58 protein-coding genes (2 of these 58 only partly in view) are annotated in these 57,671 nt (G+C 45.3%); 29 read left to right on the top strand and 29 right to left on the bottom strand.

Annotation, left to right across the window (positions count from 1 at the left end):
* Positions 1-1,223: the 3' portion of a Na+/H+ antiporter family protein gene (locus tag R5H20_RS18830; protein ID WP_006638923.1), read on the top strand. The gene continues 106 nt to the left of window position 1, outside the view; only the last 1,223 of its 1,329 coding nucleotides appear in the window; its start codon lies beyond the left edge, outside the window; the stop codon is at positions 1,221-1,223.
* 69 nt (positions 1,224-1,292) lie between these two features.
* Here the strand turns inward: R5H20_RS18830 and R5H20_RS18825 are convergent, their stop codons facing one another.
* Positions 1,293-1,889: a biotin transporter BioY gene (locus R5H20_RS18825; RefSeq protein ID WP_006638922.1), complete on the bottom strand. Its 597-nt coding sequence runs from the start codon at positions 1,887-1,889 to the stop codon at positions 1,293-1,295.
* Between the two features lie 99 nt (positions 1,890-1,988).
* Here R5H20_RS18825 and R5H20_RS18820 point away from each other — a divergent pair, with 99 nt between their 5' ends.
* Positions 1,989-2,585: a sulfite oxidase-like oxidoreductase gene (locus R5H20_RS18820; RefSeq protein WP_006638921.1), complete on the top strand. Its 597-nt coding sequence runs from the start codon at positions 1,989-1,991 to the stop codon at positions 2,583-2,585.
* A 110-nt stretch (positions 2,586-2,695) separates the two neighbouring features.
* Here the strand turns inward: R5H20_RS18820 and ald are convergent, their stop codons facing one another.
* Positions 2,696-3,835, bottom strand: coding sequence for an alanine dehydrogenase (gene ald, locus R5H20_RS18815; protein ID WP_006638920.1), 1,140 nt, complete (start codon positions 3,833-3,835; stop codon positions 2,696-2,698).
* A gap of 112 nt (positions 3,836-3,947) precedes the next feature.
* Complete coding sequence (locus R5H20_RS18810) at positions 3,948-5,186, bottom strand: sporulation transcriptional activator AdeR (protein WP_040348527.1); 1,239 nt, start codon at positions 5,184-5,186, stop codon at positions 3,948-3,950.
* 162 nt (positions 5,187-5,348) lie between these two features.
* Here R5H20_RS18810 and R5H20_RS18805 point away from each other — a divergent pair, with 162 nt between their 5' ends.
* The 9 genes from R5H20_RS18805 to R5H20_RS18765 all read left to right on the top strand — a co-directional run bounded on the left by R5H20_RS18805 (position 5,349) and on the right by R5H20_RS18765 (position 18,317).
* A complete protein-coding gene (locus R5H20_RS18805; RefSeq protein ID WP_006638918.1) occupies positions 5,349-6,752 on the top strand; it encodes an alanine/glycine:cation symporter family protein in 1,404 nt (467 codons plus the stop codon).
* A gap of 366 nt (positions 6,753-7,118) precedes the next feature.
* Positions 7,119-7,415: a WXG100 family type VII secretion target gene (locus R5H20_RS18800; RefSeq protein WP_006638917.1), complete on the top strand. Its 297-nt coding sequence runs from the start codon at positions 7,119-7,121 to the stop codon at positions 7,413-7,415.
* A gap of 78 nt (positions 7,416-7,493) precedes the next feature.
* The gene (locus R5H20_RS18795; protein WP_006638916.1) at positions 7,494-7,733 is read left to right on the top strand and encodes an ESX secretion system protein YukD; all 240 of its coding nucleotides are present in this window, start codon (positions 7,494-7,496) and stop codon (positions 7,731-7,733) included.
* 14 nt (positions 7,734-7,747) lie between these two features.
* Positions 7,748-9,043 (top strand): type VII secretion protein EssB, encoded by a 1,296-nt coding sequence (gene essB, locus R5H20_RS18790; RefSeq protein ID WP_006638915.1) that lies wholly within the window; start codon positions 7,748-7,750, stop codon positions 9,041-9,043.
* Positions 9,044-9,075: 32 nt separating this feature from the next.
* Positions 9,076-13,560 (top strand): type VII secretion protein EssC, encoded by a 4,485-nt coding sequence (gene essC / locus R5H20_RS18785; protein WP_006638914.1) that lies wholly within the window; start codon positions 9,076-9,078, stop codon positions 13,558-13,560.
* Complete coding sequence (gene esaA / locus R5H20_RS18780) at positions 13,557-16,619, top strand: type VII secretion protein EsaA (protein ID WP_006638913.1); 3,063 nt, start codon at positions 13,557-13,559, stop codon at positions 16,617-16,619. The genes essC and esaA overlap by 4 nt, the downstream gene beginning before the upstream one ends.
* On the top strand, positions 16,609-17,097 hold the full coding sequence (essA, locus tag R5H20_RS18775; protein ID WP_006638912.1) for a type VII secretion protein EssA: 489 nt from the start codon (positions 16,609-16,611) through the stop codon (positions 17,095-17,097). The genes esaA and essA overlap by 11 nt, the downstream gene beginning before the upstream one ends.
* A gap of 11 nt (positions 17,098-17,108) precedes the next feature.
* The gene (locus R5H20_RS18770; RefSeq protein WP_006638911.1) at positions 17,109-17,564 is read left to right on the top strand and encodes a hypothetical protein; all 456 of its coding nucleotides are present in this window, start codon (positions 17,109-17,111) and stop codon (positions 17,562-17,564) included.
* Between the two features lie 21 nt (positions 17,565-17,585).
* Positions 17,586-18,317: a (S)-benzoin forming benzil reductase gene (locus R5H20_RS18765; protein WP_006638910.1), complete on the top strand. Its 732-nt coding sequence runs from the start codon at positions 17,586-17,588 to the stop codon at positions 18,315-18,317.
* 29 nt (positions 18,318-18,346) lie between these two features.
* On the opposite strand, the gene R5H20_RS18760 is transcribed toward R5H20_RS18765, so the two are convergent.
* Complete coding sequence (locus R5H20_RS18760) at positions 18,347-18,787, bottom strand: NUDIX hydrolase (protein ID WP_029418734.1); 441 nt, start codon at positions 18,785-18,787, stop codon at positions 18,347-18,349.
* A 197-nt stretch (positions 18,788-18,984) separates the two neighbouring features.
* Here R5H20_RS18760 and R5H20_RS18755 point away from each other — a divergent pair, with 197 nt between their 5' ends.
* Positions 18,985-19,515: an HD domain-containing protein gene (locus R5H20_RS18755; protein ID WP_006638908.1), complete on the top strand. Its 531-nt coding sequence runs from the start codon at positions 18,985-18,987 to the stop codon at positions 19,513-19,515.
* Here R5H20_RS18755 and R5H20_RS18750 read toward each other — a convergent pair.
* The 3 genes from R5H20_RS18750 to R5H20_RS18740 form a co-directional block, all read right to left on the bottom strand.
* Positions 19,512-20,978, bottom strand: a complete 1,467-nt coding sequence (locus R5H20_RS18750; RefSeq protein WP_224254435.1) for an esterase/lipase family protein — start codon at positions 20,976-20,978, stop codon at positions 19,512-19,514. The two genes, R5H20_RS18755 and R5H20_RS18750, sit on opposite strands and share 4 nt — an antisense overlap.
* Before the next feature lie 142 nt (positions 20,979-21,120).
* Entirely contained in the window at positions 21,121-22,017 is an 897-nt protein-coding gene (locus R5H20_RS18745) for a prolyl oligopeptidase family serine peptidase (protein ID WP_006638906.1), read from the bottom strand.
* 170 nt (positions 22,018-22,187) lie between these two features.
* The gene (locus R5H20_RS18740) at positions 22,188-22,622 is read right to left on the bottom strand and encodes an Rrf2 family transcriptional regulator (protein ID WP_006638905.1); all 435 of its coding nucleotides are present in this window, start codon (positions 22,620-22,622) and stop codon (positions 22,188-22,190) included.
* A gap of 186 nt (positions 22,623-22,808) precedes the next feature.
* Here R5H20_RS18740 and R5H20_RS18735 point away from each other — a divergent pair, with 186 nt between their 5' ends.
* From R5H20_RS18735 to R5H20_RS18705, 7 genes are all read left to right on the top strand, one after another.
* Positions 22,809-23,912 (top strand): AI-2E family transporter, encoded by a 1,104-nt coding sequence (locus tag R5H20_RS18735; protein ID WP_006638904.1) that lies wholly within the window; start codon positions 22,809-22,811, stop codon positions 23,910-23,912.
* Positions 23,913-23,984: 72 nt separating this feature from the next.
* Positions 23,985-24,209, top strand: a complete 225-nt coding sequence (locus R5H20_RS18730; RefSeq protein ID WP_006638903.1) for a spore germination protein — start codon at positions 23,985-23,987, stop codon at positions 24,207-24,209.
* A 76-nt stretch (positions 24,210-24,285) separates the two neighbouring features.
* Positions 24,286-24,534: a YueH family protein gene (locus tag R5H20_RS18725; RefSeq protein ID WP_006638902.1), complete on the top strand. Its 249-nt coding sequence runs from the start codon at positions 24,286-24,288 to the stop codon at positions 24,532-24,534.
* 100 nt (positions 24,535-24,634) lie between these two features.
* Positions 24,635-25,036 carry a YueI family protein gene (locus R5H20_RS18720; protein WP_006638901.1) on the top strand — a complete coding sequence of 134 codons (402 nt, stop codon included), beginning with the start codon at positions 24,635-24,637 and terminating at the stop codon, positions 25,034-25,036.
* 137 nt (positions 25,037-25,173) lie between these two features.
* Positions 25,174-25,725 carry a cysteine hydrolase family protein gene (locus tag R5H20_RS18715; RefSeq protein ID WP_006638900.1) on the top strand — a complete coding sequence of 184 codons (552 nt, stop codon included), beginning with the start codon at positions 25,174-25,176 and terminating at the stop codon, positions 25,723-25,725.
* Positions 25,726-25,802: 77 nt separating this feature from the next.
* Positions 25,803-27,206, top strand: coding sequence for a nicotinate phosphoribosyltransferase (locus tag R5H20_RS18710; protein WP_236834954.1), 1,404 nt, complete (start codon positions 25,803-25,805; stop codon positions 27,204-27,206).
* A 186-nt stretch (positions 27,207-27,392) separates the two neighbouring features.
* A complete protein-coding gene (locus tag R5H20_RS18705) occupies positions 27,393-28,610 on the top strand; it encodes an EAL and HDOD domain-containing protein (protein ID WP_006638898.1) in 1,218 nt (405 codons plus the stop codon).
* Between the two features lie 46 nt (positions 28,611-28,656).
* On the opposite strand, the gene R5H20_RS18700 is transcribed toward R5H20_RS18705, so the two are convergent.
* Positions 28,657-28,998 (bottom strand): YuzC family spore coat inner layer protein, encoded by a 342-nt coding sequence (locus R5H20_RS18700; RefSeq protein WP_224254434.1) that lies wholly within the window; start codon positions 28,996-28,998, stop codon positions 28,657-28,659.
* 492 nt (positions 28,999-29,490) lie between these two features.
* Between R5H20_RS18700 and degQ the strand changes: the two genes are divergently transcribed.
* From degQ to R5H20_RS18670, 6 genes are all read left to right on the top strand, one after another.
* Entirely contained in the window at positions 29,491-29,631 is a 141-nt protein-coding gene (gene degQ, locus R5H20_RS18695; protein ID WP_003184860.1) for a degradation enzyme regulation protein DegQ, read from the top strand.
* A 188-nt stretch (positions 29,632-29,819) separates the two neighbouring features.
* A complete protein-coding gene (locus R5H20_RS18690) occupies positions 29,820-30,719 on the top strand; it encodes a polyprenyl synthetase family protein (RefSeq protein ID WP_006638896.1) in 900 nt (299 codons plus the stop codon).
* On the top strand, positions 30,703-30,876 hold the full coding sequence (gene comX / locus R5H20_RS18685) for a competence pheromone ComX (RefSeq protein ID WP_006638895.1): 174 nt from the start codon (positions 30,703-30,705) through the stop codon (positions 30,874-30,876). The genes R5H20_RS18690 and comX overlap by 17 nt, the downstream gene beginning before the upstream one ends.
* A 14-nt stretch (positions 30,877-30,890) precedes the next feature.
* Complete coding sequence (locus tag R5H20_RS18680) at positions 30,891-33,203, top strand: ATP-binding protein (protein ID WP_006638894.1); 2,313 nt, start codon at positions 30,891-30,893, stop codon at positions 33,201-33,203.
* Positions 33,204-33,284: 81 nt separating this feature from the next.
* Positions 33,285-33,923 (top strand): two-component system response regulator ComA, encoded by a 639-nt coding sequence (locus R5H20_RS18675; protein ID WP_006638893.1) that lies wholly within the window; start codon positions 33,285-33,287, stop codon positions 33,921-33,923.
* A gap of 18 nt (positions 33,924-33,941) precedes the next feature.
* Entirely contained in the window at positions 33,942-34,334 is a 393-nt protein-coding gene (locus R5H20_RS18670) for a hotdog fold thioesterase (RefSeq protein ID WP_006638892.1), read from the top strand.
* Positions 34,335-34,373: 39 nt separating this feature from the next.
* Here the strand turns inward: R5H20_RS18670 and mnhG are convergent, their stop codons facing one another.
* Genes mnhG through R5H20_RS18635 form a run of 7 tightly spaced genes read right to left on the bottom strand, consistent with a single transcriptional unit; the run spans position 34,374 to position 40,140 of the window.
* Positions 34,374-34,748, bottom strand: a complete 375-nt coding sequence (gene mnhG / locus R5H20_RS18665) for a monovalent cation/H(+) antiporter subunit G (protein WP_006638891.1) — start codon at positions 34,746-34,748, stop codon at positions 34,374-34,376.
* The gene (locus tag R5H20_RS18660; RefSeq protein ID WP_006638890.1) at positions 34,732-35,016 is read right to left on the bottom strand and encodes a Na(+)/H(+) antiporter subunit F1; all 285 of its coding nucleotides are present in this window, start codon (positions 35,014-35,016) and stop codon (positions 34,732-34,734) included. Before R5H20_RS18660 ends, mnhG begins: the two co-directional genes overlap by 17 nt.
* On the bottom strand, positions 35,016-35,492 hold the full coding sequence (locus R5H20_RS18655; RefSeq protein ID WP_006638889.1) for a Na+/H+ antiporter subunit E: 477 nt from the start codon (positions 35,490-35,492) through the stop codon (positions 35,016-35,018). The genes R5H20_RS18660 and R5H20_RS18655 overlap by 1 nt, the downstream gene beginning before the upstream one ends.
* A gap of 5 nt (positions 35,493-35,497) precedes the next feature.
* Positions 35,498-36,976: a Na+/H+ antiporter subunit D gene (locus tag R5H20_RS18650; protein ID WP_006638888.1), complete on the bottom strand. Its 1,479-nt coding sequence runs from the start codon at positions 36,974-36,976 to the stop codon at positions 35,498-35,500.
* Complete coding sequence (locus tag R5H20_RS18645) at positions 36,969-37,310, bottom strand: Na(+)/H(+) antiporter subunit C (protein WP_006638887.1); 342 nt, start codon at positions 37,308-37,310, stop codon at positions 36,969-36,971. Before R5H20_RS18645 ends, R5H20_RS18650 begins: the two co-directional genes overlap by 8 nt.
* Positions 37,310-37,741, bottom strand: coding sequence for a Na(+)/H(+) antiporter subunit B (locus tag R5H20_RS18640; protein WP_006638886.1), 432 nt, complete (start codon positions 37,739-37,741; stop codon positions 37,310-37,312). Before R5H20_RS18640 ends, R5H20_RS18645 begins: the two co-directional genes overlap by 1 nt.
* Positions 37,738-40,140: a Na+/H+ antiporter subunit A gene (locus R5H20_RS18635; protein WP_006638885.1), complete on the bottom strand. Its 2,403-nt coding sequence runs from the start codon at positions 40,138-40,140 to the stop codon at positions 37,738-37,740. The genes R5H20_RS18640 and R5H20_RS18635 overlap by 4 nt, the downstream gene beginning before the upstream one ends.
* Before the next feature lie 237 nt (positions 40,141-40,377).
* Here R5H20_RS18635 and R5H20_RS18630 point away from each other — a divergent pair, with 237 nt between their 5' ends.
* The gene (locus R5H20_RS18630; protein WP_006638884.1) at positions 40,378-40,611 is read left to right on the top strand and encodes a hypothetical protein; all 234 of its coding nucleotides are present in this window, start codon (positions 40,378-40,380) and stop codon (positions 40,609-40,611) included.
* Positions 40,612-40,669: 58 nt separating this feature from the next.
* Here the strand turns inward: R5H20_RS18630 and R5H20_RS18625 are convergent, their stop codons facing one another.
* The 10 genes from R5H20_RS18625 to malK all read right to left on the bottom strand — a co-directional run bounded on the left by R5H20_RS18625 (position 40,670) and on the right by malK (position 51,780).
* Positions 40,670-42,016: a 2-hydroxycarboxylate transporter family protein gene (locus tag R5H20_RS18625; RefSeq protein ID WP_006638883.1), complete on the bottom strand. Its 1,347-nt coding sequence runs from the start codon at positions 42,014-42,016 to the stop codon at positions 40,670-40,672.
* A 271-nt stretch (positions 42,017-42,287) separates the two neighbouring features.
* Positions 42,288-43,076, bottom strand: a complete 789-nt coding sequence (locus R5H20_RS18620) for a phosphatidylserine decarboxylase (RefSeq protein WP_006638882.1) — start codon at positions 43,074-43,076, stop codon at positions 42,288-42,290.
* 34 nt (positions 43,077-43,110) lie between these two features.
* Positions 43,111-43,593 (bottom strand): DedA family protein, encoded by a 483-nt coding sequence (locus R5H20_RS18615; protein ID WP_006638881.1) that lies wholly within the window; start codon positions 43,591-43,593, stop codon positions 43,111-43,113.
* Positions 43,594-43,599: 6 nt separating this feature from the next.
* Positions 43,600-44,136, bottom strand: a complete 537-nt coding sequence (pssA, locus tag R5H20_RS18610) for a CDP-diacylglycerol--serine O-phosphatidyltransferase (protein WP_006638880.1) — start codon at positions 44,134-44,136, stop codon at positions 43,600-43,602.
* A 232-nt stretch (positions 44,137-44,368) separates the two neighbouring features.
* Positions 44,369-45,328: an ABC transporter permease gene (locus tag R5H20_RS18605; protein ID WP_006638879.1), complete on the bottom strand. Its 960-nt coding sequence runs from the start codon at positions 45,326-45,328 to the stop codon at positions 44,369-44,371.
* Positions 45,329-46,375 carry an ABC transporter permease gene (locus R5H20_RS18600; protein ID WP_006638878.1) on the bottom strand — a complete coding sequence of 349 codons (1,047 nt, stop codon included), beginning with the start codon at positions 46,373-46,375 and terminating at the stop codon, positions 45,329-45,331.
* A complete protein-coding gene (locus tag R5H20_RS18595) occupies positions 46,368-47,903 on the bottom strand; it encodes an ABC transporter ATP-binding protein (protein ID WP_006638877.1) in 1,536 nt (511 codons plus the stop codon). The genes R5H20_RS18600 and R5H20_RS18595 overlap by 8 nt, the downstream gene beginning before the upstream one ends.
* A 113-nt stretch (positions 47,904-48,016) precedes the next feature.
* The gene (locus R5H20_RS18590; protein ID WP_006638876.1) at positions 48,017-49,096 is read right to left on the bottom strand and encodes a BMP family lipoprotein; all 1,080 of its coding nucleotides are present in this window, start codon (positions 49,094-49,096) and stop codon (positions 48,017-48,019) included.
* A 382-nt stretch (positions 49,097-49,478) separates the two neighbouring features.
* Positions 49,479-50,186 carry a response regulator gene (locus R5H20_RS18585; RefSeq protein ID WP_006638875.1) on the bottom strand — a complete coding sequence of 236 codons (708 nt, stop codon included), beginning with the start codon at positions 50,184-50,186 and terminating at the stop codon, positions 49,479-49,481.
* A complete protein-coding gene (malK, locus tag R5H20_RS18580) occupies positions 50,179-51,780 on the bottom strand; it encodes a malate sensor histidine kinase MalK (protein WP_006638874.1) in 1,602 nt (533 codons plus the stop codon). Before malK ends, R5H20_RS18585 begins: the two co-directional genes overlap by 8 nt.
* A 192-nt stretch (positions 51,781-51,972) precedes the next feature.
* Between malK and R5H20_RS18575 the strand changes: the two genes are divergently transcribed.
* Positions 51,973-52,530, top strand: a complete 558-nt coding sequence (locus R5H20_RS18575; protein WP_006638873.1) for a YufK family protein — start codon at positions 51,973-51,975, stop codon at positions 52,528-52,530.
* A gap of 56 nt (positions 52,531-52,586) precedes the next feature.
* Here the strand turns inward: R5H20_RS18575 and R5H20_RS18570 are convergent, their stop codons facing one another.
* From R5H20_RS18570 to R5H20_RS18560, 3 genes are all read right to left on the bottom strand, one after another.
* Complete coding sequence (locus R5H20_RS18570) at positions 52,587-52,994, bottom strand: thiol-disulfide oxidoreductase DCC family protein (RefSeq protein ID WP_006638872.1); 408 nt, start codon at positions 52,992-52,994, stop codon at positions 52,587-52,589.
* Positions 52,995-53,016: 22 nt separating this feature from the next.
* Positions 53,017-54,852: a transglycosylase domain-containing protein gene (locus R5H20_RS18565; protein ID WP_051056693.1), complete on the bottom strand. Its 1,836-nt coding sequence runs from the start codon at positions 54,850-54,852 to the stop codon at positions 53,017-53,019.
* A 133-nt stretch (positions 54,853-54,985) separates the two neighbouring features.
* On the bottom strand, positions 54,986-56,164 hold the full coding sequence (locus R5H20_RS18560; protein ID WP_006638870.1) for an MFS transporter: 1,179 nt from the start codon (positions 56,162-56,164) through the stop codon (positions 54,986-54,988).
* Positions 56,165-56,503: 339 nt separating this feature from the next.
* Here R5H20_RS18560 and kapD point away from each other — a divergent pair, with 339 nt between their 5' ends.
* Complete coding sequence (kapD, locus tag R5H20_RS18555; protein ID WP_206702695.1) at positions 56,504-57,079, top strand: 3'-5' exonuclease KapD; 576 nt, start codon at positions 56,504-56,506, stop codon at positions 57,077-57,079.
* 28 nt (positions 57,080-57,107) lie between these two features.
* On the opposite strand, the gene R5H20_RS18550 is transcribed toward kapD, so the two are convergent.
* A complete protein-coding gene (locus tag R5H20_RS18550; protein WP_006638868.1) occupies positions 57,108-57,494 on the bottom strand; it encodes a kinase-associated lipoprotein KapB in 387 nt (128 codons plus the stop codon).
* 70 nt (positions 57,495-57,564) lie between these two features.
* On the opposite strand from R5H20_RS18550, the gene R5H20_RS18545 reads away from it, so the two are divergent.
* A protein-coding gene (locus tag R5H20_RS18545; RefSeq protein WP_006638867.1) for a hypothetical protein crosses the window boundary here: on the top strand, positions 57,565-57,671 show its 5' portion. Its footprint extends 91 nt past the window's final position; 107 of the gene's 198 nt are visible here — the first part of the coding sequence; its start codon is at positions 57,565-57,567; its stop codon lies beyond the right edge, outside the window.

The following is a 57,671-nucleotide window of genomic DNA, read 5'->3' as shown; positions in this document are numbered from 1 at the left end:
GCGGACTAGGACTTGGCCAGACAGTCAGCGTTTTTACCGAAGGACTCGGAGGCAATGCGACAGTAGCGGTCAGCTACGCGCTTCTCGGGGCATTTGCGGTTGCCTTGACAAAAACGGGTCTCCCGGATGCGATGGTTGAGGCCGCTGTAAGGCTGATCGGCAAAGAAGGGGATGCGCGGCGAAAAACACTTTCAAAAGTATTGATCGTCTTCGTGATTTTAATCGTTTCATGTATGTCGCAAAACGTCGTTCCCGTCCATATCGCATTTATACCGGTTTTGATTCCGCCTTTATTGAAAATTTTAAACGAGCTGCAAGTTGACCGCAGGTTGATCGCATGTGTGATGACCTTCGGTTTAACAGCTCCCTATATTTTGCTCCCGGTTGGATTTGGACAGATTTTTCAGGGGATTTTAAAAGACAACATGAAAGATGCGGGGCTTTCTGTTACGCTTGCGGATATTCCGGTTGCGATGGTGATTCCGGTTGCGGGTATGATTGTCGGTCTGCTGCTTGCCGTTTTTGTATACCGTAAACCCCGCACATATGACATGAAGGAAATCGCCGGTCAAAAGCCTGTGTCTTATACGAAAAAAAGCCTCACCATCGCGGTGCTGGCCATTGCCGTTTCATTGTCTGTGCAGCTTTATTTATCACAGAGCCTAGACGTTGACGGCATGATATTCGGCGCTCTCAGCGGTTTAGTGGTGCTATTCGTAAGCGGTGCGATGAAAAAAGGCGAAGCGGACGAACTGATCACAAACGGGATGAACATGATGGCGTTTATCGGGTTTGTGATGCTGGCGGCTGCGGGGTTTGCCAGCGTGCTTGAAAAAACCGGAGATGTGAAGGCGCTCGTGGAAGCATCAACCGGAATGATCAGCCATAACCAGGTGATTGGGGCATTGCTGATGCTGGTTGTCGGTCTGCTGATTACGATGGGGATCGGGTCATCGTTTGCGACGATTCCGATTATCACGACTATTTTTGTTCCGCTTTGCCTGCAGCTCGGCTTCAGCCCGATGGCGACGATCGCCATTATCGGAACGGCTGCCGCATTGGGTGATGCGGGTTCTCCGGCCAGTGACAGTACGCTTGGCCCGACATCAGGTTTGAACGCGGACGGACAGCACCACCACATTTGGGACACTTGCGTTCCGACATTCATCTATTATAATATTCCGCTCATCCTGTTCGGCTGGATCGCAGCGATGGTTCTTTAAAAAATTCCCCTCTGAAGGGGAATTTTTTTGTTAAAATGAAAAACAGAACCTGAAAGCGGTTCTGTTTTTTTAGAATGAAGGATTTCTATTAAAGCCTGCCGCCTTTTGAACAGCGCGGTACACTTTTGAAGCAAGCGCGGCCAGCAGAATGGAAAATGCAAAGTCTTTGATAAAAAGCCAGACCATCGATTTCCATGCCGCCGTATACGTTACCGGCGTGTTGAGCCAATATTTAAAAGCGAGATACATATAGTTGACACCGATGAAATAGATGACGGCCGTACCGATGACAGAAGCCGCAAAAAAATGCTTTGTTTGCGGATCAGCTTTTCTGTCGGTCACCCAGCCCGCGGCATATGCCGCAGGGATATAGGACAAAATAAACCCGCCGCTGCCTTTGAAAAGAGCGGAAATTCCGCCGGAAAAGTGTGCGAAAACAGGGGCTCCCATAAAGCCGACGAGCGCATAAACAATCATTGCAAGCGCTCCTAGTCTGCGCCCGAGCAGCAGACCTGAGAGCAGGCAGAAAAAGGGCTGCATGGTAAGCGGGATGCCGCCGATTTGCAGAAAAGGGGCAAACGAAGTCATATTGGCGCCGATCCCCATCAGGGCGGCGAACATTCCTACAAGCGCCATGTCACTGGCGCGAAGCTTTTGTTTTTTCATGTTTGTTCCTCCTATGAATGTCACATCATTATCGTAAAAGACGATTGAATAGTTTGTCAACCTTGTTTTTATATAAGTTAACAAAAGGGAGGGAGCCATATGTATTTTGGAAAAATAAAACGGCACAGCCTGACTGACAGAGTGCCACCCAACCAAAATGTCACGACATCATTTCCGGTGCTGCATGCCGGGAGTGTGCCGGATTATCAAGATTTATCAAAATGGAATCTGCAAATTTACGGTCTGGTCGAATCTCCGCTTCTGTTGACCTTTGACGAGCTGAAAAAGCTGCCGCAAAGCGAAGTGTCCCATGATATACATTGTGTGACAGGCTGGTCAAAGCTTGATACCGTCTGGAAAGGCGTCAAAACAAAAGAGATAGCCAAAAGGGTCAAGCCGCTTGAGGAAGCAAGATTTGTCATCCTTCATGCAGAGGAGGGCTGGACGACAAATGTTCCCCTTGATGACTTTTTGAGGGAATCCTCTTTGCTGGCCCATTCGTATAACGGCGTTCCGCTCACTCCTGAGCACGGCTTCCCGCTCAGAGCCGTCATGCCGCATCTCTATTTCTGGAAAAGCGCTAAATGGCTGAGAGGTATCCAATTTACAAAGGAAAACCATCCAGGATTTTGGGAGAAAAACGGCTACCATATGAGGGGAGATCCGTGGAAGGAAGAAAGGTACAGCTTTGATTAGTCTATTAGCGGAGCCGCTACATAGGTGAAATGAATACCGATATGCGTATGAGTCAAATATTGATTCAACCAAAAAAGCAGGAGCCCGCTGCGAGCCCCTGCTTTCATCTATTAAGCTTCAGTGGCGGATGACGAGTTTTCAATCGCCAGTTCCACCGGCACGTAATCATACTGTAAATCTTTTGCCACCGCTTCATATGTGATGTGTCCGTTTGCGACATTGACTCCGGCTTTTAAGGCGGCGTTTTCGAGGATCGCTTTCACTGCGCCTTTGTTAGCGATTTCAAGAGCGTATGGCACAGTAACATTCGTCAACGCCACGGTAGATGTTCTCGGCACGGCCCCCGGCATGTTGGCGACGGCGTAATGGACGATTCCGTGTTTTTCGTAGGTCGGGTTGTCATGGGTCGTAATATGATCGACCGTTTCCACAATGCCGCCCTGGTCGATGGCGACATCGACGATCACGGAGCCCGGCTTCATCTGCTTCACCATCTCCTCCGTCACCAAAGTCGGAGCTTTGGCGCCCGGGATCAGCACTGCACATATGAGAAGATCTGCTTCAGCCACAGCGTCGGCGATATTGACCGGATTGGACATGAGCGTTTGAATTTGATGGCCGAACTGATCGTCAAGCTGGCGCAGCCGGTCTGCATTCAGGTCAATCATGGTCACGTCCGCCCCAAGACCGACTGCAACCTTGGCGGCGTTTGTGCCGACAACGCCGCCGCCGATAATGATCACTTTTCCCCGCGCCACACCGGGAACCCCGGCTAATAAGATTCCTTTTCCTCCTTTTGGCTTTTCAAGGAACTGCGCGCCGATTTGCGCAGCCATCCGTCCGGCTACTTCCGACATCGGCGTCAGCAAAGGAAGAGAGCGCCCGTCGCTCACCGTTTCATAAGCGATGGCAGTCACGCCTTTTTGTTTCAGCGCTTCAGCCAGGGAAGGCTCTGCTGCCAGATGCAGATAAGTGAACAAGATCAAGCCTTCTCTGAAATACGGATATTCTTCCGGAAGGGGCTCTTTTACTTTCATCACCATCTCGGCTGCATTCCAGACGGCTTTCGCCTGTTCGGCGATTTCGGCTCCCACAGATACATAATCTTCGTTGTCAAAACCGCTTCCAGCACCGGCATTTGCTTCTATGATGACGCGGTGCCCTGCGGCGATCAGCTGTGAAGCTGCACCAGGCGTCAAAGCCACCCTGTTTTCATTGTTTTTAATTTCTTTTGGAACCCCGATTATCATCGCGAATCGCTCCTCCTTTTTTAGGAAAACTTCTGTTACTTTAGTTTATATTGATTTTTTTGAATTTTCTTTGTTTGATTAGAAAAATAAAAAAACATGCATTTGTGGAATTTCACAAATGCATGTTTTGCAGCTTGATTTCAAGATAAATCGAGAATTTCTCGTTAATGTTTTTCAAATCGATTTCTGCGATTTTACTAATCCGCTTGAGCCTGTAGTTTAATGTATTGACATGAATGTTCAGCTTTTTGGCGGCGGTGTTTACATTGCTGTCGCATTCGATGAATTGTTCAAGGGTTTCGACTAGGTTGGAATGGTGTACCTTGTCGTACGCCTCAAGCCGTGTCAAAGAATAGTTGGGATAGCTGTCATGCTTTCGTTTTTCGGCAAGCACGTCAAGATATTGGTAAATGCCAAGCTCAGAAAAACTGACAAGGTGCTTCGTTTCTGCAGCAAACCGCTCTTTCACCTTTAAAACCGAGAGCGCTTCCTGGTATGACTGATGAACGCGCGTGATCGATTCATATATTCCGCCGATCGACAAGGTACAATCATGCAGCTTATAGCGTTCTTCAAGCTGTTTTTGGATATTGACGGCAAATTGTTTTAAATCGTTGAAGGGCTGTCCGTTTTCCCCTGTTTTCGGAGAAGCGAGGATGATCAGCTCATTGTAGTCGAGCGTTGTCAGAAGAATTTGCACCTGCTGTGTCGTTTCCAATAAATAATTGAGCTGTTTTTCGGTTTTCTCCTCAATTTCGCTTTTCAGGCGGACGATCAAAACGGAATAAGAAGATGGGACCCTGATGCCGAGCTGGTGAAAGCCGTCTGCGATTTCCTGTTCCTCTGATATGTGCCCGGTGAGCAGCTTCCAGAAAAACTCCTGGCTGCGCTGTTCGTTTTTTCTTTTGCGGACCTGATAAGGCAAAAGCTTATTTTTTACGGATTCAGCTGCAAGCTTCAATAGATGCAGCTCTTCGTCAGAGAGTGTTTTATGGCTTTCCAGCGCCCAAATAAATCCGATGACTTCGCTGTTTTTCCAGATTGAAATCGCCACGCGGTTGCTCAGTCCGACTTCATCGATTTGTTCTACTCTGATCGGCTCGTCCGTTTTCAACAGAGCGGGGATGGTCCCGTCTTTCCAGAGCTTGTTGATTACTTTTTCAGGAACGCGGCGGCCGATAATCGTCGAGGTTCTCGCCGGATCGGTATAGTCGCTGTGTGTGCTGTAGGCGAGGAGCCGGTGATTGACATCTTCGATTGTAATAGGACAGTTCAGCACTTCGCTGATATGATCTGCGACATCTTCCAGACGGTCATAGTTGTATTTAAAAGGATTCATTCGATTGTTCATAAAAAACCCCTACTTTATGTTTGCAAAAAAATTTTTTGACATATACCCATCTTACTTTTATTATGGTTATAGTTGTTTGTGAAAATCAACAAAAAAGTTGGAGTTCATTTATTAATTTTCATAAATGATGAGACGGCATGCAATTAAGAGGAGAAGGAAAGAGTGTTTATTTTAGAGAAAATCAACGGAATTTTGTGGGGAGTACCTGGAATTGTCCTGCTTGTCGGCACCGGAATTTTTCTGACGATGGTGCTGCGGGGGCTGCAATTTAAAAGATTAATATATGCATTTAAACTCGCTTTTGGGAAAGAAAAAGAATCGTCCGGGGCAGAAGGGGATGTCAGCAACTTTAAAGCTTTGATGACGACCCTTGCCGGAACGATCGGAAACGGCAATATCGCCGGCGTGGCAACGGCGATTACAGTCGGGGGACCGGGCGCTTTGTTTTGGATGTGGCTCGTCGGCCTTTTAGGCATGGCCACCAAATACAGTGAAGCGCTGCTGGCGGTGAAATACCGGGTCAAAAATGAACGCGGGGAATACTCCGGGGGACCGATGTATTATGTAGAAAAAGGACTGGGGAAGAAATGGAAGCCGCTTGCCGTCTTATTCGCGCTTTCAGGTGTGCTCGCTTCATTTGGAATCGGAGACTCGGTCCAATCCAATACGATTTCTGAAGTCGTTACTCAAAGCTTTGCAATTCCCGGCTGGGTGATCGGCCTTATTCTCGCCGTATTAACGGCGGCGATTATTTTCGGCGGATTTCAGCGTGTCAGTGCTGTTGCGAGCATCTTTGTGCCGATTATGGCGATCCTTTATATCGGCGGCTCGCTGATCATTATTTTTATGCACTATGATCAAATCATCCCGGCGTTTCAGCTGATTTTCCACCATGCTTTCAACCCTGTTTCAGCAGCGGGCGGCTTTTCGGGTGTGGTTGTTTCAGAAGCGATCAGAAACGGAATGTCAAAAGGGATCTTTTCGAATGAAGCGGGTCTCGGAACAGCGGCTTTGATTGCAGGAAACGCGAAATCCGACCATCCCGTTAAATCGGCCCTGGTTGCGATGACGGGAACGTTCATTGTCACGTTGATCGTTTGTACAATGACCGGGCTTGTGCTGATTATTACGGGCTTTTGGGATCCTTCAGGCGGATTGATCTCAGGCGTTGCACATGATGCGTCCCTTGATGCAGGCGCACTGACAAACGCGGCGTTTGCTTCTTCATTAGGAGCGGCCGGCAAATACATCGTCACATTTTCAGTCATCTTTTTCGGCTACTCGACAATTGTCGGCTGGTATGTTTATGGAGAAAAATGTCTGGAATATTTGGTCGGTTTAAAATGGGTGCCGATTTACCGGATCGTGTATGTGTTTGCGGCATACTACGGAGCCGTGGCAAGCCTGGACACCGTCTGGGCTTTCGCGGATATGGCGAACGCTATCATGATGATCCCGAACCTTGTGGCTCTTATTCTGCTATGGAAAGTCATCCGCGCAGAAACCGACGATTTCTTTTTACACCATTACAACAAGGAAAAGGATGCTGAGCTAAAAGCCGGCTGATCGGCAAAAACAGCCTGCCTCAAGACGGGGGCGGGCTGTTTTGCTATCCAAATTCCTTCATTATTATGTGATCCACCCTTTTTACTATGGTCTGTTCGGGTTCAAACCGCGTCTTCCTGAATAGTCTATTAGAACCATGTCTTTTGATCTGATCCGTACCGGTACTTGAAATTGAGATATTTTTACTAGATATCTATAATTTTAGTTGGTTGGAAATAGAGGAACAATAAACCTTTAGACTCATTTTGTAAAATTACAACAGATTTGTTTGACTGTGCCTCAATCTTGTTTTTATAATAAAAACGTTCAAAAAAATAAGTTATTTAGCCCATATCTAGGGCGAATAGCGCAGGAGGTATAAGGAATATGTCAGGAATCATTCGTGTGACGCCGGCGGAACTCCGGCAAATGGCTGACAGATATCAAAAGGAAAGCGGAGATGTAACTGAACAGGTAAACCAGCGTCTTGATCAAATGATCAATCAGCTTCAGGATATGTGGGAAGGTGAATCAAGCCGTGCATTCGCAGAGCAATATCAAGAGCTAAGACCTTCTTTTCTAAAAATGGCTGAACTTCTAAGTGACGTCTCCAAACAGCTTCATCAGACTGCTAACACTCTTGAAAGCACTGACCAAGACATCGCTAGCCAAATCCGCGGCTAATTACAGATTAGAAGAACGAGAGAAGCGCCTAATTCAAAAGAAGATGACGGCGCTTTTTCTATTGAGAGGTGATGAACTGTGTACGTCGACATTACCATCGATTTAAAGCACTATGACGGCGGCGCTTTTGATCTCAGACTGTCAGATTACCATTCTGTTAAAAAGGTCATCGATATCGCATGGCAAGCCAAAAGCATCCCCTTGCCTCCGCGCGAAGGGTACTGGGTAAGGGTGACGAATAAAGATGCCGTTTTTTCAGGCGAATACACGTTAGCCGACTGCGGGATTACGACAGGTGACCGTCTGGAAATACTATGAAAGGATCTGGATGAATGACAGAAAAAAAGAAAACGTATCTGGAAAATCAATTAGAGGCGGTCATGACGAAAGAAGACGACACTTATATCATTCGTTTTCAAAGAGAAAAAATCAATCTTGTAAACGGTTTGGAAGCAAACGTCATCAAAGAAGTCAATCCTTCCTTTAAAAAGGAAACCGTTATGACCGATGATGAAGTCCAAATTTCGATTCAGCCTCCGTCAGAATACAAGCCATTTCGCCATTTGAAAACGAAAAATAAAAAAAGCAAATGGCTGTTTGCTTATCAGCTCGTCAAGGCTGTTGAAGAGCATTCAGTCAACAGGCTGCACTTGATCGCGGCACCGGAAAACATTGTCTTTGACAAGGGACTCACCCCCGCATTTTTACATTATGGAGTGAAAGAAAGCATTCCGCCATACGAAAACGATGAAGAAAGACTGTTTAATGAAGTGAAAGCGGCGGCGGCGCTGGCCGTCGACTGGGAATTTTCCTTTGAAGATTATTTGAAATACAGTGAAACGATAAAGTTCTCAGACGAGGCCAAAGGCATCATCTCAAGCAAAACATACGGTGAATTAAAAGCCTTCATCAAAACGAAGATCGATGAACTGGATGCCGAAGAAAAAACGCTTGTCCATCTTCCGAAGAAGAAATGGAAGGTTCAAAGATACATAGGATTGGGACTCATTATATGCTTAATACCGGCCGTTTTATTTTCATTTTATTCACTGTTCTTTATCCAGCCGAAGCAGGCAGCGTTTATTGACAGCAACCGCTACTTTTTAAATAAACAATACAGCAAAGTCATCAGCACGCTTGATAAATATGATGCCGGTGAAATGCCGGAGTCTGTTCAATACCAGCTTGCTTATTCTTATGCGGCGGTTGACAATGTGCTGAAGGAAGCCAACGGACAGGAAGTCGCCCTGAATTTGCTTACGCTTCAGGCCGATCCGAAGTATTTCCAGTATTTCATTGAAATTGGCCGGGGTGAAAACAAGGAAGCGTTAGAAACGGCCCACTTGTTGGAGGATGACCGCTGGATCGGCTATGCGATTATCAAATATGAGCAAGAAATCAAAGCGAATGACAAATTGTCGAGCGAAGAAAGAGAAAAACAGCTTGAACCGCTTGAAAAAGAACTCGAACAAGTGAATGAGAGACGAAAAAAAGCGGAAAACGCCGAAGAAGCCGAGCAGACTTCTGCTGACCAGCAGCAGGCCGCACAAGAGGCTGAAAAAGCAAAGCAAGAGGCAGAAAAGGAAAAAAAAGAAAAGGAAGACAACAAGAAAAAAGATGACAAATAAAATAAAACCTGTTGTTTGCAGGAGGCGGAAAAATGAATCTGTTATGGATTTTTTATAGCGAAAACTATCAAAACGTAAAGCTGGATCATCCCAGCACCCGCACGCTGACCATCGGCCCTGAGCTGAGGCATTCCGTCACCATCCGCCACTTTCCGTTTGAAAAAGGTCCGGTGACGCTGGACAAGCAAAGGGATGCCGACGCTTACAGCGTGTCTCAAGGAGAGGAGCCTGCCTTTCTGCTGAAGCTTGGCGAAAAAGCGGCAGTAAAGGACGGGAAGGAAGAACTGGTCCTCTTTTTAACCGAGGAACAGGAAAGCGCCCCTGTTTATTATTTAGGAGAAAGAAAGGAAATCGCGATTTCCTCCCATGATCAGGAAGCTGACGTCTATTTCTCTGAGATGGATCCATTCTTCGGGAATCAGGCAACGTTCTCAATCATCAGACTTGAAGATCAATGGAACGTCATTCCAAATGGCGCTAACGTTTATATGAACGGCGAAAAAATAACCGCGCCCGCCTCATTGCAAAACGGAGATGAAATCTTATTCGGGCTGAATACCTTCCGGATCATTGAAGGCGATCTTTTGGAAATCAACGCGCGTGAGCCGTTCGAAACCGCTTTGGAGCAAACGGTAAAACCGAGCTCTGAAACGAAAAACAAATACCCGCAATATCGCAGGCCGCCGAGAATGATCTATGACCTGCCTGATGACAAAATCTCATTCAGCTTCCCTGCGCAGGAAAGCGACAATGACAACAGAGGATTATGGCTGATGATCCTTCCTCCAATTGTCATGCTGGTCGTCATGGGAATCGTGGCGCTCATCCAGCCGCGCGGGATTTTTATCCTCGTCTCGCTGGCGATGTTTATGATGACGCTGATTACATCAACGGTGCAGTATTTCCGCGACAAAAACCAGCGCAAAAAGCGCGAAGAGAAAAGGGAGAGGGTCTACACCCTCTATCTTGAAAATAAAAAGAAAGAGCTGCATGAGCTTGCGGAAAGGCAAAAGTTTGTCCTGAACTTTCATTTCCCTTCATTTGAAAGAATGAAATATTTAACACGGGAAATCAGCGGCCGAATTTGGGAAAAATCGATTGAAAGCGAGGATTTCCTTCAGATCCGCCTTGGAACGGGGACGGTTGCTTCCTCCTATCACATCAATTTGAACGGAGGGGATTTGGCAAACCGCGATACAGACGATCTTCTTGAACAAACGCAAAAAATAGAGCAGGTCTACAGAGAACTGAGAAATGCTCCGGTTACCGTGAACCTTGCCGAAGGCCCGATGGGTGTCGTCGGAAAGTTGTCTGTTGTAAAAAATGAAATTCATCAGCTTGTCGGACAGCTGGCTTTTTTCCACAGCTATCATGATCTGCGCTTTGTGTTTATTTTTGATGAAGCGGAGTACAAAGACTGGGAATGGATGAAATGGCTTCCGCATTTTCAGCTTCCGCATACATATGCGAAAGGCTTTATTTACAACGAACAGACGAGGGATCAGCTTCTCTCCAGCATATATGAGATATTAAGAGAGCGCGATTTGGATGAAAACAAAGAAAAAACGCGGTTCAGACCGCACTTCGTCTTTATCATTACAAATCAGCAGCTGATCGCAGAGCACGTCATTCTCGAATATTTGGAAGGTAAGCAAAAACATCTCGGCGTTTCGACGATTGTTGCGGCAGAGACAAAGGAAAGCCTGTCAGAAAACATTCATACCCTTGTTCGTTATATTACTGAGCATGAGGGCGATATTTTGATCAAGCAAAAGAAAGCCGTCCAGATCCCTTTTCAATTGGATGATCATCAAAGAGAAGATAATGAAATCTTTTCACGGACATTGCGGACGCTTGATCACCAGATGGGCATGACAAATTCAATCCCTGAAACCGTATCGTTTCTCGAGCTGTTCCATGCAAAAGAAGTCAATGATATCGCCATCAGAGAAAAATGGCTGACAAGCGAGTCGGCTAAATCGCTGGCGGTACCGATCGGTTATAAGGGGAAAGAGGACATCGTTTATTTGAACCTGCATGAAAAAGCGCACGGGCCGCACGGGCTGCTTGCGGGGACAACAGGTTCGGGGAAAAGTGAATTTTTGCAGACGTATATTTTGTCTTTGGCTGTTCACTTCCATCCGCATGAGGTCGCCTTTTTGCTGATCGACTATAAGGGGGGCGGAATGGCGCAGCCGTTCAGAAACATTCCCCATCTGCTAGGAACGATCACGAACATCGAAGGCAGCAAAAACTTCAGTGCGCGCGCCCTGGCGTCAATCAAAAGCGAGCTGAAGAAAAGGCAGCGCCTTTTTGATCAGTACAGTGTCAACCATATCAATGATTATACGAAGCTGTATAAACAGAAAAAAGCAAAAACACCGATGCCTCATTTATTCTTAATATCCGATGAGTTTGCCGAGCTGAAAAGCGAAGAGCCGGAATTTATCCGCGAGCTTGTCAGTGCGGCAAGGATCGGCCGAAGCCTTGGGGTGCACTTAATCTTGGCGACGCAAAAGCCGGGCGGCATCATCGATGACCAGATCTGGAGTAACTCCAGATTTAAAGTGGCCTTAAAAGTGCAGGACGCAAACGACAGTAAAGAGATCCTCAAAAACGGGGACGCGGCGACCATCACGGTGACAGGTCGCGGCTATTTGCAGGTCGGAAACAACGAAGTATACGAGCTGTTCCAGTCTGCGTGGAGCGGTGCGCCTTACATGGAAGACGCATATGGAACAGAGGATGAAGTCGCGATCGTAACGGATACCGGCTTGATTCCATTGTCAGACGTTGATGCCGATCAGTCGGCGAAAAAAGAAGTGCAGACGGAAATTTCCGCCGTCGTTGAACAAATCGAGCAGATTCAGGGGGAAATGGGAATCGAAAAACTCCCAAGTCCTTGGCTGCCGCCGCTTGAGGAGCGCATTCCCAAAACGCGTTATCCGTCGGATGAAGCCGATACGTTCAACTTCGCCTTTATCGATGAACCTGAGAAGCAAAGCCAGAAGCCGATCAGCTATCGCATGATGGAGGACGGAAACATCGGAATCGTCGGGTCTTCAGGCTACGGAAAATCGCTCAGCGCCATCACCTTCCTGATGAGCTTTGCGGCTGAATACACGCCTGGGGAGCTGCACAACTACATCTTTGACTTTGGAAACGGAACGCTTCTGCCGCTTGCGAGACTTCCGCATACGGCCGATTATTTCCTCATGGACCAGACAAGAAAAATCGAAAAATTTATGGCCCGGATCAAAGAGGAAATCGAGCACCGGAAAAATCTCTTCCGTCAGAAAGAAATCAGCCACATCAAGATGTACAATGCGCTGAATGAAGAAAAGCTGCCGTTCATCTTTATCACGGTTGACAACTTTGACATTATCAAAGATGAGATGCATGAGCTCGAACAGGAATTCATTCAGTTCGCCCGCGACGGCCAGTCATTGGGAATTTACTTAATCCTGACGGCGACAAGAGTCAACGCGATCAGGCAATCGCTCTTGAACAACCTGAAAACAAGGGTCGTCCACTATTTGCTTGATCAGTCTGAAGCTTATTCGATTATCGGAAGGCCTGAGTACAGCCTTGAACCGATACCGGGACGGGTCATTATCAATAAAGAGAGCCAGTATTTCGCACAAATGTTTATGCCTGTTGAGGCAGAGAACGATCTCGAACTGTTTGAACAGATCAAAGCGGATATTCAGGCCATCGCGGACCGCTATCAAGGCATGAGAAAGCCGGCTCCGGTGCCAATGCTGCCGCTCGAGCTTTCCGTGACGCAGTTCATGAGGGATTACCCGCTGCAGCCTGAGAGAGGACTCATCCCTATGGGGCTTGATGAAGAGACGGTTGAGCCTGTCTACTTTAACCTAGAGAAAAACAAACACTGTCTCATCATGGGACAGACCCAGCGCGGAAAAACAAACGTCATCAAAATCATGCTTGAACATCTGCTTGACCATGATACGAAAAAAATTGCCGTGTTTGATTCGATTGACCGCGGCTTGTCCCAATACGCAACAGAAGATGAGATCAGCTATCTTGAGACAAAGGACGATATATTGCTTTGGCTGTCTGAGGCGGAGGAAATCTGCCGGACAAGGGAAGCGATGTACGTGGAAGCGGTCAGATCAGGGGAAACCGCAAAGCTTGACTTCTCGCCGATGGTCTTTATCGTTGACGGAATTTCACGCTTCCAGCAAACAATTGACGCATCGATCCAAGACAGGATGGCCATGTTTATGAAATCATACGCCCATCTTGGTTTCCACTTCATCCCTGCCGGAAACCACAACGAGTTTACAAAAGGGTATGATTCATTAACGAGCGAGGTCAAACAAGTCAGACATGCCGTCCTGCTGATGAAAAAGTCCGAGCAAAATCTGATTCAGCTCCCGTACGAACGGCAGGAGCCGGAAATTCAGCCGGGCTTCGGTTACATTGTTGAAAACGGCAAGGAAAGGAAAATTCAAATTCCTTTATGTTCTGTAGAAAGGAAGAAAATGAAATGACGGAACAACAGAAAAGCTCGCTGAAAATCATCAGCGCCGTGCTGATCGTCATACTGCTGCCCGTCTTGTTTTTCCATTTCATCGGAGAGAATCCGACGAAAAAAGTGTCGAATGAGACGAAAGAAATCGCCGTTGTCAATGAAGATATCGGCAGCGATCAAGGCAGCGGAAACGACGAGAAAAAAGTGTATTTCGGCCGCGATATCTCGGCTGCACTGGCTGAACGGCCCGACTATAAATGGACGGTCGTCAGCCGCAGCACCGCCGAAAGCGGACTCGCCGACAAAAAATATGATGCGATTGTCTACATTCCATCAGACTTTACGAACAATATTTTAAGCTACAATCATAAGCGACCGCAAAAAGCGGAATTGGATTTCCGAGTTCAAGCCCAGCTTGACGCCGTCAACAAGGAAAAAGTCCAGCGCGAGCTTCAGGACGCCCAAAAGTCTGTCAGCAAAAAGATGTCTTCCTTGTATTGGAATATCGTCAAGCTGAGAATGAAGGATGTCAGAGATGAATTTGACAATATCGTAGACAAAGAATCAGAGTTCCAAAACGCGATGTACAACTTTTACAAGCCGAGCTCAAACAACCTGGCCGGCGAGGTGGAAAGACAAAAAGAAATGATCGACAGCCTGAAAGAATCGATCAACCAAACGAAAGACACCTCAAAAGACCGCAGCACAGGCGTTGAGGAAACCAAAAAACAATTGGACGGTTTTGTCGAAAACGTCAATCAATATAAAAAATACCAACAGGAGCAGTCAAAACTGCTGATGGCCGCCCAGGCGGACAGCGAAAAGCAAATCCAAACGGGTCTGACGTCCATCAATGAAAAACAAGCCAGCACATCAAGCACCTTCGCCCAAAGAATGAACGGCATGACCACTGCGTTTGGGAATTTGCAGACGCAATTTGGCGAGGCTGCGAGATCTAACAAGGAGCTTCAAGACTACCGGTATGATCAGATACCGCAGCAGCAGCTTGGCCAGATCGGCACGATACAGAGCGCTCTGATTTCTGAATATAAAAAACAGGCTAGACAATACACTTTAAATCAAATTGAAACACCTATGCTAAAGAATCGTGAAAAATTGTTTGAATCAAATAATAATGAAACGCCGAAAGAAGAAGAACCAGGGGATGATGGAAAAGAAGAACCCGGAGATGATGAAGACAACAAAAATATAGAAATAAATTTAGATGATGAAGCGAATGAACTAGAAAAGATTTCAAAAGAATTAGAGGATTTGTCTAATAACATTCAAGTACCTAATAAAGAAGAACCTGAATCTCCTTCACCTGGTGAAAACGATGGAACAGCAGAAGATAATACGTCAACAGATCCAGCAGGTAATGGACAAACAGATGAAAACAAATCGAATAATTCAGATGAAGATGGACAGCAGACAGACAGTGGAAATAATGTTGATGATACCACAAATGAAGATCCGACTCCTTCAGAAGAAAATCCGGGTGATCAAGACGGTAATAATCTTGAGGAGTTAAAAAAAGAGTTAAATACCATATCTTCCAATATTGCAGGTGTGAAATCCAACATTGATCAAAAAACAAAAGAACATAACGAAGAACTTAAGAAAAAAATTGATAATTTAGATGAAAAAATAAAAAAACTGAATGATAAAATCGATGGTTTAAATGAAACTGTAAAAAATCTAAATATAGAGATTGACCAAATTAAAACTGATAGAGACAACGATTTTCAAAAAATATATGATAAAATAATAGATCTCGAAACAGAATTACAGACGTATGAATTAAAAGATGAGGTAAGACAGGCATTCGAAAATGATATTTTTGTTAATAGAAATATTAATAATTTAATGGATTACTACAATCTATTATCTATTTACCATGCCACAATAACTGGAAGATATAAAGCAGGGACAGAGCTTGATGATGGAGTTCTCCAAAATAGCAAAAATCAAGTCGACACAGTCCTCAGAGTTAGTGTCGACGAAAACACAAAATGGGAAACCCTAAAAAACAACATGCTCGCCACAAGTGAAGATGTTGAAGCATACACAACGGGTATGACCGATTTTGTGAAAGAGTATGAAACGTTCGTTAAAGAAAAACAAGATGAAATCATGAATGAGCTTGACTCGATTTCAGAGCGGGCAAATGCCGTCACTGAGCAGCTGAGCAATCCGGCAGGTGCAGGATCGGCCGTAATGGAAGGGGATGCAACGGACGGAACTGTTGTACTCAGCATGCAGGATACGCTTGGAAACGACATTCTCAGCTTGTCAGATATGCTCGGTGCATTGTCAGAACATCAATCCGGTGTGATCGATTACACAAACAACATTCAGCAAAGTGTAAACGATGTACAGGAAAAAGCGGATACGCTGAATTCGAACTGGGGCAAAAACGTGAATTCCACCAAACTCGTCCGCAGTGATGTGTACGGCGTTCTCGGCAATGCGTTCGGAGGCAATGACACGTATGTATACGACTATCTGGCAAATCCGGTGAAAATCAGCGGGGACGTTCCGGAGTCTAAAGCGCAGAATATTCCTCCGGTCGTGATTCTCGTGATTGTCTTGATCTCAAGTCTTTTGATCGGCTATTTCAGCCATCACTATCAAAAGGCACCGCTGCTTGTCAGAGGCGCGCTGTTCGGCATTCTCAATCTCATTGTCGGCCTGATGATCAGCCTGTTCGGCTTGAATGTCTATTCACTTGCTGACGACCAGGCAGTGATGTGGACGATCTTTACGATCTTGCTGCTTATCGCAAGCTCTGCGATTATCCGTACGGCATTCATGCTCGGATCCATTCCTGGAGGCGTGGCAACGGCCGCCTTGATTTTGTTCTACATTGCGCCGCTGCTCGATTTGGCGATGCCGAACTTCAGTTTTAATGATCCGGTATCAAAGGTATATATGTCGATTCAATATGGCACTGGAGATCTGTTTGCTCTCGGAATCGGAGCCTTGGTGTTAGTTGCGGCTGTCGTGCTGGCTGTTCCTTTTGTTGTTGAGATTGCAAAAGCAAAAACAGAAGAAGGCGAGATTGACCATGAGGCGTAATGCAAACTGGGGAAAGAAGGGGATCATGGCGATCATGCTCTCCTTCTTTCTTTTCACTCCGCTCGTGAAAGCGGAAGAGACTGATAATGTTGATGTGAAGCCAAATGAATATAAAAGACAGGACATCGAAGTCAACACAGACTACATTCAGGAGGAAGAGCCTGAATACAAGGGAGATATCACCATCCCGGAGGAATTAAAGAACTTTTCTTTTAAAGAAACGAACAAACTTGATCCAAAAGAAGAGCTGAAAGAAATATTTACGGTCACATCAGATGAACCAAACACGGTGGTGGCACAGTTGAAACAGCTTAACCTGTCATTTGATTCTGAACCCTCACGCCTTGGAAAGGAAGATACGGACAGCACCGATCAGCAATCGCTCATCCTGCCGATCCTTTACGGCGTGCTTATTCTTCTCGGCATCGCAGGTCTGTTCTTTTTGATTCCGCGGATTGCGGGACAGCAGAAAAAATAGGAGCTGTTCTCATGAAAAATCCGAGGTTTTACAAGCTGTTGTCTGTTTCACTTGCTTTTGGGTTATCAATCATCTGGCTATGCGTTCTTGTTGCCGCGAATGGACTATATCTGTTGGAAGCCATGATCAGTTTGTTTGCCATTGTTTTTACATTGGGGGCCGTTTTGTGGCTGTTTCCTTCCCTTAGGGAGGAATACGACCAGGCGATGACGGCCTTTTTTCATACCGGCTTTGGCATTATTGGATCGTTTTTGGCTTTAGGCATCATCGTGTTCGCTTTCGTGATGATCTTAAGAAAGCGGGGCGGTCCGGGCTTAAAATGGCTCCTTATATCAGGAGCTTTTTTTCAGCTTATCGTATGGGAATCGTTCAGTTTTCTGACAGCTGCCGTTTACCTGCTGGCGGCATTTCTGCCTGATCACCAGAGGCAGCCGCTTGAGAAAAGAGCGCCTGAATCAGTACAATGATGGATAAGGAGGGAAATCCACATGCATTTATCCATTGTAACGGGGGCGTCAAAAGGCCTCGGTGAAGCGATTGCCAAAGGCCTTTTAGAGAAAGGCCATGTTGTGCACGCTTTCTCCCGCAGCAAATCCGATATCCGTCATGACCGGCTGATACAGCACGAGGCCGATCTGACGCAACTGGCTGAAACGGAAGAGCTGTTTCAGAAATTAATGGATTCGGTACAAATCTCTGATTGTTCTTCCATCACCCTGATCAACAACGCGGGAATGGTGGAACCGATCAAACGCGCGGGGGAAGCCGGCCGGGAGGAACTGAGACGCCACTATGACCTGAATTTATTGGCGCCGGTGATCCTCAGCCAGCTGTTTGCAAAATGGCTGAAAGAATTTCCGGGCAAAAAAGCGATCGTTAACATATCATCAGGCGCGGCAAAAAACCCTTATAAAGGCTGGAGCGCCTATTGCAGCTCAAAGGCGGGGCTTGATATGTTCACGAAAACATTCGGCTATGAACAGGAAGATGAGCGACATCCGGTAAAGGTGATTTCTTTCTCACCGGGGATTATGGATACCGGCATGCAGGCAGTCATTCGCTCATCATCGAAACAAGACTTTCATGAAATTGAACGATTTAAAAATTATCAAACAGAAGGAAAGCTGAGAAGCACGTCTTTTGTTGCCGGTGTTTTGCTCGATCTGCTTGAGACCGATTTTGAAAACGGCAGAGTGTATGACATCAAACAGTTTTTATAAAAAAAGGGCCTTTTCCAAGGTCCTTTTTGCTATGTTTGCAGCAATGTTGATGCCTCATGTACCGCCCAGCTCTGGTGTTCGTGAAATAAATCGGCAATTGCCCGGCGTGTGCCGATCCATTTGAGTTCATGGTCTTCCTCGGTCGGTCTGCCCACTTGCTTGCCTATCTCGCACAAATAAAAATACCCCTCGCTCAGGATATATCGATCTTCATTTGGCGAGAAAAAATAGCGCCGCGCACATCCCGCGAACTTGCCGATCGTAATATCCATTCCGATTTCTTCACGGGCTTCTCTTTTTAAGCAAGCTTCATGTGTCTCACCATGTTCGATTCCGCCTCCGGGGAGAAACAGCTTCCCGTCTTTTGTTTGCACAACGGCGATTTTCTGATCATTGAATATGAGGCCGTAAACAGCCGGCTTCCATATATATTCTATGCCTTCTTCTTTTACTCCGAATGTGGTCATCATTTCCTTGCTCCTTTCACCATCACTTCAATGATATCAATATGCCAAGCGAACGCCACAAAAAAACAGCAGCCCCGGACGGGCCGCGGATGCTATCCAACATAAGCAGATGCGGAAATTTCATTTATGATGTGTCAGATCAATTGAGATTTCCGCAAAAATATGTTAGGATTCTAAAAATATATAAAGGAGGGGTTTACATGAGAAACGTAACATTAATGGATGTATTCACCCATCCAATCGCACAAAAATATTTAAGGCGTTCAGGCGTCGCCCATGCCATCGCTTGTGCATACCATGCGTACCGCTTGGCGGTGAAAGCGGGAATCGATCCCGATATAGCGACAAAAGCGGCTCTTTTGCATGATATCGGACATTATGAATGGTACACGGACGGTCAATGGGATTATGAAAAGTACAGACAGAACGACATTCACGCCATAAAGGGAGCGGAACGCGCCCACAAGCTTTTGATCCGGCTGGGCGAGGAGCCGAAAGCGGCAAAAGAGATCGCTCTGGCGATTCTGCTTCATACCGACTCATATTTGCCTGAAGGCGACCTTGATAAAAACAAGCTGCAGCAGATTGTCAAAAAGGCGGATGAGCTTGATGAAGAACCAGGCGGACATCATCACTACCGCACAATCGATCATGAACTTGCGCTGAAAAAAATCAAACAGCTTGATCATATGGTGGATAAATCCTGTTCACCCATGAAAAAAACGGTTTAAGGGTGCAAAGGGTTATGTTCAAACCTCTGCCCTTTGTCATTTACATAAACTGATCTGATGATCGTTCGGTTAAACGGCGCGTTGTCCGCTGTTTTTCCAGAGAGATCGACCGTCACCGAATACATGCCCGCTTTTTTGAATGAAAGGCTGTGCCGGAGTCCATTTGCTGATACGGATTTGAGCTCTTTTTTCTCAACCTGCTTTCCGTTTTCATAACGGATGGAACGGACGGCGGTTTTCACATTTGCCAGGCCTGATGCTTGCGTGTTCACCGTCCTTTGAATCTGCTGGTCGAGCGGAGAGTCAAATGTGGCGACGAATAAATAGGCTTCCTTCTGCTTGACGGAAGACGAGATCGTCCATTTTCCCGAAGCCGGGTTCTTCACTGTAGCGGAATGAACAAATCCGCCCTCAAATACATCTGCTGTCTTTGACAGTGCAAAGTCCGTGACGGCTTTGCCGTGCGGGTCGGTCAGCTTGATATTTCCCGAGGAATGGCTGCTCAGCCAGTGAACGGTTACTTCTTTCACCCCTTTCTCCACTGCAAATTCTTCTTCCTGTTGACCTTTGTTCTCGCCTCCTCTGATATACGGATAAGACGTGTGCTCTTTTGATAATGATGCTGCTGGATTTGCCTGCTGTTCAATTCCTAATAAAGGCAGAAAAACGGGAAATGTGATATTTCCTTTTATGATTGAAAAATGGTCCCATTTTCCGGCATCCATATTTGTCGCATACGGAAGTCTTGCGTTTTTTTCCGTGACAGCCCCGTCATTTTGGCCAAACATGTTTAAATAGACGCCCCCGAAAAACAATACGCTGCCGAATCCCCCGATCTTATTGCCCGCCAATGTATAATAGCGCGTTTTCGCCCTGTTTGGATGGCTGTCGGCTTGCTCGCGGAATGAAGCCATATAACCGGTTTGCAATGAATAAACGGCGTCATTTTTCATGCCTAAAATGCCGGAAAGCCATCCGGCCCAGCTGCTGTACGCAAGGTCTGCCAGCTGTGACCCGTGATGGGGGGTTCCCAGTGTAATGACATGCTCGACATATCTGTAAGCGTCATGAAAGATAAGCGCTGATTGGGTATCAATGCCGCCTTTGCTGTAGGAAACGAGGATCATTTTCCGGCCGAAATGTTCATACATGTCACGAAGCTTAGACGCAAGCAGCGCTCCATTGTCCCGCATGTCTTTGTCGGGGTGGAGGTCGATAAAGGCTGTATCGTAACCGTTTTTAAATGCTTGTTCTGACATGTCATTTTTGTCAAACCATATACTGGACGAACCGTTTAAACCATGGACAAAAACAAGCGGCGGTTTTCCGGGATCGGGAGCTTCAACGGGATCACCGGGGAACCAATAGCCGGGATCGCCGTCTCCGCCTTTAAAGCCCGCTTTTGATGTAAGCGGATACAAAATCAGCAAAACGGCAATAAGCAGCACCATTTTTTTCATCATGTTCACCTCATGGTTTATTTGTAAGCGTTTTCATCTTATTTTCTGAAGGTGAACTTTATACCGATATACTGAAAAAAATTTAAAAAATATTCACAAAAGAGAGGAATATACACTGAAAGGCCGGAAATCCGGCCTTCATTATTCATGCTTTTCCAGGCTTTAAATGTTTGCGGAAGAACGATTTGACAATGTCAAGGGTATGAGCTTGGGTAAAACCGTTATGTCCGGCCCCGTTTATTTTATACATAAGGGCATCATGGCCTTCTTTTATTAAGGCTTCAAACAATTGGACGCTTTGTTCATAAGGGACGACATCATCCTGATCCCCGTGCATGATCAGAATGGGGGGCGCTTCCCTGTGAACATAGCTTATCGGACTCGCTTGTTCCGCCTGTTCTCTGTTTTCTTGAACAGCTCCGCCGATCAGCTTGGATTCCGGCGAATTGGGAGAATCATGGTCGAAGATGGACGGATATTTGCTCATGGACAGAAGATCGACCGGACCGAACCAGTCCGCAACCGCATCGACTTTGCTCGATACATGACGGTATTCGTCCGGCCCTTCAAATTCTTCAATTCCTTCAGTCAATCCAAGCAAAAGAGCCAAATGGCCGCCTGAAGAATCACCCCAGACTCCCACTCTATCGGGATCGATGTTATAGCGGGCGGCATTTGCTTTTAAAAAACGGACCGCTGTTTTCACATCGTGAAGCTGAGCCGGAAACACCGCCTCTCCGCTGCCTCTGTATTGAACGCTTGCCACGACATAGCCTTGCTCGACAAATGGAACCAGCTGGGGGATAAAGGCGGCTGTATCCTGTTTTGTCCAGCCCCATCCGCACCCTTGCAGATAAATGATCAGCGGATATGTTTCCTGATTGCCTTCTCTGTTAAATAACGCATCCATTGGATTGCGGTACACCAGCAAATGTAATGTCAAAGAAGTGTCTTCCACTTTTGTGTACTCAATATTCGGTATGAGCTGAATGTAAGAGTTGGTGTTTTGCTCCCAGTTGATTTCTTTTATATGTTTCGTCATGTTAAGTCCTCCCTTAATGTGATGGAAATCCGGGTTTGCCTGTGTTGATCACATGGTGCCCACCTCCTTTTATTTCGTTGTAATGAATATTATTACAACAAGCTGAAAAAACACAGTGTCAGACGCTCGTTGTAAGTGATATTATTACAACGAGTTGAAAAAATCATGCCTCATTGAGAAGCATTCTTTTTTTGGATGATCAGATCAGTCAATTCTCTTATAGAAATTTCTTTGAGTATAGTCTCCATGGCTGTTTGCGCTTTTAATAAAATAAGTTCAAGAACCTGGTGGATATTCGCGCCAACCCAGCAATCAGGATTGGGATTTTCGTGAGTGTGAAACAGTTCGCCTTCACCGACAACCTCGACGGCTTTATAGACATCATACAAAGAAATGGCGCCGGCATCCCGTAATAAGTGCGCGCCGCCTGTGCCGCGCTTTACTTCAATCAAGCCCGCTTTTTTCAGCAATCTGCTGATTTGGCGGATGATGACCGGATTGGTATTGACGCTGTCTGCGATTTGCTCTGATGTCAAATGGTCGCTTCGGACGTGCATCAAGGATAACATATGTACGGCTATCGTAAATCTGCTGCTGATCTTCATCAAATCACCCTTTCGTTGTAATCATTATATTTACAACGAAAGAAGCTGTCAATCTTTTTTGCTCAAAAAGGCGCTGAAATGAAACCCTGTCAAAGCTTTTTCGTATGAATGGAAGGAAAACAGTTGACAGACGTTAGTGTGAATAGTAGTTTTTAGAGTAATGAAAAAACCGGGAGGAAAAAAAGGTTGTTTAAATCAAAGACTCATTTTTGGACGGTGCAAATTTTATTGGTGCTCCTGATCGTGTTTGTTGCTACAAAAGTGTCGTTTCTTTTCGAGCCGATTATTTTATTTGTATCGACATTGTTTTTTCCGGTCTTAATTGCGGGAATTTTGTATTTTATCTTTAACCCGGTCGTACGGCTTCTCGAAAAAAAGCTCCCGAGAACCTTGTCCATCCTGCTGATCTACTTGGCGTTTGTGGCTTTGATCGGGTTTGTCTTGTCGTCTGTCGGACCTGTATTTACTAAGCAGGTTACCGATTTATTTAACAATATTCCGGACATTGTCAAGCAGATTCAAAACTTCATTAAACATTTATCCAATACGCAGTGGTTTACATGGATGATGAATCAGGATTTTGTTTCTGTATCTAAAATCGAAAGATCAATCGGGGATTTTCTGACGAATCTGCCCGAAAATATTACAGCGAGCCTGACTTCCGTGTTTGGAGTGGTTACCAATATAGCGCTGATCGCCTTGACCGTCCCGTTCATCCTGTTTTACATGCTGAAAGACGGACACCGCTTTCCGAATTTGGCTGTAAAAATTCTCCCCGATCAATATAAAAATGAAGGGCTGAAGATTTTTAAGGATTTGTATGAAACGCTTGCCGCTTATATTCAAGGACAGCTGATCGTCTGCCTGTTTGTCGGCATCGGCTGTTACATCGGCTTTTTGTTCGCCGGTGTGAAATATGCGCTGATCCTCGGTGTAATTATGACCGTGACGAACATTATACCGTATGTCGGTCCGTTTCTCGGTGCGACACCGGCGGTAATCATCGCGTTTATCGATTCACCGACTAAAGCTCTGATCGCCGTGATCGTGGTGGTGGTCGTACAGCAGATCGACGGAAATCTGGTGTCGCCGCTGATCATCGGAAAAAGGCTGAACACACATCCTTTAACAATCATTCTTCTATTGCTCGGCGCCGGAAGCTTCGGAGGCGTCCTCGGCATGATACTGGCCGTTCCATGCTACGCTCTTGCGAAGGCCTTTACGCTGAATATTGTCCGCCTCGTCCGTTTAAGACAGAGATCGAAAAAAGAAATGACAACAGAAGCTTGAGCCCGCATTTGCCAGAACCTTTTTTCTGTAGGCACATATCCTGCTAATAAAAGCAATGGCGGAGGTGGGATTATGCCCGCAATGGTGGGGCCGATTCTGATTCGGGAGGTTAACGACAACAGCGCCATTTTCGTTGGAGATGTGTTTGCCATTTCTCCAAAGACGACGCAAGCTTCCGAAATCGGAGGATGCGGAGGATTTAATGTAGGCGACTTCGGACTGGTTCATAACAAAAGAAGCATCACAAGCTTTAAAGATGCGGACGTATTCGATGCCACACAGGGATTCAACGCCTGACAGCCTCTTTTAAAAGAGGCTGTTTGTTTTTTATAGTATAATGGGAAGAAAGATAGATAGGCAGGTGTAGCAAGATATGAAAATCAGAAAAGCAAACATTGTAAGTGAAGACAAAATGATCACAGATGTGTATCTGCATGAAAATAAAAAGCAGTCTCATACGCTTGTGGCTGTGCCGGAACTGGAATGGAGCGCGCTGATTTCCTATGAAGAAGAAAAGCGGCCGCTTGTTCAAAAGCTGAAGCAGTCGCTGGCAAAAAACATGCAAACAGATGCTGCGGAGGAGCTTTCTCAAAAGATCGTCCAATGGGTAACGGAAATGTAGATAAGGGCGGGGAAGCGCGGGTTTATCCCGGTCTGTTTCATGCCATACTGATAAAAAGACCGAAAATCTTGCAACTATGACAAATCGGGAGGGTCTAGACATGAGCGACCAATCAATGGATCTATACTTGCAGCAGGGGATGCACGGAATCCGTGAAACAAAGCCGGATGAGCGCAGGCTGTTTTTAGGCTCATTAAGAGAAAGAGTGATCATCGCTTTAACAAAGGGACAAGTTCTCCGTCCGAAAGCATACGATGAAGTGATCGCGGCGATCGAATCACATTCGGATGCCACATTGCTGTTGAACGGCGAAATCGATTACTCGCGTTTTTCGGCTTATATCAAGACCGCAAACAAACAAGGGGTTCCTTTTTCAATCGTTTCAGACCAGCAGTCAGACACGCCGCTCGGGTTGATCCTCGCAGCGAAGAGTGCTGTTGAAAAAGCATCGATTTATGTACAAGACGACATTTTTGAACGTTCCATATTGAAAAAAGGCTGAAGGCTGTTTTTTTGTTTTTTCTAAAAAATCCGCCTGCAACGCGGCTTGCGGCCTGTTTCCGTCTGAATCGCCCATTCACTTGTCCGTTTAGATAAGTTATAATGTTATCTATCATACAAATGGCAGGGAGGGCGGCAATGAAAAAAGCTCTTATTTGCATCGATTATACAAATGATTTTGTCGCATCAGACGGAAAGCTGACGTGCGGGGAGCCGGCTCAAAACATTGAGGAGGCCGTGACACAGCTGACGGAAACGTTTATTGAAAACGGCGATTATGTCGTATTCGCAGTGGATGCCCATGATATCGACGACTTGCATCATCCGGAAACACGCTTGTTTCCACCCCACAATATAAAAGGCACATCAGGGAAAGCTTTATACGGAAAGCTTGACGCGCTTTTTAAACAGCATGAAAATGACAGTCATATATATTACATGGAAAAAACAAGGTATTCCGCTTTTGCGGGGACAAATCTCGAATTGAAGCTTCGTGAAAGAGACATTAAAGAACTGCATTTAATCGGCGTATGCACGGATATATGCGTGCTCCATACCGCAGTAGATGCTTATAATAAAGGGTTTGATCTTGTCATTCATCAAAACGCAGTGGCTAGCTTTAACCCGGATGGACACGACTGGGCTCTTTCCCACTTTGCAAACGCCCTGGGAGCTTCAGTGTCAGATTGAGGAAGGAGAAATGAAGGTTGGAACACCGGTTTACTGACGACAGTTTATCACTTCATACAGATCTTTACCAAATTAATATGGCGGAAACCTATTGGCGCGACGGCATTGATCAAAAAAAAGCCGTCTTTGAGCTGTTTTTCAGAAAGCTCCCTTTTGACAGCGGTTTTGCTGTTTTTGCCGGTTTGGAAAAAGCGATCGAATTTTTGCGCGCTTTCAGATTTACTGAAAGCGATTTAACATACTTAAAGGAAGAGCTTGGCTTTAAGGATGACTTTCTCGGTTTTTTAAAGGGCATGAGATTTACCGGTTCGCTTTATTCCATGCAGGAAGGGGAAATCGTTTTCGGCAATGAGCCGATCATGCGGATTGAAGCTCCTTTAGCAGAAGCGCAGCTTGTAGAAACGGCATTGCTCAACATTGTGAACTACCAAACATTAATCGCCACAAAAGCCGCGAGAATCAAAAGCGTGATCGGAGACGAAACAGCGCTTGAATTCGGAACGAGGCGCGCGCATGAAATGGATGCGGCGATGTGGGGGGCGAGAGCGGCGATCATCGGCGGCTTTGATGCCACAAGCAACGTCCGCGCCGGAAAACGGTTTGACATCCCGGTGTCAGGCACGCACGCCCATGCCCTTGTACAGGCCTATCGCGACGAATACACAGCATTTAAAAAATATGCGGAAACCCATAAAAAATGCGTGTTTTTGGTCGATACATATGATACGGTCCGTTCAGGCATTCCCAATGCGATAAAAGTAGCTAAAGAATTCGGCGATAAAATCGAATTCATTGGTATCCGCCTTGACAGCGGCGATCTTGCCTATCTGTCCAAAAAAGCCAGAGCCATGCTGGATGAAGCGGGTTTTCACGATGCAAAGGTCGTCGCATCAAGCGATCTTGATGAATATACGATCATGAATCTGAAGGCTCAAGGGGCGAAAATTGACGTCTGGGGCATCGGCACAAAGCTGATTACCGCTTATGACCAGCCCGCGCTTGGAGCGGTTTATAAACTCGTCTCAATTGAAGAAAACGGGAAGATGACAGATACGATTAAAATTTCTTCCAATCCGGAAAAAGTGACGACCCCGGGACAGAAAAAGGTGTACAGAATCATCAACCAGCTGAATCATCATTCAGAAGGAGATTACATCGCTCTAGACTATGAAAAGGTGAATGAGCAGGAGCGGCTTAAAATGTTTCATCCCGTTCATACGTTTATCAGCAAATTTGTTACGAATTTCGACGCCAAAGATCTCCATAAACCGATTTTTGAAAACGGCAAGCTCGTTTATAAAAATCCGTGCATTAAGGACATTAAGCAGTATGTTCAGGAGAACCTTAAGTTGCTTTGGGAAGAGTATAAACGGATCAGCAAACCTGAAGAATATCCGGTTGATTTAAGCGAAGCGTGCTGGAACAACAAAATGCAGCAGATTCATGAGGCGAAAATCAAAGCGATCAAAAGCCTGGATTAAAAATAAACCTGTAAACGACAGTTTATGAGCGGAACTTGGGATTGAAACAGATAATTTCTTCGGGGATTATCTGTTTTTTTATATAAAGTTTATGTTTTCGATGAATTTTTTCGTAGGTCGAAGGAACCCGCTCATTTATTTGATATACTTAGAGAAAAGGTACCTCAGTCGCTAGGGGGAAGAGGAATGAGGGTATTTGTCGCCAGACAGCCAATTTTTAACAGAAAAGAACAAGTCGTCGCATATGAGCTTTTATACAGGGAAAGCGAAAAAAACGTGTTTTCCGGAACAGACGGCGATCAAGCGACGGCAGAACTAATGATTAACAGCTTTTTAAACATCGGAATTGATAAACTGACAGAAGGCAAAAGATATTATGTAAACTTTACGGCGGGGCTTTTAGAATCAAGAATGCCGACGTACTTTGATCCCGATCAGCTAGTGATTGAGATTCTCGAAGATGTCCCGATTACCCGGAGTCTGATCGAAAGGTGCAGGCAATTGAAAAGGCTCGGCTATATGATTGCCCTTGATGATTTTTGTTTAAAGCACCGCGGACATCAAGAGCTGCTTCATCAGCTTCTGAAGTATATTGATATCTTAAAGGTCGATTTTTTCAAAACAACGCAGGCGGAAAGACAGAGCATTCTGCATTCCTGCCGTCCATACGGTTTGACCTTTCTCGCTGAGAAAGTGGAGACGAGAAAAGAGTATGAGCAGGCGGCGGCCGACGGTTTTCATCTATTTCAAGGATATTTCTTCAGCGAACCGGTCGTGATCGACGGTCAGGACATTACATATCATTTCCATGCTTATTATGAACTGCTGCATGAATTAAGCGAAGAACAGCCCGATATTCAAGTTGTCACAAATATTATCGAAAAGGATTTGTCGCTATCTTACCAGTTGCTGAAACTGCTGAACTCGCCGGCCAACCGGCCGATACAAAAAATTAAAAGCATCCGCCAGGCGATCGTGCTGCTCGGATTCAAAGAAATCAAAAGATGGATTTACATCCTTTCCTTTAAAGATTTAACGAAAAGAAAAAACTCCAGCAAAAATGAAGTCGTGAAAATTTCGCTCATCCGCGCAAAGCTTTGCGAATTGCTGGCGAAAAAAACAAATCGTCCCCAGCCTTCTTCCTATATGCTGACAGGAATGTTTTCATTTATTGATACACTTTTGCATAAGGAATTACCGGAAGTGATCAGTGAACTGCCCCTGACAGATGAAGTGGGCCAGGCTTTGCTCGGCAAAGAGAACGACTATCGGAAAATTTTAAGGCTTGCGAAATCAATTGAACGAAATAAATGGGAAGACAACTCGAAAATAGACGGCTTGACAAAAGAGGATGCATATAAATGCTATCTGGAAGCCATTGATTGGTGCCAAAAGCTGTTGTAAAAAAAAAATCCGGACCTTCTCCCCGAGAAGCCGGATTTTTTTCGTTTTAGGACCAGCGCAAAATCAGAGACATTGTGCTGTACGGATTGATTAGCACGATGTGAATGCCGTCGGGATTGAAAGATACGTCGAGCTGGCTGTGAATGCCGGTTTGCCTTAATAACGATTTGACGGTTTCTTTTTGCGAGCTCTGGGCAGCCGTCATGATTCTTCGCGCCAAATCTTGAGAAGAGGCTAACCTGTTCAAGATCCGCTGTCCGTCGGCCATAAGGCTGTGGGCTTCTTTTGCTGAGCGGAGAAGCATGGTTGTTTTGACCTCGGGAAATATCTGGCGATAGTAATGGTGCGGATACGCCCAATAAGTATTGATCATGCAACATGGAAACAAGTTGAACACCTCATTTTTTATTTTACGGGTCAAATTGCGGTTTTTGCGGTGTAAGCACAAGGAATGGTTTTTTAGGGAAAAATTACGCAATATTTTATTGCGTTGTTTTTCGGTGTTGAATCCGCGTTTGCGTTCTGAGAACCTTCACATTTTGAAGCTTTTCGACTTGGGTTACTTTCGACTCATGATCATAAAACGAACTAATTTTATCTGCATCCATGGAATGAAAGGGTTTTAAATGGAAAGTTACATTTTTGTTTCAAAATAAAGATATTTTTTTTACATTCAATTAGGATTTGAGAACTATTGTACAATCATGTAGAATGGGTTTTATGGTCTATGGAAAGTTTGCGGTTTAACGCATGAATGTTTAGTCATCTTTTCGGTGAAAAAGTGGCCAGATGCCTTTAAACTTGAATTAACAGATCAAATACCTATGACTCGTTCACTATACACAAATTTGATTGATCTTCCAAAAGGAGTGTGGAATCAGTGGAAAAGCAACAAATTGAAGAGTTAAAGCAATTACTCTGGCGGCTTGAAAATGAAATCAGAGAAACAAAGGACTCCTTGCGCAAGATTAACAAAAGCATCGATCAGTACGACAAGTACACATATTTAAAAACCTCTTAAAAAAGGACTTGTTTTAGACAAGTCCTTTTTTTTTTGACTACAAACCAAAAAAAGGATAAATTATTATATAATTGTTAAAATGAAAAAATGCTCTGTCAATCAGGAATTTGTTTTAGTAAAATATTAAGGAAGGAGGGAGCGTCATCTCTAAGCTTTTCAGTCTAGATCAACATAAAATCAAGCAAAAAATGAATCATTTTATAGACGATGAAATTCCCAACAGCGACTTAAATCAGACTTTACATTCTTTTGTTGATGCAAAAGACCATCTGAATTTCAGTGAGCTTGTTTTTTGTCATTACAACTGTTTTGGCGGCACAGATACCGAAGCGGCGGAAACTCTTGCAGCCGGGATTGAACTGCTGATTCTTTCTTTTGATATATTCGATGATTTGGAGGATGAAGACAGTCCTGACCAGCCCTGGATGAAAATGGACCGCTCGGTCGCTTTGAATGCAGCGACAGCTCTTTACACCCTCGGTATCAAAGTGATCAGCTCTGTTTCCAATGACCCTGAGTTTTTACATAAATTAATGGAATATACACTGCAATCGATGCAGGGGCAGCATGCTGATCTAAAAAACCAGCCTGCCACTGAAGAAGAGTGTCTCGACATGATCAAGCGCAAATCGGGCTCCCTGACGGCTCTTCCGTGCGTGTTAGGTACGATGCTGGCCACGGGCGAATTCAATCCGACGGTCGAAGAATACGCCTGCCAGCTGGGAATTGCAGAGCAGATCGAAAATGATTATAAAGCCCTTTTTTATGATTCAAAAAGCGACATCGCCAAAAAGAAGCGTACACTCGCATACTTATATTTGACACGAAAATTTAATCAGGCCTCAATTGATTTGTTAAATATATTTGAAGATGAGGATAAATTTGCCGATATAGAAATAAAATGCTATAAGGAAAAATTAAAGGCAGCAGGTGTCACTCAGTATATGTATGTCATGAACCAGCTAGCTATTCAGAAATTTAAAAAGAGTATTGCTGAGCTGAAGCTGGAGAAGATGGAAAAAAAACGTTTGACTGCCTTGCTTTTAAATGAATTTAATCGAGGAGAGTCTAATGCAAGAGATTGTTAGTTTTTTAGTTCAGCATCCTGAAGTTTTGGAGCAGGTTATAGCTGGGAAAGCAAGTCTTTTAGGTGTTGATCAAGATCAAGTTTTAAGTTTGATTGAAGGTTTTAAAAGAATTGACGCCGGATGGGGTCCCGCTCCTAAATTATGGATGTTTGATTAAATAGGGGTTTTTATATGAAATCGATATATAATAAGCTGTCTGTAATTTTAATTTTGTGGAGCTTTATATTTGTTATATACGTTTGTTACATTACCATTAATAATAATTTGGTTGGTTTAAAAGTAACGAACATAAATGAACACAGTCTTAAAGTTGTGGAAGTTGAAAAACATTCTTTAGCAGGCACTTATGCAGAATTAAAAAAAGGAGATATCATTCATAAAATTAATGGCGGTCCAGTCCCGGTAAAAAAGGATAAGGAGTATACGCTGTCCAATGTTTTAACCTTAACAATTGAAAGAGACGGCAAAATATATGAGAATGATTCTCTGGATTATTTGAATTTAGTCAGCTATGACAGCTTTTTTATATTTATTATTCCAATAATATTTTATTTTTTAAGTTTAGTTTGCGCATTTTTTATTTTAAAAGCAAATAAATCCAAAAATCTATTTTCAGCACTATTATTGATCATTTTTCTTCTTGTTGTTTCTATAGCATATGTTAGTGCAGGAACAGTTGCGAGAGGGGATAAGTTAAGCCGGTTTGTTAATATACTTACTTTTTTAAGTGTTCCAACCAGCTATTTGCATTTTATTTATCAATATTTTAAAGAACTAGGAAAGAAATTATTTAGCAGAAAAGTTTTCTTTCTATATTTAATTCCGTTTATAAATGTTCTAATAGAAATAGGGTCGTATTTGAGCGATTTTGGAAACGATTATGTTAGAAGCATAAATTTATTGTCATTTTTCGTTGCAGCAATTATTGTATTTACATTAATTGTCTATTCTTTAGTTAAATACAAGTATTCTCAACAATCTTACTTATTGAAGATTCTAATGTTGACAAATTTTATTGCATTGGTGCCGTTTTTATTTTTTTATGTACTTCCTATGCTATTTTTAGGTGATTATATTTTTTCAGCAATTGTAGTGTCGCCGTTCCTTTTACTTATTCCGCTTTCCCTGGTTTATCAATTTATGTCAAATAAGATTTATGATATTGAATTTCTTATTGGTCGGCTTAAATATTATAGCTTTTTAGCTATCATACCGACATCAATTATTATCACCATTTTAGGCTTACTGAAACATCAAGAAGGAGAATTTTATACAATAAAGATCACTGTATTCACTTATCTTATTATGCTTGGCGTCTTTTATTTAAAAGAAATCATCGACTTCCGCTTTCGTTTAAAGAGATTTTCAGAGAAGTTTAACTATCAAGACAGCATCTTTAAATTTACGCAAATGATCCGGACATTTACGTCTTTGAATCAAGTCCTATTAGAATTGAAGCAAGCGATACTGGATGTGCTGACTGTCAGCCAAGCACATGTATTGAAAGTGAAAAACGACGGAACGATTTCTTTGCTGGAAGGAGAGACGGAAGATTACCCTTGGATTCCATATGAAAAAGAAGTCTCCAAGGTCATCGCCGAAATCGGCAAAATCATCGAAGTCGACCGCGGGTTTTTGATTAAGATCGGTGAACGGGGCGGGACGTCTTATGTCATGCTGTGTCTGTCAATGCTAAATACGCCCAGGCTCACCCGCGATGAAATTTCCTGGCTTGAGACGCTGGCGTTTTATACGAGTGTTTCCTTGGAAAACGTGTTGAAAATCGGCGAGCTGATGGAGCATCTTGAGAATGTGAAAAAGGAAGGGCCGAATCCGGCTTGGCTGAATAAGCTGATGTTTGCGATTGAGGAGAAGCAGAGATCTGATTTGGCAAGGGATTTACACGATTCGGTGCTTCAGGATATGATTTCTTTGAAGCATCAAAGCGAGATGTTTCTTGCCGATTTTGAAAAGGATAAAGTCTGTACCTCTCAAATACAGCAAAGGCTGATCAATATGAATGAACAAATGTCAAATGTGATTCAGACGACGAGGGAAACGTGCCAGGAGCTCCGGCCGCAGCTGCTGTATGATCTAGGCCTTGTTAAGGCGCTCTCCAAACTGGTGGCGCAGCATCAGGAATCCTCATCGATCCGCATTCGTTTAAACACGGAAAGGTTTTCAAAAGTGCTGGATCTTGATACACAGCTGAATTTGTACAGAATCGTGCAGGAGCTGTTGAACAATGCGGTTAAACATTCAAAGGCGCACGAGATTCTGATTATGCTCGTTTGCATTAAAGAAAAGGTCGTCCTTCATTATGAGGATGACGGTGTCGGCTTTGATCAGGACAAGCTTTATCAGAACAAAACAGGCATGGGGCTGTCGGGCATCCGTGAGCGGGTCCGCGCATTGGACGGCAATCTTGAAATTAAAACAGCTGAGGGAAAAGGATTCAGGGTCATTATTGAAATGGAATTGTAATGTTTAGTAAAGGGATTTTGCTTGGCATCTGCCAAGTTTTTTCTATAAAATGGTGTTAGGGAACGGAAAAGGGAGGAAGTTATGAGAAGATTACTTGTGATCGATGATCATCCGGCTGTCATGGAGGGGACGAAGGCAATTCTTGAGACGAACCAGGATTTTCTTGTGGATTGCCTCAGCCCGGAAGCCAGCGAACAATTTCTGACTAAACATGATTTTTCTGCGTATGACCTGATCTTAATGGATTTGAATCTGGGTGAAATCAACGGAATGGACCTCTCTAAGAAAATCCTTGAGACCTGTTCATCATGCAAAATTATTGTGTACACCGGATACGAAGTTGAGGATTATTTTGAGGAAGCGATCCGGTCCGGCATGCATGGTGCGATTAGCAAAACAGAGTCGAAAGAAAAGATTATTGAATACATATATCAAGTATTGGATAACAAAATTGTCGTTGACTATGATTACTTGAAGGATCTGATCACCCAGCAAAAAACGAAATCAAACAGCCAAGAGACCCAGCATGATGTATTGACCGAGAGAGAACGCCTGATTTTAAAAGAAGTTGAAAAAGGCTATACGAATCAGGAGATTGCCGATGCGCTGCATCTGAGCAAGCGTTCGATCGAATACAGTCTGACGTCCGTATTTAATAAACTGAATGTCGGTTCACGTACGGAAGCCGTTTTGATTGCAAAATCTGAAGGCGTGCTTTGAGCAGAAGGGGGAGATAGGATGAAGACGAAAGATACGCTTCTTGAGGCATTGGGCATAGAAGTGACGGAATGCAATAAAGAACGGTGCGTCGCCGTCATGCCTGTTGATGAAAGGACGCGCCAGCCGTTCGGTTTTCTCCATGGCGGTGCCTCTGTCGCATTGGCGGAAACGGTCGCCAGCATCGGAGCATACCAGCATATTGATCCAAAACAGCAGGCATGCTTTGGACTTGAGATCAATGCCAATCATATTAAGTCCGTCAAGGAAGGCACTGTCAAAGCAGTCGCAACCCCGTTTCATATCGGTAAAAGCACGATGGTATTCCATATTGAAATCCGGGATGAACAAGACCGCCTCATCTGCATTTCGCGCTGCACCATGGCTGTCGTGCGGAATTCCTCCTCATCATAAATCTTCCATAAAAAACTCGCCTCAACGGGCGAGTTTTCTTTATAAATAAGAGTCATCTTTCTTTTTGATGACGAAATTTCGATATCCTTCATAGTCATCCTGGACGGTTTTTTCTTCCATTTTCACCCCTGTATTGTAGGCGGCTCTGGCGATTAAATGGGCGCCTACGGGAGACGTCAGGAAGACAAAGACGATCCCGAGAAGGATCTTTGCCGTAATGATTCCGTGCAGAAACCAGAAGTAAAAGAATGCGCCGAGCAGAACGCTGATAATGCCCAATGTCGCCCCTTTTGACGCGGCATGGATTCGCGAATAGACATCAGGGAGCCTTAATGTCCCAAATGACGCGGCAAGGGATATAAGCGCGCCCACAAGAATGAGGACAGCAATGATCAATTTAGCGGCTGCGATCATTTTCAATAATCTCTCCTTTCTCAAGGAATTTTGAAAATGCAACGGTTCCGATAAATGCTAAAATGCCGATCAGCAAAATGACCTCTAAAAAAGCGGATGTATTCAAAAGAATCGAGACGAGAGCCGTAATACCGATCAGATTGATGCCGATCGCATCAAGCGCCACCACTCTGTCAGGGATGCTCGGTCCTTTGATGACCCTGAGAACGTACAGAAAAGTGGAGACCGCCAAAATGCCGAGCGACAGCTGGAGAATGAATTCAAACATCAGCGGCTTACCTCCTTAATGGCTTCTTCAAATGAATGGCGGATGTCGTTGATGGCTTTTTCGGCATCGTCTATATCGACCGCATGAATATAAAGGATGGAACGGTCGTCTGAAATATCGACGACTAATGTGCCCGGCGTCAACGTAATCAGATTCGCCAGAGCCGTAATTTCCCAGTCCGCTTTTAGGTCTGTTTTAAAAGCGAAGATCCCGGGCTTATTTTTCAGCTTTGGTGAGAGGATCGTTTTTAAAACGCTAATATTGGCGAGCAGCAGCTCTTTTATGAAAATAAACAGCAGCATGATAATCGCCCAAATGTTGATGACATAAAAACGGCGGTGAAAAAAGCGCCTCATTAAAAAGAGCGAGAATAATCCGAGCGCGTACCCGATAATAAAGCCGACAATGGTAGGATCATTGTTCAAAAACATCCAGCATAATGCAAGAATAAAGTTCAATAATATTTGTAGTGCCATGCGATCTACTCCTTCAAAACGGCTTCAATGTATTTTTCAGGGTGAATCAGCGTATCTGTTGCCTGGTGAAAGTACGGAGCGACAAACTCGGTGCCGATCCCGATGGCGAGCGACAGGAAAAGCAGGATCGCTGCCGGATACATGAAGCCTTTTACCGATCTGTTTGGCGGGGCATCCTTCCATTCATCTCCCCAAAATCCGTTGATAAAAATTTTCATGACCGAATATAAGACAAGCAGACTGGATAAAAGCATCAGCATGGTGATGACGAATTCTCCGCTCGTAAAGCCGCCTTCCGCAATTTTCAGCTTTCCTATAAAACCGCTGAAGGGCGGGATTCCGGCCAGGGAAACGGCTGAGATCATGAACATCCAGCCAAGGGCGGGATGGGTTTTGATGAAGCCGCTCATTTTTTTCAGGTTGTTCGTTCCGGCCAGTGTAAATAGCGCCCCCCCAAGCATAAACATGGCCCCTTTGATGATCATGTCGTGAACCAGATAATAGACAGAGCCTTCAATGGAAGCGGGGGTATTTGCGGCGAAGCCGAACAGGATGACGCCGACCGCTGTCACAATATTGTAAATGATGATTTTTTGGACGTCCCAATAGGCGATTGAGCCGATAACCCCGAATATGATTGTGAGAGCCGCGAGCCAGACCATCAGCTGGTGGGTATAGGCGGCGTCTTGTGTGAAAATCAGCGTAAACACACGGGTGATCGCGTACAATCCGACCTTTGTGAGGAGCGCCCCGAACAAAGCGGAGATTGCCGCAGGCGGTGCATAATAAGACCCGGGCATCCAAAAATAAAGCGGGAAGATGCCGCCTTTCAGCCCGAAGACAATGAGAAACAGCACGGCGATGACGGTGATCAGTCCGGTATGCCCTGATTCGCTGATCCGGACGCTGAGATCCGCCATGTTTAAGGTGCCCGTCACGGCGTATAAATAGCCGACTCCGATTACGAATAAAGCTGAAGAAATAATATTAAAGACGATATATTTCAATGATTCTCTCAGCTGAATCTTCGTGCCGCCAATGACAATCAAAACATATGAAGCCATTAACAGAACCTCGAAGAATACAAACAGGTTGAACAGATCGCCCGTTAAAAATGCGCCGCTTACTCCCGCCAGCAGGAACTGGACAGCAGGATAGTAAAAGAAGCGCTCCCGCTTTTCCCCGATTGAACGAAACGAATACAGCACCGTCATGAATCCGATAATCGCCGTTGTTAAAGCGAGAAGGCTGGCGAATTGATCGGCGACAAGAATGATCCCGAACGGGGGCTTCCAGCCGCCGAGGTAAAGGGTTTGGATCCCGTCTGTAAACACGGTCTTCACGAGCACGGCCGCCGCGGCCACGGCTGCAATGGAAGATATGGCACTGAATACGCGCATCAGCTTGATCGATTTATTCATAAATATAAGCAAAACTGCGGCCAATAAAGGAATCAATATCGGCAAGATTACGAGATTATTCATGTTGATCATTTCCCCTCATTTGATCCATATCATCCATTTTCAGCTCCTGATAGGCGCGGAAGGCCATGACCAAAAGAAACGATGTGACACCGAAGGCGATAACGATCGCTGTCAGAATAAGAGCCTGCGGAAGCGGATCGACATAGGCCGAAGTGCCATCTTGTAAAATCGGCGGCGCCCCTTTTTTTAACCCTCCCATCGTTAATAAAAGGAGATGGACGCCATGGCTGAGAACAGCCGTTCCGATGATCACCCTCAGAAGGCTTTTTGACAGCATTAAATAAGTCGCCGCCATGAACAAAATTCCTACAATAAAAGACATTAAAATCTCCATTATTCTCTCTCTCCAATCGTCTGAATAATGGTCATGGTCACACCGACCACCACTAGATATACACCGGTATCAAACAGCACCGCAGTGGCAAGCTCCGTTTTCCCGAGCAATGGAAGCTGAAAATAGCCGAAAGCGTGCGAGAGAAACTGAGTGCCGAACAAAAATGAACCGATGCCTGTACAGACGGATACCAGCAAGCCCGTCCCGGCCACATAAATAAAGTTGACGGGCAGGATGTTTTTCACCGTTTTCAAATCATAGGCAAGCAGCAGAAGCACGAATGAAGACGAGGTCATCAAACCGGCGATAAAGCCGCCGCCCGGCTGGTTATGACCGGCTAAAAAAATGTGGAATGAAAAGAGCAAAATGATAAAACTGGTGACCTTTGTAACAGTCTGCAAAATCACATCGTTCGTCTGTTGTTTTTTCATTGCTCTTCTCCCCCCTTTTCCATTCTGAGCTTGATCATGCCGTAAATCCCAAGGGAAGCAATGGTAAGCACGGTAATTTCAAACAATGTATCAAATCCCCTGAAATCGACCAGCACTACGTTGACGATATTGTGGCCGCCGGCAAGCTTATAGCTGTTTTCAATAAAGTAGGATGAGATGCTTTCAAGGGAACGCTGGCTGTTTGAAGCCAAGGCCAGCAGCGTCACGACGGCTCCCACGCCGATCGAAACGAGCGCATTGGTGATTCTGAACTTTTTCGTTTTCGGTTTGAATCTGAGCTTCGGCAAATGGTAGAAGCACAGAAGGAACAGCGCCACAGAAATCGTTTCGATGATAAGCTGTGTCAGCGCCAGATCGGGCGCCCTGAATATTACAAAGAATAAGGCGAGCGTATAGCCGATGACACCAAGTGAGATAATCGCCGTCAGCCTTGATCTGGCAAACACCGTCGTAAAGGTGGCGGCGATCATAACCGCTGACAGAACGAGCTCATAAACGCCGATTGAAGCGTTCCCTTTCACGCTATAGGAAAAGCTGCCTGTAATCACAAGCGAACCGCCGACTGCGATAATAAAAAATACAAAAACATATACGAGATAATCCCGAAGGAATCCTGTCATGTATGTCCGCGTCACTTTGTTTGAGCCTTTTTCAAGCCCGTACAGGGAACGGTCATACAATCTGTTCAGCGTCAATGTTTCAGGGAACAGGCCGTAGACCTTTTTCCATCTGCCAAGGGTGACATAAGCGAGAACACCGAGCGCGACAACTCCGAGCGTCATGTAGAGCTCAGGCGACAAACCGTGCCACATTGAAATCTCAACCTTGAATTTTTGATCATTGTCCAAAAGGCTCGGCATAATCGAAGCCGCCGCCGGCTCAATGATGCTATAAGACAGAATGTTCGGGAAAAAGAAAAAAATCACCACGAGAGACACGAGAATAATCGGCGAAATCAGCATGCCGAGCGGAGCTTCATGCGCTTTTTTCTCAAGTTTTTCTGGCTGATATTTTCCGCCGAATGTTTGAAACAGCAAAACCATGCAATAAATAAATGTGAACACGCTGCCCGTCCATGCCAGAACAGGGAACAAAAAGCCCCACGTATCCGCATTGAACAGGTTGAAATCAGTGATTCTGATCATGCTCGTAAAAAACATTTCTTTACTTAGAAATCCGTTAAACGGCGGCAATCCCGCCATTGAAAAAGCGCCGATCAGCGAAATTGTAAACGTAATCGGCATGACTGTCATTAAACCGCCAAGCTTGCGGATATCCCGCGTACCAGTTTCATGGTCGATGATTCCGACTGCCATGAAAAGGCTGCCTTTAAAGGTGGCATGGTTGATCAGATGAAAAATGGCGGCAATAACCGCGACCAGATAATATTCAAAATGATGAAAATGCAAAGCCGCCGAGCCGACGCCGAGCATCGACATGATCATTCCCAGCTGGCTGACGGTGGAGAATGCGAGAATCGCTTTTAAATCAGTCTGTTTGACAGCGTTGAACGAACCCCAGAACAGCGTCACAATCCCCGTCAGAGAAACGATCCAAAACCACTCGCCTGAAAAAGCGAAGATTGGAGTGAATCTTGCGACCAAATAGATCCCCGCTTTGACCATCGTCGCGGAATGCAAGTAAGCGCTGACCGGGGTCGGTGCTTCCATCGCATCCGGAAGCCAGATGTAAAAAGGAAATTGAGCCGATTTTGTAAAGGCTCCGATTAAAATCAGCACGAGAGCCGGAAGGAAAAAGCCGTTGGATGAGATCAGATCAACCTGGCTGATCATTTCCCTGATGCTGAATGAACCCGTGATGATATAAAGCAGGATGAATCCTCCAAGCAGCGAAAGACCGCCGAAAATCGTAATCAGCATCGACTTTGTCGCGCCATATCGCGATTTTTCCCGCTTGTGCCAATAGCCGATGAGCAGAAAAGAGGATATGCTGGTCAATTCCCAAAATAAATAAAGTACAATGACGTTATCAACGAGAACGACACCGAGCATCGCTCCCATAAACATGAGCAGGTAAACGTAAAAAGAGCCGAGCTGCTCCCTTTCTTTGGATAGATAATAAATGCTGTACAGAACAACCAAAGATCCAATCCCCGTGATCAGCAGGGCAAACAGGAGTCCCAGGCCGTCAACATAGGCGGTGAAATTAATGCCGAAAGACGGGATCCATTCCAGTACGGCTTTTAATGTTCCGCCATGTGCCGTCATGCCGATCATACGGAAGAAATAAATAAATAATAAAACCGGAAGAATCAGAACAAACCAACCCGTATGGATCTTTCGGACATATTTCGCCAATAGCGGAATAAAGAAGGCGAGTACAAAAGGCGATAATATTGCAATATGTAAAGACGTCATCATGAACCTCCCTTTAGTAGCTTGTATAAATACATTTTGTTCCATACTAAAATTTTCAAACGTAATGTACTTTTTTAGAACCGGTGACCTAGACAAATTATAACTCAAATTTTAATCGGCTGCATGATCACAAGCCATCAGGTTTTATGCGGTCTTATGAACCTGAAATAATTTTAACAAAAAAGAAGGCATAATGGAAAGTTTTTTTGATCAAGCTGAAAACTGAGGTGATAAAAGATGAGAACAAAAGCTTTTGTCAGCTTCAGTTTATTTTGTTCGCTTTTTGCGGGAGCGTTTTTGATCGACAGGGACATGACCCGGGAAAACGCCCCGGGTACGGGGGCGGATAAAGAGCGCCAATACAGAGGCGACTACATTCCTTTTGAGGCGGGCAGCGGGAATCAGTCTTTGGAGAAAAAAGAAAGCGCCCCCTTTAAATCGAGGGAATATATCAGAGTAGAGAAGCGCTGAAAACAAAAAAGGAATCCGATCGTATAGATCAGACTCCTTTTTGTTTTTTTATACGCTTTTATGACGTGAAAAATCTCAACAAAATCGTTGCCATAATGACGGTTGCTGCTCCGCCGAGGCGCGTTGAAATCTGGGCAAACGGCATAAGCCCCATTCTGCCTGAAGCCGAAAGGATGGCGACATCCCCTGTTCCCCCAAGTCCGCTGTGACAGCCTGTGACAATAGCTGATTCAACCGGGTACATGTTCATTAATTTTCCGACAAAATAACCTGAGGCTACCATTGCAACGACGACTGAAGCACAGACGATAACGAAGCGCAGTGAGATCACGGATGCCACGTCATCAAGCGGAATATAAAGAATGCCCAATCCGACCATCAGCGGCCATGTAAAGCTGGAGGACATAAATTTGTACAGCTGGTGTGCGCCTTTTTCCATGCTGGCCGGCAGGAGCTTCGCATACTTCACTGCAGCCGCGGCAATGATCATTAAGATCGCTCCGGGGATCGCGATGAATTTTGAAACAAGGCCGCCGAAAATGAAGAACGAACAAGCGATCAGAACGCCGGCGCCCATTAATTTCAAATCAATTTTAGGCTCTTCTTCTTTTTGGTTGAAAATCTCATCGTCTTTTTTCGATTTGACAAGCCGTCCGTTTCCATTTAGCTCAGGACGTTTTTCACCAAGCTTTTTCATCAGTCCGGCGGAAATAATCGCCACGACGTTTCCGATGATCGCCGCTGGAATAAGCTGTGAAACAAAGACATCGGTAGATTGGCCCAGAATATGCGAATAAGCGAGAGACAGCGGCAAGATTCCTTCGCCGATGCCGCCGGCAATGATCGGTACGATAATAAAGAAGAATGATTCATAAGGGCTGTAGCCAAGCAGTAAACCAACGAGAATCCCGGCAGAGACAGCGGCGATGGTACCGGCCAAAAGCGGCACGAACATTCTCATAAAGCCTTGAATCAAAATCGTGCGGTGCATGCCCAAAATGCTTCCTGCCACTAAGCAAGCGATATAAAAATAAAGAAAGTTCGATGTTTTCATCAATGTTGTAACCGCATCCAAAGAAGTCGGATTCAGCACATTATAAAAGACTAAAAACGAAGGGACGAACAATGAAAGAATCGCAGGTCCGCCGATATCTTTCAATATTGGAATCCGCTGGCCGATATCTCCGAGGAAGATGCCCAAAATCATAATGATGGCAAAGCCGCCGAGCATATCGTTTGGCAGCTGGTTAAAATAAGCTGATAGAAAAATAATGATCGACAAAGCAATATAAAGCGGAAACGGAATAACCCCGATCTTCCAGCTGATCAATTTTTGAAATGCGTTTTTATGTTTTGTTTGATCATCATGTTTTGTAACCGGTTTCAATTCTTTTGCTGCTTCCATGAAAAACACCCCCATATTTGTATGGTTTTAATTTTAGAAGAAAAGTGACATTTTTGTGTATTTTTAAATTAAAATAACTAATAGTTAATTAAATTAAAGAGAAAAAAGGCCTTGTAGGAAAGCGCTGTCCTTTGAGGATGTTTTATTTATGGGTATTTTAGGCTAGTTTGAAAGCCTTTTCGAAGCAGGGAACGTTTTTTGGTTATTTAAATAGAGGTGTTTTTTGAACCGGCAGCTTAAAAAAACGCCCCCGGATTCGGGGGAGGCGGGCCTATTTTGGATTTGTCAGTGATCCCAAAACCTCCCCCATTTTCACTTTCAGTGAAGAGCGGAGGCTGCCGGCCGGGATAAAGGTGCCTTTTTCAAAAAGCAAAATAACGGTCGAACCGAAAGAAAAATAGGCGATTTCTTCGCCTTGGCGCCATTCCTTCGCCTCTTGCAGCATGACGATGGAATTGATGTACATCGCTCCGACTTTTACCAGCAGTGCAGATCCATATTGATGTTTGAATTCCGAAATCATCCGGTAGTTTTTCGTCAACGGCGATTTGCCGTATGTCAAACCTATGCGGTTGACAGGATAGGAGGTGCTCCCAAGCGAATATTGCCGTTGAAGCGTGCCGTTCGCGGGGCTGTGAATTCTGTGGTAATCCTGCGGGCTTAAATAGATGATAATATAGGTTCCGCCCAAATACCGGTTTACCACTTCATCACTGCCGATCATTTCTTCGATTGAATAAGGTTTGTTCTTGACGAAAAAGCGTTTATCGGAGGTGATCGCTCCCATTTCTTCAATCACCCCGTCCACAGGGCTTATCAGGCAGTCAGGAGCTGAAGGAAGCGGACGGACCCCGTCTTTTAGTTTTCTGATGAAGAGCTCGTGCAAACTGTTAAAAGAACGGGCATCCTCAAGCATTTCTTCCGTGTTGATCCGGAAAGCCTGAATATAAGGGCGGATGAGCGGTTTGCTGAGCTTTGACTGAGCAAACTTTTTCAATGCCTGGGATATGCCTTTTTTATTTGTCAATTCAATCAAACACCGGTAAAGCCGCTTTTTCAAGCTGTTCACTCCTTCTGTTGTCATCCGGGGGCTTTTAAATGACTCCGATCGTGTAGCCTATCGTAATAAAAACCAAACACCAAATAAAAGCTCCTGAACCGGCAAAGGTCAGAAACTTTTTCATTCTCATTTCATTCATCCCTGAAAGATAGCATGTCACATGGCGGATGCCCGGAATGAAATAACCGAAAACGATCGTCCACGGTCCGTATTTGTCAAACCAGCGATGAACGGTATCAAGCCTTTTCGGCGTCAGTCCGATCCACTTTCCGAATTTATCGAGCAGCGGTTTACCGATTTTTTTTCCAAGAAAATAGCTGATGATCATCCCGGATAAAGCGCCTGAAAAACTGATCAATACCGCTAGTCCATAGTTTAATATTTGAATAGAAGACAAGTAACCGACAAATGTCATCATGACCTCATCGGGGATCGGCAGCCCTACAATTCCGAGAACAAGCATGCCGAAAATCGCAAAATACCCGTATTGGGAAATTAATTCTTTTGCCAAATCCATGAAACCCTAGCTCACTTTCTTCAATAGATTTTTCCCTTTTAGACTGATGACTTTGATTTTGCTGACCATGAGATAGGACAGGAATAAGGTAATCATAATGAACGCCTTTTTGCCGATAATCTCGAATAAAAAGTTCAGGCACACCAGTATGGTGCCTGCCGCTGTAATTGGAACCCCTGTAAAATACTCCTGTTCCCCTGACTGAATATTAAAGCGTGCAAGCCGGAGAGCACCGCAGACAGGGAACAGCAATGTTGAAGGGAGGCCCATGATCGGCGCATCATGAAAAACGATTGAATATGTAATAATAGCCGGAGCGATACCGAATGTAATAATATCGGCCAATGAGTCCAATTCTTTTCCGAATGGGGAGACCGCATTTAATCTGCGGGCCGCCATTCCGTCAAGGCTGTCCAAAATGGCGCCGAGGACAACGAACAAAATCGCCAAGAATAAATACCCTTTGAAAGCCAGCAATAAGGCTGAAAAGCCCGAAAGAAAGTTTCCGATCGTAATCAAAGAAGGGATGATAGTTTTTTTCAATTGTTCTCGCATCCTTTAAAAAAACTATTTTATATAGAAATTAAACAATGTTACATTTTATATGATTTATCCGGCGCCTGCAATAAAATTCCTGAAACGGTTGTAGCCAGACTTTTTCATCATACCATAAAAGTGGTAAAAACATTGGCTGCGTCAACAAAATTTATATTTTATTAAGGAAACAGGCAAAAAAATAGAGAACCATAAAGTTCTCTCAATACCAATGATTTTGTTATCGTTTTCCTTTTATATATGGAATGCCGTTTGCCTTTGGCGCGTCAGCCCTGCCGATAAAGCCTGCGAGTGCGAGGATCGTCAACACGTAAGGCGCAATCAGCATGTAGACGTTCGGTATTTCTTTAAACAGAGGGAGCATCGAACCGATAATGCTCAAGCTTTGTGCGAAGCCGAAAAACAGGGCGGCGCCAAGAGCTCCGAGCGGATGCCATTTTCCGAACACAAGCGCTGCAAGGGCAATGAATCCTTGACCGGTGATGGTGGCATGGGAAAAATCAAGCGTCACTGTTGACGCATACACGCCTCCGCCCAAACCGCCGAACAACCCGCTGATAAAGACGCTGACATACCTGATCTTGAACACATTCACACCCATCGTATCAGCGGCCAGCGGATGTTCGCCGACAGAGCGGATCCGCAGGCCGAACGGCATTTTAAACAAAATGAACCAGGAAACGCCGGCAAGCGCGACCGCCAATATCGACGTCACATATACATCCGAGAAAAAAATCTCGCCCGCGACCGGGATGCTGCTCAGCCCGGGGATGTCCGTTTTATAAAACGGCTCGGGAATTTTATCTGTCTGCGCTTTTCCGTAGATCAGCTTTACAACAAACAATGTGCTGCCGAGCGCCAGCATATTAATGGCGACCCCGCTGACCGTCTGATCGGCCCTGAATGAAATCGAAGCGGCTGCATGCAGGAGGGAGAAGAGGCCTCCGGCGGCCATTGCGGCAAGCAGGCCGATCCAAGGCGTAAAAGTCCCGAGATGTTGTGCGCAAAACAAATTAAAGATAACGGCTGTAAACGCCCCGACAATCATTAAGCCTTCAAGCCCGATGTTTACAACCCCCGATCTTTCGGAAAAGACGCCTCCGAGAGCAGTTAAAATAAGCGGGGCGGAGTAGACAAGCGTAGCAGGAACGATAATGCCGAGGATTTGCAGGATATCCACTTATTTTCCCCCCTTGCTGCCCAGTTTTTGAATCATGAGGCGGATGATGTAATGTGAAGCGACAAATAAAATAATGATGGCGATGACGATATCAACGACTTCCGTCGGAACCCCGGCTTCAATCGGCATGTTCAAAGCGCCTACTTTTAATCCTCCGAGCAGACATGCCGAGAGCACTACGCCGAGCGCCGTATTTCCGCCGAGCAGGGCGACCGCGATTCCGTCAAAGCCGACGCCTGTAAACGCTCCCTTCACAGACGCGTATTCAAACGTTCCAAGGCCCTCCATCGCACCTGCCATGCCGGCAAAGGCGCCGGAAATGACCATTGACATGACAATGTTTTTCTTCACGCTCATTCCCGCATATTCGGAGGCATGCTGGTTGAAGCCGACGGCGCGCAGTTCAAAGCCCTTTGTCGTTTTTTGAATGATGATCCACATGATGACAGCTGCGATCAGGGCGATGACGATTCCCCAATGAAGCCTTGAAAAATCGGTGATTTTCTCAAGAAAATCCGATCTGAGAGACGCGGTTTCCGAAATTTTTTCGGTTTTATCTTTATGATCCGTCATGACGGACATGATCAAATAGTTGGTGACATGCAGGGCGATATAGTTCATCATGATCGTCACAATCACTTCATGCACGTAAAAGCGCGCCTTTAAAATGCCCGGAATGAATCCCCACAGAGCGCCCGCAAGCGCGGCGGCGCAGACGGCGAGCGGGAGGTGGATGAACATCGGCGCTTCGACCGCCGCCCCGACCCAAACGGCAGCCGTCCAGCCTGCCAGGAGCTGCCCTTCGACACCGATGTTAAATAGCCCCGTCCGAAAAGCGAACGCTACAGCGAGGCCGGATAAGATGTAAGGGGTGATCTGCCTGACGGTTTCACCGATGTAATAGGCTTCTCCGAAAATGCCGTTCCACAGGGCGGAGTAGCCGCTGATGACGTCATACCCGCTCAGAAGCATGATCACGGCTCCCGCGAGCAATCCGAGAACAATGGCTGTAAGGGGGATGAATAAAGATGATAATCGTTTAAACATTGGCTTCTTTCCCCGCTTCCTTTGTCTTGCTTCCGGCCATCAGGAGGCCAAGCTCCTGCTCTGTCGTTTCGTTTGGATCGACTTCAGCGATAATGCCGCCTTCAAAAATCACGGCGATTCTGTCGCTGACATTCAGGATTTCATCCAGTTCAAATGAAAGGAGGAGAACCGCTTTTCCTGCGTCGCGCTGTTCGATCAGCCGTTTATGAACGAATTCGATGGCGCCGACATCAAGTCCCCGCGTCGGCTGTGCCGCGATTAATAAAGCGGGTCCGCGGTCAACTTCACGGCCGATGATCGCCTTTTGCTGGTTTCCTCCCGACAGCGCCCTGGCCGGCGTGTATTCATCAGGCGTGCGCACATCAAATTCGCCGATGATTTGCTTCGCTTTTTGAGCAATTTCTTTTTTGTTCAATAGACCGTACTTCGAAAAAGGGCGTTTATAATAGCTTTGCAGCACGATGTTTTCGCCGATCGGAAAATCGAGGACAAGGCCGTGTTTGTGGCGGTCCTGCGGAATGTGGCCGACGCCGGCTTCCGTAATGCGCCGCGGCGGCATGTTTTGGATTTCTTTTCCGTTTAAGGCGATCGTGCCGGCATGTGTTTTCTTCAGCCCTGTTATCGCTTCAATCAGCTCTGACTGACCGTTTCCATCCACTCCGGCTATTCCGACGATTTCCCCGGCGCGGACCGATAAACTCAGCCGTTTGACGGCCTTGATGCCGCGGTTGTCTTTTACGGTCAAATCGCTGATCAACAGCACTTCATTCTGGGGATCGGCAGCTTTTTTGGCGGTTGTAAAAGAGACGTCGCGTCCGACCATCAGGCTGGCAAGCTCATCCTTGTCCGTGTTCTTGACATCAAGGGTTTTGATGCCTTTTCCCTTTCTGATAATAGTGACCTTGTCTGCGGTCTCCATGATCTCTTTCAGCTTATGGGTGATCAAAATGATCGATTTGCCTTCATTCACAAGATTTTTCATGATTTGAGTCAGTTCTTTGATTTCCTGGGGCGTCAAGACGGCGGTCGGTTCATCAAAAATGAGAATGTCTGCTCCGCGATAGAGGGTTTTCAATATTTCCACACGCTGCTGCATCCCGACCGACATGTCTGATACTTTTGCTTCAGGGTCGACTTCGAGGCCGTATGTTTCAGAAAGCTCGCGCACTTTTCGGACGGCGCGTTTTTTGTCTATCATGCCGTATCGTTTTGGCTCTTTCCCGATGATGATGTTTTCGGCTGCGGTGAATGTATCGACGAGCATGAAATGCTGATGAACCATGCCGATTCCGAGGTCATTGGCGATGTTGGGGCTGGTGATGTTTACCGATTTGCCGCGAACCCGGATTTCGCCTTGATCAGGCTGGTACAAACCGAAAAGCACGTTCATTAAAGTCGATTTTCCCGCGCCGTTTTCACCGAGGAGGGCATGGATTTCGCCTTTTTGCACTTGCAGGGTAATATGATCATTGGCGACGATACCTGGGAATTCTTTGCGTATGTTTAGCATTTCAATGACATATTCCACGGTTATGGTCCGCTCCTTTGTTTTAAGATCAGCATAAGAAAAGCTGCATGACTGCAGCTTCTTGCGGCTTTGCGGCAGAGTCGGCCCGGTGTGAAGAGCCTTTTTTATGAAGGCTATATCTTGAAGTCTTTCAGCTCTTTGCGGGAAGATGGTACTTTGACTTTGCCGTCAATGATTTTTTGTTTCCATTCGTTGATTGCTTTGATGGTGTCCTTCGACAGATTATCAGTTGTCGGAGCGATGCCGACGCCGTCTTCCTTAAGGCCGTACGTGATGGTTTTGCCTCCGGGAAAATCGCCTTTGCTTGCTTTTTCAGTCAGGTCTTTGACGGCTACATCGACTTTTTTGATCATGGAGGTCAGTGTGACATTTGAGTCTGTTCCTTTGACCTGTCCTTCTGCATGCTGGTCTTTATCTACACCGATCACCCAGACGCTGCGGTTTTTATCTTCTTTTTTAAGGTTTTTCGCTTCGGTGAATACGCCGTTTCCGGTTCCGCCGGCTGCATGGTAAATCACATCTATGCCCGATTTGTACATGCTTTCAGCCGTTGCTTTCCCAAGGTCGGCTTTGTCAAAGGCGCCCGCATATTTGACCTGCACGGTCGCTTTTGGATCAGCGGCTTGTACGCCTGCACGGAAACCGGATTCAAACTTTTCGATCAATTCCGACTCCATTCCGCCGACAAAACCGATTTTTTTGGATTTGCTTGATAGGGCTGCGGCGACGCCGACTAGGAATGACCCTTCATGTTCATTGAATGTGATGCTTGCCACATTGTCTTTCTCAACGACAGCGTCGATGATGGCAAAGTGGCTGTCAGGGCGCTGTTCCGCAATTTCGCTGACGGCATCCTCCATCAGATAGCCGACGCCGTAAATCAGACTGAACTTTTCACGCGCCAATTTATTGAGATTTGTCGTATAATCTGCATCTGATTTAGACTGCAGATAGTCATATCCGTTTTTGCCTTTTTCCAGGTTGTTGGCTTTTCCAAAGGCCTGAATTCCTTCCCATGAGGATTGGTTAAATGATTTGTCGTCCACCCCTCCGACATCTGTTACCATGGCGACCGTAAACTGGTCTTTTCCCTTTTCTCCACTCGTCTTTTCTCCGCCTGCCCCGCATGCGGTCAAAATCGCGCCCGCCGCCAATACAAGCGAAAGAGCCAGTCCAGCTTTGCGTGTATTCAAGAAAAAACCCCCCCGTTTTGTTTTTGATCAGCCCGGGATGAACGTTCATTCGAATGAGACCATCGCCTCATCATGTTGAAGAAACGCCGGCATATCATCAAGCCGATCCCGATTTTCAGGAAATAAGACATCTGACTTATTTCACAATCAGCCAACCAATCATAATTTATCACTTTGTTCAGGATAAATAAATAGAAAATTGCTTAAATTTCAAAAAAACTGAGACTTTAACATGATACGTTCTCAGCTAGAAATCATTCTGAATCACGTGATAGTTACTCTTGTATAACACGTCTCATATCGATTCAAGCGCTTTGGCATCAGATGTGACAAGCTTTTTCGACAAAAAAATCCCCCTTCACAGAAAGGGGGGAGAGCCGGACTATAAATACTGGTTGATGACATTCATGTCGTTCGTATTTAATTTATATTGGAAAACGGGTCTCCCGATCGTTCCATAGGCCATTTCGACGTTAAGAACCTCGATTTCCTCCAGAAATTTCAAATACTTGCGGATCGATACCTGGGAGATTTCTGTATGATTGGCCAGGTCTTCTGTCGTGAATGTCAGGCTGTCAAACGATTTGATGCTTGACCAGATTAATTTTAGGGTGCTTTTGGTCAATCCCTTTGGCAGGTGGACTTTTTCAGGCGTCCGTCTTTTTTGAAAAAGCTCAAAATCGAGTTCTTTCTGGCTGATATTCCGGTTGCTTGCATAAATTTGCTGCTTTCGCTTGTAGTCGGTGAGGGCGGTTTGAAACCGCTCGAATTCAAATGGTTTGATTAAGTAATCGACGGCTCCGAAGCGAAGCGTTTTTTGAACAACGTCCATTTCGCTTGCGGCTGAAATGACGATTACATCGACCGCCTGGTTTTGGCGCCTGATTTCTGTCAAAAGCTCGACGCCGTTTCTGCCCGGCATGTAAATATCAAGCAGAATCAGGTCGACGTGGTGCTCGCGCAGGAAGGAGACCGCCTCTTGAAAAGAAGCGGCAATTCCCTTCAAGCGAAATCCGTCCACCTGGCTGAGGTAGCGTTTATTCAGTTCTCTCACCATTGGGTCGTCTTCGACAATTAATACGTCAATCATGGTCATCCTCCTTTGGTGCGTACGGAATGCGGAGACTGAATGTCGTTCCTTCATTCTTTTCGCTCGTCACGATAATATGTCCATTTAAATTTTCAAGACATTGTTCAACGAAATAAAGTCCCAATCCCCGATTTGATCCTTTTGTTGAAAAGCCCTGTTCAAACAGTTTCTCCTGGTCTTCCTCAGCTATGCCGACCCCCGTATCGCTCACCTCGATATCAAGATGGCTGTCATGATGCCTGAATGAAATCGAAATGTTCTTTTTCTCTGAAGCCGAGACGGCATCAAGGGCATTGTTGAGCAGATTGCCGATGACGGTGATCAAGTCATGAACCACTTCGGTATCCGCGGTGTCGGGGATTCTCGTCGAACAATGGACTTCCAAGGCGGCTCCCTGTTCCCTGATATAGCTTTGTTTGCCGAGAAGAAAGCCCGCGAGGACGGAATTTTTGATGTGGTTTATGATTTCGCTTGTTTCAGACTGCTGGTAGATCGCAATATCTTTTATATACTTCCCGAGTTCATCATAGTTCTTTAGTTGGACAAGTCCGAGAATGACATGGAGTTTGTTCATGAACTCATGGGATTGCGCCCTCAGTGCGTTTGCATACATTTTAACACCTGACAGCTGTTCAGCTAAGTGCTTAACTTCTGTTTTGTCCCGGAAGGTGGCGATGGCTCCGACGATGTCGCCTTTTTTTAAGTGGATCGGAACTTCGTTAAAGACAAGCTCAAGACCGTTGATTCTGACATCGCGGTCATTGACGGGCTTCTTGGTTTCAATCACTTGTTTCAGACGGTTGTTCGGCAGGAGGTTGCTCACATCCTGATCAATCGGATTTTCATTAATCCCCATTTTTTTAAAAAGCCGTTTTGCTTCAGCATTGGCAAGCTTGATTCTGCCTTTTTGATCAACGGCGAGAATTCCTTCCTTCGTCGATTCGAGCATGGCGCTACGCTCATTCAGCAATGTGGCAATTTCGTAGGGCTCCATTCCGAACATGATCGTTTTTACTTTTCTGGCTACAATGACGGCTCCGATAATGCCGACACAGATGCTGAGTATAATGACGGTATATAAAGGACGCAGGCTCCGGTTGATGATCTCTTGAATTTCATTCAGCGTGATTCCAACCGCAACGGCGCCGAGCTGTTTTCCTTTTTCATTAAAGACGGGAACAAACGCCCTCTGGGATACGCCGAGCGTCCCTTTTGCGGTACTGATGTGCTGATGTCCTTTCAGCGCCTCTTGTTCGTCGCCGCCGGCAAATTTCTTTCCGATTTTATGCGGATCGGGATGGGTTTTGCGGATGCTGTTCATATCCATGACAACGATAAATTCTGTTTTTGTTATCTTCTGAACGCGGGATGTGTAAGCTTGAAGTTTTTTGTATTCGCCGTTTTCAAGGGATTGAACCGTCAGCGGCGCTTCGGCGATCACCTGCGCCGTCTGAAGCGCGCTCGCCTGCTCCTGCTCCCGTATGTTTCTGGCCGTTTCAGATCCGATCATGAAAAATGTGATCAATAAAGAAATAAAGACGACAACACAGACAAATATCGTTAAGCGGGTCTGAAGTTTTAATGTTTTTTTCACTGGCGATTCCTCGCGATCTATTGGTAAAGTCAACAAGTAATACTTTACAGGCAAATGGCGGATTTGTGAAGAAAACTGCATGTCCTCATCCTGAAAACACAGATCAGATAAAAAATATGGAAAATATTCTTGTCAACAGGTGCTAAAGTCGTACATAATGAATGATGGAACATATCAGAAAGGGTCTTTTTTATGAAAAATACTTACATAACAGGTTATTTTCCGTTTTTCGCAATACTGCTTTTTAGTTCTTCACTGGCGATTTCAGCCGTTATCTATGCCATGCAGGCTTTGTCTTCTCTCGGCATTTACGAAGGCATGCTCGAGTTTTTTTCTGAGAACGGCATCAGGATGGCGCTGTTTGCCGTTTTTGCCCTTATCTTTTTTATGGTGTTTTCCGCGTTGAAATTAATCGCAAACACAGTGACAGAGCTTTCTCTTTTATTTTTTGCCAAAGATCCGGAAGGCGCCAACCTGAAGAAAATCAGGATCGGTTCCGCGATCTATCTCGGGGCAAGTCTTTTATCGTTTATTTTTGTCCAATATGCTGTAGGAATTGCGGTGCTTTTCCTGCTGGCGACGCTCGTTTATTTTATTTTCATCGTTTATGCCATCCACGGCACGCTTTCATTTGTTTCATTGATCGGCTTTATTATGTTTCAGCTGCTGTTCTGGTTTACTTTTGCAATTGGAACAATCTATCTCATGATGAAGCTTTACAACAGCATGATGGCCAGTCTGCCCGTATAAGCAGACAGCCGTAAAAAAACCGGAGCATGGACGGCCGTCCAGAGGCTCCGGTTTTTTTATGGCAGGAATCTCTTCCTGATATCAGGGCCGGGAATCATGCATGTCTCTTTTTGACCGAACCATTTATAGCGGTTCCGCGCAATCAGGCTGTAAACCGCGTCCCGCAGCGGCTTTGGAATGATGAGAAAAACGGCTGCTGCCCGCCACAGCCCGGGAAGGCTCTTTGCGACTTGCAGCACCGCCGATGACTTCATGTAGACGCGGCCGTTTTTTATGAGGATCAAGCTGTCAAAATGATCGGCGGGGAGCCGGTGTTGCTTGAGCAGCTTCCGGCCGATGTCAGATTGCAGAGAAGCGAATGAAAACAGGCCTTCAGGATCATGTTTGATGATCAATTGAACGGCTCCGTTGCAAAAATTGCATATCCCGTCAAAAAGGACGATATGATCAGGCATCTCTTTCATCTGCGGCCACCCCGTTTCATGCTTAATATGCGTTTTGCAGCGTTCCTTTCCAGATCAAAAGGTGAGGCGCTGCATTGTGAAGAAATTCCACATTGCCTTTGGCTTCTTTTCCAACCCAAACACTCATCGTATATGCATCTGTCAGTCCGACAAACCACAGATCCCTGTAGCTGTTGGATGTCCCTGTCTTACCGCCTACATATCCGCCGCTGAAATTCGCTTTTCGTCCGGTTCCTTCTTTGACAACAGCCGCCAGAAGTTCGCGGATTTGATTGTTCGTTCTAATGCTGAAGACCTGCTTCGGTTTGCTTTTCCATTTGAAAAGGGTTTTGCCTTTTAGATCCGTCACTTTTGTGATCGCATGATTGGCCGTGTAGCTGCCGTTATTGGCAAAGGTCGTATAGGCGTCCGCCATCTCCAGCGGTGAGAAACCGTCCGTGAATCCGCCCAGGGCAGCCGGGAGACGGTAGTCCCTCTGAACGATTTTTTCGAAATTAAACGGCTTCAAATAGCTGAACCCTTTTTGCACGCCTACCTGGTTTAGCATCCGCACGGCCGGTGTATTGTAGGAATATTTAAAGGCCGTTTTAAGCGAAACGGTTCCGTATGTTCTTTCATTATAGTTGTTCGGACAGTAATCCTTGCTGCAAAACTTGCTTGCGTCGATCATGCTGCCGGCCGTTGCACCGGTTTCCTCTATGTAAGGTCCGTAATCAAGGAGCGGTTTTATCGATGAACCGGGCTGTCTGTGAGCCTGATAGGCGAGATTGAAATTGTATTTCTGATATTGTTTCCCCCCTGACATTGCGACGATCTGATGTGTCTGGTGGTTGATGACCACCGCACCGCCTTGCACTCCTTCATACGGAAGCCGGCTGTTGACCTGCTGGACGACCCGCTCTTGCATCGCCGGATCGAGCGCTGTGTAGATTTTAATGCCTTTTGTCAGAAGGGCGGTGATCCGGTTGGAGAGCTCTTTTTCAATTTTTTTCTTTTCTTCTTTTGTTTTAGCTTTTTTCAGCCGTTCGTCAAATCCTTCGGAAGCGGATACCAGCTTTTTGAATTCATCATTGACATATGTCGCATAGTCGGGATAAGCGTCTTTCTTTTCTTTAATATTCAGCTTGATTTTTTGCTTAACCGCTTGTTTGTACTCTTTCCCGGAAATGACCCCGGCTTTTTTCAGCCCTTGAAGAAGCCGCTTTTGACGGGTTTTTGTGTAGTCAAAATGTTTTAAAGGATCATATAATGTAGGGTTATTAGGGATCGCGCAAATAAATGCCATTTCAGCAAGGCTGAGCGATTTCAGAGGCTTGCTGAAATAAAAAGAAGCCGCAGAGCCGATCCCGTAGACGCCATTGTTAAAATAAATCGTATTTAAATATTTCTCGAAAATTTCTTCTTTAGAAAATCTTTTTTCAAGCTGATAGGAATACAGGAGCTCAGTCAGCTTGCGGTCGAAGGAGCGTTCATGGCTCAAATACAAGTTTCGCGATAGCTGCTGTGTAATGGTGCTTGCTCCCTGGTCGATGCCGCCTTTTTTGAAATTGGCCGCGGCGGCCCGGACCATCCCGATAAAATCAAAGCCTTTATGCTGAAAGAAATGGCGGTCCTCTGACGTCAGAAACAGCTGTTTGACAGGATCGGGAATGTTTTGATAGGAGACGAACACCCGGTTCTGGTGATCTGAAACCATTTCAGAAATCAAAGCGCCGTCACGGTCGTACATGTAGCTGTTTTGTACAAGGCCGCTGTCTTTTATATCGATTTTTTCATCCAGCACACGATCCAATGGCTGCATGACCTGGGCCTCCTGCCCGGAGGCGACTAACATATATACAAAAATAGGAATTAACATGATGAGTAAAATCCACCCAATAATTGAACGCAACTTGGTCACTCTCTTTTCCGCAAATTTCTAGCCATATCGTACCATTCTTTTTGAACGGCGAGAAGGATATTTTTATAGATTTCCTGTTTTTTATGCAATGTCAGCTTGCTTTGGCTTCTGTTTTTTTCGCTTGAGACCTTTGAAAGAGCAAAAGGCAGGCTCCGCTGAAAAAGAGAAAAGCGGTAACGTAAAAGGCCGAAGAAATGCCAAAATGGCTGGAGATCATTCCGCCCAGAACCGGGCCGATCACATTGCCCAAAAATCTGAAACTGACATTGTAGCCAAGGACTTCCCCCTGTATGGCGCCCGGAGCCTGAACGCGGATGAAAGCCGTAATGCATGGTATCATTCCGCCCAGGGCGATGCCGAACAGGAAGCGGAAGATGACAAACATGTGATATGACGATGTCAAGCCTTGAGGGATAAAGAAGACCGCGGCCGCGAGCAAGAGGATGATCAAAATTTTTCCATAACCGAACCGGTCGCCTAAAGCGCCCCACTTTCTCGCGGACAGCAGGCTGCCAAGACCTGTGGCGGAAAAAGCCAACCCGGAAAAGAACGCCAGATGCCGAGTGCCGTGCAGCTCGCCGACATACAAGGCAAGAAGCGGCTGAATGCTGAAGGTTCCGATTTGAGTGATCGCCGTCAGCAGCATAACCGTGATCAGGGGCTGATTCCCTATAATCGTTTTTAATACCTGTTTTCTCGTATAAGGAGCGGATTGACCCCGGTTAACTTTCAGCGGCCGCTCTTTGACTCCGGCCAAGACGAGACAGACAGCCCCGAAAATGACGAATGACGTGATAAAAAAGGTATATGTAAAACCGACATGATCGGCAAGAAGCCCGCCGAGCAAAGGTCCGAATAATCCGCCCGAGACCGTGCCCATCTGCAAGGTGCCAAGCACTTTGCCAGCCGCTTTTTTCGGCGTCTGCGCGGAAATCATCGCCAAGGATGTTGGAATGAAGCCTGTGACCAGGCCCATCACCATTCTCAGAAAAAACAGCTGATATACAGACGTGACAAGAGACATGAGGAGAATGCTTGTTGCGATTCCGGAACCCGTGATCAGCAGTATCTTCTTGTAGCCGTGTTTATCGCCAAACCTTCCCCAAAAAGGGGAAACCAAAAAAGCCATTAAAAATGTGATGCCAAAGACATACCCGCTCCACTTTTCGGTAAATCCGTCCGGATGAGCACCGAGGGTCTTGATGTACAGGGAAAGGAACGGGAGGATCATGGTGGAGCTTGCCGCGACAAAAAAATTCGCAAACCACATAATCAAAAGGTTTTTCTTATAAACAGAGATGCGAATCACCTTCTTAAAAAATTGAATTCCATTCCATTATAAAGGAATCTTGGCAAGAGATGACGGAAGGAGCTCTCCAATTTAAACATGGCAGGCGTTTGAATGAATTTTCAACATTTTCAGAAAATAATACTTAAATATAGAAATATAATGATATAATAAAAGAAATGAAAACGTGTCGGGCAGCAAGTCTTAGGGACGCAACGGATAAATCCGGAAGATTCCTCAGAATGCTTTATATTGCGATAAGAAAGGGAGGTGTAAAAAGTGAAACCAAGCACCTTACTGATTATTGATTTTGAATTTACAATGCCTGAGGGGAAATATCATCCGCAAAATTTTTTTCCGGAAATCATTGAAGCAGGGATCGTAAAAGTGGTGGATGATGAGGTGGCGGAGACGTTTTCCAGCTATATCAAACCAAAGAAGTTTCCTAAATTGACGAGACGGTGCAAATCGTTTTTAAACATTACACAGGAAAAAGTTGATCAAGGCATGACGTTTCATTCATTTATTGACAAACTGAAGGAGCTTGATCCGGATCAAAACAGCGTCATTATCACATGGGGAAACATGGATATGAAAGTGTTGAAACAAAATTGTATGTTTAACCATGTTCCGTTTCCATTCAAAGGGGAAATGAGAGATCTGTCAATGGAGTACAAGGAATTTTTTGGCGACAAAACACTGACGAATTTGTGGAAAGCCGCCGAGGAATACGGCGATTTAGGAACGGGCAAACAGCATAAAGCGCTTGATGACGCGATGACGACATATAAATTATTTCAACTGGTGGAACGGGATAAACAATATTTGGAGAATCCGAAGCCAACGACGATCGGCGAAAGGATTGATCTTTCCAAAGTGTTTCCGCACGCCACGTAAAAAACCCAATCTTGGATAGAAGATTGGGTTATTTGTTTGGAAAATATTCTTTCTCGAGAACAGCGGCATGTTCAAGCGATTTTGCCGCATAATCTGAAGGATCGCGTAATAACTCTTTTTTAAAGCGGGTCAACGCGTCGCGGAGGGACTCTTCGTATTCCGGAACAGGACCGTCGAACGGCTTGACCATATGGTGCGGAATGTTTGTTTGTTCTCGGTAGGCAAGCGCCTTCCGCTCATGGAAAAAAGGTACGTCCGCATCCTTTGGATGATGAAGATCGCCCTGCTTCGGATGAGTAAGAACGGCGAGAATTTTGACCAGATAGTGCATCGGTTTAATATCGGTAATTTCTCCAATATAAACACCTGTTTTATAAAAGCCTTTCACCTTATCTCCGACTTGAAACTGATTCACTGCATCCGCCTCCTGATGGTATGATGGAATAAAAGGCAAGCATTGTAAAAAAAATCGGGGAGGAAGAAAAATGCCGCCATTTCTGATTCAATTTATGCTGTATTTTCCTGAAGATAAAAGAGAATACATTCCTTCTTTTATTACGTTGGCGATTTTCTTGATCATCACTGTTTTAGT

Origin of the sequence: Bacillus sp. KICET-3, from assembly GCF_033261025.1 — a bacterium.
In the GTDB taxonomy this organism is placed as follows: Bacteria; Bacillota; Bacilli; order Bacillales; family Bacillaceae; genus Bacillus; species Bacillus sonorensis.
The sequence above is the reverse complement of the archived record's forward strand: the minus strand, read 5'-3'. Positions and strand labels throughout refer to the sequence as shown.

Bases quoted from the DNA above. Each gene is read 5' to 3' on its own strand.
- R5H20_RS18560 (WP_006638870.1), bottom strand. From the start codon at position 56,164: ATGTGGTTTGCGAATTTTTTTGTCGCGGCAAGCTCCACCATGATCCTC.
- comX (WP_006638895.1), top strand. From the start codon at position 30,703: ATGCAAGAGATTGTTAGTTTTTTAGTTCAGCATCCTGAAGTTTTGGAG.
- R5H20_RS18680 (WP_006638894.1), top strand. From the start codon at position 30,891: ATGAAATCGATATATAATAAGCTGTCTGTAATTTTAATTTTGTGGAGC.
- R5H20_RS18675 (WP_006638893.1), top strand. From the start codon at position 33,285: ATGAGAAGATTACTTGTGATCGATGATCATCCGGCTGTCATGGAGGGG.
- R5H20_RS18645 (WP_006638887.1), bottom strand. From the start codon at position 37,310: ATGGAGATTTTAATGTCTTTTATTGTAGGAATTTTGTTCATGGCGGCG.
- R5H20_RS18715 (WP_006638900.1), top strand. From the start codon at position 25,174: ATGAAAAAAGCTCTTATTTGCATCGATTATACAAATGATTTTGTCGCA.
- R5H20_RS18770 (WP_006638911.1), top strand. From the start codon at position 17,109: ATGAAAAATCCGAGGTTTTACAAGCTGTTGTCTGTTTCACTTGCTTTT.
- essA (WP_006638912.1), top strand. From the start codon at position 16,609: ATGAGGCGTAATGCAAACTGGGGAAAGAAGGGGATCATGGCGATCATG.
- R5H20_RS18585 (WP_006638875.1), bottom strand. From the start codon at position 50,186: ATGATTGACGTATTAATTGTCGAAGACGACCCAATGGTGAGAGAACTG.
- R5H20_RS18565 (WP_051056693.1), bottom strand. From the start codon at position 54,852: ATGTTAATTCCTATTTTTGTATATATGTTAGTCGCCTCCGGGCAGGAG.
- R5H20_RS18630 (WP_006638884.1), top strand. From the start codon at position 40,378: ATGAGAACAAAAGCTTTTGTCAGCTTCAGTTTATTTTGTTCGCTTTTT.
- mnhG (WP_006638891.1), bottom strand. From the start codon at position 34,748: ATGATCGCAGCCGCTAAATTGATCATTGCTGTCCTCATTCTTGTGGGC.
- R5H20_RS18720 (WP_006638901.1), top strand. From the start codon at position 24,635: ATGAGCGACCAATCAATGGATCTATACTTGCAGCAGGGGATGCACGGA.
- R5H20_RS18670 (WP_006638892.1), top strand. From the start codon at position 33,942: ATGAAGACGAAAGATACGCTTCTTGAGGCATTGGGCATAGAAGTGACG.
- R5H20_RS18625 (WP_006638883.1), bottom strand. From the start codon at position 42,016: ATGGAAGCAGCAAAAGAATTGAAACCGGTTACAAAACATGATGATCAA.
- R5H20_RS18725 (WP_006638902.1), top strand. From the start codon at position 24,286: ATGAAAATCAGAAAAGCAAACATTGTAAGTGAAGACAAAATGATCACA.
- R5H20_RS18730 (WP_006638903.1), top strand. From the start codon at position 23,985: ATGCCCGCAATGGTGGGGCCGATTCTGATTCGGGAGGTTAACGACAAC.
- esaA (WP_006638913.1), top strand. From the start codon at position 13,557: ATGACGGAACAACAGAAAAGCTCGCTGAAAATCATCAGCGCCGTGCTG.
- R5H20_RS18760 (WP_029418734.1), bottom strand. From the start codon at position 18,787: ATGATGACCACATTCGGAGTAAAAGAAGAAGGCATAGAATATATATGG.
- R5H20_RS18655 (WP_006638889.1), bottom strand. From the start codon at position 35,492: ATGGCACTACAAATATTATTGAACTTTATTCTTGCATTATGCTGGATG.
- R5H20_RS18765 (WP_006638910.1), top strand. From the start codon at position 17,586: ATGCATTTATCCATTGTAACGGGGGCGTCAAAAGGCCTCGGTGAAGCG.
- R5H20_RS18745 (WP_006638906.1), bottom strand. From the start codon at position 22,017: ATGACGAAACATATAAAAGAAATCAACTGGGAGCAAAACACCAACTCT.
- R5H20_RS18640 (WP_006638886.1), bottom strand. From the start codon at position 37,741: ATGAAAAAACAACAGACGAACGATGTGATTTTGCAGACTGTTACAAAG.
- R5H20_RS18650 (WP_006638888.1), bottom strand. From the start codon at position 36,976: ATGAATAATCTCGTAATCTTGCCGATATTGATTCCTTTATTGGCCGCA.
- R5H20_RS18575 (WP_006638873.1), top strand. From the start codon at position 51,973: ATGAAAAATACTTACATAACAGGTTATTTTCCGTTTTTCGCAATACTG.
- R5H20_RS18710 (WP_236834954.1), top strand. From the start codon at position 25,803: ATGGCGGAAACCTATTGGCGCGACGGCATTGATCAAAAAAAAGCCGTC.
- R5H20_RS18690 (WP_006638896.1), top strand. From the start codon at position 29,820: ATGAATCATTTTATAGACGATGAAATTCCCAACAGCGACTTAAATCAG.
- essC (WP_006638914.1), top strand. From the start codon at position 9,076: ATGAATCTGTTATGGATTTTTTATAGCGAAAACTATCAAAACGTAAAG.
- ald (WP_006638920.1), bottom strand. From the start codon at position 3,835: ATGATAATCGGGGTTCCAAAAGAAATTAAAAACAATGAAAACAGGGTG.
- R5H20_RS18635 (WP_006638885.1), bottom strand. From the start codon at position 40,140: ATGACGTCTTTACATATTGCAATATTATCGCCTTTTGTACTCGCCTTC.
- R5H20_RS18615 (WP_006638881.1), bottom strand. From the start codon at position 43,593: ATGGATTTGGCAAAAGAATTAATTTCCCAATACGGGTATTTTGCGATT.
- R5H20_RS18740 (WP_006638905.1), bottom strand. From the start codon at position 22,622: ATGAAGATCAGCAGCAGATTTACGATAGCCGTACATATGTTATCCTTG.
- essB (WP_006638915.1), top strand. From the start codon at position 7,748: ATGACAGAAAAAAAGAAAACGTATCTGGAAAATCAATTAGAGGCGGTC.
- R5H20_RS18600 (WP_006638878.1), bottom strand. From the start codon at position 46,375: ATGTTTAAACGATTATCATCTTTATTCATCCCCCTTACAGCCATTGTT.
- R5H20_RS18570 (WP_006638872.1), bottom strand. From the start codon at position 52,994: ATGAAAGAGATGCCTGATCATATCGTCCTTTTTGACGGGATATGCAAT.
- R5H20_RS18825 (WP_006638922.1), bottom strand. From the start codon at position 1,889: ATGAAAAAACAAAAGCTTCGCGCCAGTGACATGGCGCTTGTAGGAATG.
- R5H20_RS18660 (WP_006638890.1), bottom strand. From the start codon at position 35,016: ATGTTTGAATTCATTCTCCAGCTGTCGCTCGGCATTTTGGCGGTCTCC.
- R5H20_RS18820 (WP_006638921.1), top strand. From the start codon at position 1,989: ATGTATTTTGGAAAAATAAAACGGCACAGCCTGACTGACAGAGTGCCA.
- R5H20_RS18750 (WP_224254435.1), bottom strand. From the start codon at position 20,978: ATGATGAAAAAAATGGTGCTGCTTATTGCCGTTTTGCTGATTTTGTAT.
- kapD (WP_206702695.1), top strand. From the start codon at position 56,504: ATGCCTGAGGGGAAATATCATCCGCAAAATTTTTTTCCGGAAATCATT.
- R5H20_RS18755 (WP_006638908.1), top strand. From the start codon at position 18,985: ATGAGAAACGTAACATTAATGGATGTATTCACCCATCCAATCGCACAA.
- R5H20_RS18810 (WP_040348527.1), bottom strand. From the start codon at position 5,186: ATGAACAATCGAATGAATCCTTTTAAATACAACTATGACCGTCTGGAA.
- R5H20_RS18800 (WP_006638917.1), top strand. From the start codon at position 7,119: ATGTCAGGAATCATTCGTGTGACGCCGGCGGAACTCCGGCAAATGGCT.
- R5H20_RS18705 (WP_006638898.1), top strand. From the start codon at position 27,393: ATGAGGGTATTTGTCGCCAGACAGCCAATTTTTAACAGAAAAGAACAA.